Origin of the sequence: Edwardsiella hoshinae NBRC 105699 = ATCC 33379 (genome assembly GCF_000474215.1) — a bacterium.
Lineage (GTDB): Bacteria > Pseudomonadota > Gammaproteobacteria > Enterobacterales > Enterobacteriaceae > Edwardsiella > Edwardsiella hoshinae.
Genome location: NZ_BAUC01000014.1, coordinates 1 through 41,004 on the forward strand (window position 1 = coordinate 1; position 41,004 = coordinate 41,004).

Annotated in this window: 31 protein-coding genes; 13 read left to right on the plus strand and 18 right to left on the minus strand. The window is 58.1% G+C overall.

Annotated features, from left to right (window positions below):
- Nucleotides 1-240 precede the first annotated feature (240 nt).
- On the minus strand, nt 241-492 hold the full coding sequence (locus tag EHO01S_RS05995) for a DinI-like family protein (RefSeq protein ID WP_024523102.1): 252 nt from the start codon (nt 490-492) through the stop codon (nt 241-243).
- Nucleotides 493-952: 460 nt separating this feature from the next.
- Between EHO01S_RS05995 and cuyB the strand changes: the two genes are divergently transcribed.
- The gene (gene cuyB / locus EHO01S_RS06000; protein WP_024523103.1) at nt 953-1,672 is read left to right on the plus strand and encodes a cysteate racemase; all 720 of its coding nucleotides are present in this window, start codon (nt 953-955) and stop codon (nt 1,670-1,672) included.
- Between the two features lie 82 nt (nt 1,673-1,754).
- Nucleotides 1,755-3,056 (plus strand): anaerobic C4-dicarboxylate transporter, encoded by a 1,302-nt coding sequence (locus tag EHO01S_RS06005; RefSeq protein ID WP_024523104.1) that lies wholly within the window; start codon nt 1,755-1,757, stop codon nt 3,054-3,056.
- Nucleotides 3,057-3,104: 48 nt separating this feature from the next.
- Here EHO01S_RS06005 and hypT read toward each other — a convergent pair whose 3' ends face one another.
- The 4 genes from hypT to EHO01S_RS06025 form a co-directional block, all read right to left on the minus strand.
- A complete protein-coding gene (hypT, locus tag EHO01S_RS06010; protein ID WP_024523105.1) occupies nt 3,105-4,022 on the minus strand; it encodes a hypochlorite stress DNA-binding transcriptional regulator HypT in 918 nt (305 codons plus the stop codon).
- A 113-nt stretch (nt 4,023-4,135) separates the two neighbouring features.
- On the minus strand, nt 4,136-4,630 hold the full coding sequence (locus EHO01S_RS06015; RefSeq protein ID WP_024523106.1) for a hypothetical protein: 495 nt from the start codon (nt 4,628-4,630) through the stop codon (nt 4,136-4,138).
- Nucleotides 4,631-4,919: 289 nt separating this feature from the next.
- Nucleotides 4,920-5,573, minus strand: coding sequence for an oxygen-insensitive NAD(P)H nitroreductase (gene nfsB, locus EHO01S_RS06020; protein ID WP_024523107.1), 654 nt, complete (start codon nt 5,571-5,573; stop codon nt 4,920-4,922).
- A 168-nt stretch (nt 5,574-5,741) separates the two neighbouring features.
- Complete coding sequence (locus EHO01S_RS06025; protein WP_024523108.1) at nt 5,742-6,905, minus strand: serine hydrolase; 1,164 nt, start codon at nt 6,903-6,905, stop codon at nt 5,742-5,744.
- Nucleotides 6,906-7,454: 549 nt separating this feature from the next.
- Here EHO01S_RS06025 and EHO01S_RS06030 point away from each other — a divergent pair.
- A complete protein-coding gene (locus tag EHO01S_RS06030) occupies nt 7,455-8,471 on the plus strand; it encodes an SLAC1 anion channel family protein (RefSeq protein WP_024523109.1) in 1,017 nt (338 codons plus the stop codon).
- A 158-nt stretch (nt 8,472-8,629) separates the two neighbouring features.
- Here the strand turns inward: EHO01S_RS06030 and EHO01S_RS06035 are convergent, their stop codons facing one another.
- A complete protein-coding gene (locus tag EHO01S_RS06035) occupies nt 8,630-13,459 on the minus strand; it encodes a hemagglutinin repeat-containing protein (protein ID WP_024523110.1) in 4,830 nt (1,609 codons plus the stop codon).
- Nucleotides 13,460-13,501: 42 nt separating this feature from the next.
- Nucleotides 13,502-15,181, minus strand: coding sequence for a ShlB/FhaC/HecB family hemolysin secretion/activation protein (locus EHO01S_RS06040; protein ID WP_024523111.1), 1,680 nt, complete (start codon nt 15,179-15,181; stop codon nt 13,502-13,504).
- A 553-nt stretch (nt 15,182-15,734) separates the two neighbouring features.
- On the opposite strand from EHO01S_RS06040, the gene EHO01S_RS06045 reads away from it, so the two are divergent.
- Nucleotides 15,735-16,136, plus strand: a complete 402-nt coding sequence (locus EHO01S_RS06045; protein ID WP_024523112.1) for a hypothetical protein — start codon at nt 15,735-15,737, stop codon at nt 16,134-16,136.
- Between the two features lie 89 nt (nt 16,137-16,225).
- Here EHO01S_RS06045 and traT read toward each other — a convergent pair whose 3' ends face one another.
- From traT to lsrR, 4 genes are all read right to left on the minus strand, one after another.
- Entirely contained in the window at nt 16,226-16,966 is a 741-nt protein-coding gene (gene traT / locus EHO01S_RS06050; RefSeq protein WP_024523113.1) for a complement resistance protein TraT, read from the minus strand.
- Between the two features lie 493 nt (nt 16,967-17,459).
- On the minus strand, nt 17,460-17,810 hold the full coding sequence (locus EHO01S_RS06055; RefSeq protein WP_024523114.1) for a cupin domain-containing protein: 351 nt from the start codon (nt 17,808-17,810) through the stop codon (nt 17,460-17,462).
- Nucleotides 17,811-17,830: 20 nt separating this feature from the next.
- Nucleotides 17,831-19,423, minus strand: a complete 1,593-nt coding sequence (gene lsrK, locus EHO01S_RS06060) for an autoinducer-2 kinase (RefSeq protein WP_024523115.1) — start codon at nt 19,421-19,423, stop codon at nt 17,831-17,833.
- A 126-nt stretch (nt 19,424-19,549) separates the two neighbouring features.
- Entirely contained in the window at nt 19,550-20,509 is a 960-nt protein-coding gene (gene lsrR / locus EHO01S_RS06065) for a transcriptional regulator LsrR (RefSeq protein ID WP_370447918.1), read from the minus strand.
- A 250-nt stretch (nt 20,510-20,759) separates the two neighbouring features.
- On the opposite strand from lsrR, the gene lsrA reads away from it, so the two are divergent.
- The 7 genes from lsrA to EHO01S_RS06100 all read left to right on the plus strand — a co-directional run bounded on the left by lsrA (nt 20,760) and on the right by EHO01S_RS06100 (nt 27,974).
- The gene (gene lsrA, locus EHO01S_RS06070) at nt 20,760-22,313 is read left to right on the plus strand and encodes an autoinducer 2 ABC transporter ATP-binding protein LsrA (protein ID WP_024523117.1); all 1,554 of its coding nucleotides are present in this window, start codon (nt 20,760-20,762) and stop codon (nt 22,311-22,313) included.
- Nucleotides 22,307-23,347: an autoinducer 2 ABC transporter permease LsrC gene (gene lsrC, locus EHO01S_RS06075; protein WP_024523118.1), complete on the plus strand. Its 1,041-nt coding sequence runs from the start codon at nt 22,307-22,309 to the stop codon at nt 23,345-23,347. Before lsrA ends, lsrC begins: the two co-directional genes overlap by 7 nt.
- The gene (gene lsrD, locus EHO01S_RS06080; protein ID WP_115314560.1) at nt 23,344-24,345 is read left to right on the plus strand and encodes an autoinducer 2 ABC transporter permease LsrD; all 1,002 of its coding nucleotides are present in this window, start codon (nt 23,344-23,346) and stop codon (nt 24,343-24,345) included. Before lsrC ends, lsrD begins: the two co-directional genes overlap by 4 nt.
- Before the next feature lie 27 nt (nt 24,346-24,372).
- The gene (gene lsrB, locus EHO01S_RS06085) at nt 24,373-25,395 is read left to right on the plus strand and encodes an autoinducer 2 ABC transporter substrate-binding protein LsrB (protein WP_024523120.1); all 1,023 of its coding nucleotides are present in this window, start codon (nt 24,373-24,375) and stop codon (nt 25,393-25,395) included.
- 27 nt (nt 25,396-25,422) lie between these two features.
- A complete protein-coding gene (gene lsrF, locus EHO01S_RS06090) occupies nt 25,423-26,298 on the plus strand; it encodes a 3-hydroxy-5-phosphonooxypentane-2,4-dione thiolase (protein WP_024523121.1) in 876 nt (291 codons plus the stop codon).
- 51 nt (nt 26,299-26,349) lie between these two features.
- On the plus strand, nt 26,350-26,640 hold the full coding sequence (gene lsrG, locus EHO01S_RS06095; RefSeq protein WP_024523122.1) for a (4S)-4-hydroxy-5-phosphonooxypentane-2,3-dione isomerase: 291 nt from the start codon (nt 26,350-26,352) through the stop codon (nt 26,638-26,640).
- Nucleotides 26,641-26,873: 233 nt separating this feature from the next.
- On the plus strand, nt 26,874-27,974 hold the full coding sequence (locus EHO01S_RS06100) for a glycerol dehydrogenase (RefSeq protein WP_024523123.1): 1,101 nt from the start codon (nt 26,874-26,876) through the stop codon (nt 27,972-27,974).
- A gap of 104 nt (nt 27,975-28,078) precedes the next feature.
- Here the strand turns inward: EHO01S_RS06100 and thiE are convergent, their stop codons facing one another.
- Nucleotides 28,079-28,714: a thiamine phosphate synthase gene (gene thiE / locus EHO01S_RS06105; RefSeq protein WP_024523124.1), complete on the minus strand. Its 636-nt coding sequence runs from the start codon at nt 28,712-28,714 to the stop codon at nt 28,079-28,081.
- 690 nt (nt 28,715-29,404) lie between these two features.
- On the opposite strand from thiE, the gene EHO01S_RS06110 reads away from it, so the two are divergent.
- Complete coding sequence (locus EHO01S_RS06110; protein ID WP_035370273.1) at nt 29,405-30,043, plus strand: hypothetical protein; 639 nt, start codon at nt 29,405-29,407, stop codon at nt 30,041-30,043.
- A 41-nt stretch (nt 30,044-30,084) separates the two neighbouring features.
- Here the strand turns inward: EHO01S_RS06110 and EHO01S_RS06115 are convergent, their stop codons facing one another.
- The 6 genes from EHO01S_RS06115 to tdcA all read right to left on the minus strand — a co-directional run bounded on the left by EHO01S_RS06115 (nt 30,085) and on the right by tdcA (nt 37,432).
- Nucleotides 30,085-30,483: a Rid family detoxifying hydrolase gene (locus EHO01S_RS06115; protein WP_024523126.1), complete on the minus strand. Its 399-nt coding sequence runs from the start codon at nt 30,481-30,483 to the stop codon at nt 30,085-30,087.
- Nucleotides 30,484-30,496: 13 nt separating this feature from the next.
- The gene (gene pflB / locus EHO01S_RS06120; protein ID WP_024523127.1) at nt 30,497-32,785 is read right to left on the minus strand and encodes a formate C-acetyltransferase; all 2,289 of its coding nucleotides are present in this window, start codon (nt 32,783-32,785) and stop codon (nt 30,497-30,499) included.
- A 32-nt stretch (nt 32,786-32,817) separates the two neighbouring features.
- The gene (gene tdcD / locus EHO01S_RS06125) at nt 32,818-34,026 is read right to left on the minus strand and encodes a propionate kinase (RefSeq protein ID WP_024523128.1); all 1,209 of its coding nucleotides are present in this window, start codon (nt 34,024-34,026) and stop codon (nt 32,818-32,820) included.
- 31 nt (nt 34,027-34,057) lie between these two features.
- Nucleotides 34,058-35,389 carry a threonine/serine transporter TdcC gene (tdcC, locus tag EHO01S_RS06130; protein WP_024523129.1) on the minus strand — a complete coding sequence of 444 codons (1,332 nt, stop codon included), beginning with the start codon at nt 35,387-35,389 and terminating at the stop codon, nt 34,058-34,060.
- Between the two features lie 21 nt (nt 35,390-35,410).
- Complete coding sequence (gene tdcB, locus EHO01S_RS06135) at nt 35,411-36,400, minus strand: bifunctional threonine ammonia-lyase/L-serine ammonia-lyase TdcB (protein WP_024523130.1); 990 nt, start codon at nt 36,398-36,400, stop codon at nt 35,411-35,413.
- A 90-nt stretch (nt 36,401-36,490) separates the two neighbouring features.
- A complete protein-coding gene (gene tdcA / locus EHO01S_RS06140; RefSeq protein WP_024523131.1) occupies nt 36,491-37,432 on the minus strand; it encodes a transcriptional regulator TdcA in 942 nt (313 codons plus the stop codon).
- A 938-nt stretch (nt 37,433-38,370) separates the two neighbouring features.
- Between tdcA and katG the strand changes: the two genes are divergently transcribed.
- Nucleotides 38,371-40,545 carry a catalase/peroxidase HPI gene (katG, locus tag EHO01S_RS06145; RefSeq protein WP_024523132.1) on the plus strand — a complete coding sequence of 725 codons (2,175 nt, stop codon included), beginning with the start codon at nt 38,371-38,373 and terminating at the stop codon, nt 40,543-40,545.
- The last annotated feature ends 459 nt before the right edge of the window (nt 40,546-41,004 follow it).

Consider the following 41,004-nt stretch of genomic DNA (forward strand, 5'->3'; position numbering starts at 1 on the left):
AGCAGGGCAGCAGGGCAGCAAGGCAGCAAGGCAGCAAGGCAGCAAGGCAGCAAGGCAGCAAGGCAGCAAGGCAGCAAGGCAGCAAGGCAGCAGAGTTAACTCGGCAACAACAGGAAAAAAGAGACTAATCAGCGGGATAAGAGGAAATAACCGCGAGGCGAGCGGCGGTAGACATGCCACGACTCGCGGCTACACTGCGTCAAGAGCGCTAGCACAGCGCCGCTCCCAACGCGTGAGTGATTATGACTGAGTCCGCCAATGACCATTTTGCCGGACATCTTGCTGTAACTCATGCAGTACGATGCGAACTTCGTCGTTATCGCGGAAACCACTGGCGCTAAAGGTAGTCTCGCCGCAGTCATGCACGATCAATACCTGGCTCTCCGGATAGACCTCTTTCACCCGCGCCTCTAGCTCTGCGACATAAGCCTGATACTGATGTGGCGACAACGGCGCAATGCTGGCATCGGCGATACTGATTTTAATATCCATGACAGATTCCTCGATAAGGATAAGGATGGTGAATAGGTCGTTGTTGAGTGTAAAAGCTCCCCTAGCACAATGCAATTCATTCATCCTGTTACGCATCAGCATGATTTTATTCCCTGTTCCCTGACGATGGGCGGCGCGGCTCGCCCGGGTTCACGGCGAACATACGCGGGACAAGACCAGCTAACTTATGCATGATTTGCATTATCAAACTATTCTGCGCATTGCTGCGCTCTATCCCTTAGACAATAAAACCCTTTCAAAATAGCATCATTACTGACAACCTCATCAAACCGCCAAATCCACTCACACCAAATTATGCATTTTACGCATTATCTATCGCATTATTGCATTTCCGATCCCTCATCACTCCGTCGACACTGAATAGCAAGGTGCCGCAGCGCACCGTGACGATTCAACAGACAGCCTAAGCAACATACTTAGCCAACCCGGGGGAACCAAGGTGAAAGGGTTAATTGGTGTATTGGGCGGCATGGGACCGGCCGCCACCGCAGATCTCTTCAATAAATTCATCACCTTTAGCAACGCGCGCAGCGATCAGCAGCATATTCCGCTGCTGATCTCCTCGATACCGGATATCCCGGATCGTACGGCCGCGTTGATGCAGTCGGGCCGCTCGCCCTTACCGGAGATGTGTGACTACTTGCAACGCCTGGAGCAAGCGGGGGCCGAGTGCATCGTCATCCCCTGCAATACCGCTCACTTCTGGTTCAAGGAGCTGCGTCAATCGTGTCATGTCGAACTGCTCAACATCGTGGAGGCGACGCTGGAAGAGGTCTGTGCCAGCGGTCAGCAGCAGATTGGTCTGCTGGCGACCGATGCCACGTTGTACATGGGGCTGTATCAGCAGGCCATCGAGGCGCGGGGCCTGTGCTGTATCCGCCCCGATAAGCCGGGACAAGAGCAGGTGATGGCCAGTATTTACGCCCTGAAGGCGGGCGACGCGGCGCGCGCCCGCGCCATGATGGAGCAGCAGGCGGCCGCGCTGTTCGCGCGCGGCGCCCAACTGATCGTACTGGGGTGCACCGAGGTGCCGGTGATCCTGGCCGAGGCGATGCAGGCGCAACCGACGCGTTACATCGAATCGACCGGGGCCCTGGTCCGTGCCGGCATCCGCTGGTACGAACAACGCGTAGGCAGGGAGCTTCTGCTGACGCAATAACGCATCCGGCGTCGGCGGCGCCGACCCGTTTCTTCTCGCTTTGTGTCGTTTAATGGCAATTGACTGCCTCTGGAGGCCTTTTATGGTATGGCTGGAAATCATCGTGGTGCTTGGCGCCATCTTCTTCGGGATCCGCATGGGCGGGATCGGCATCGGCTTATGCGGCGGTTTGGGATTGGCGATCCTGACCCTCGGCTTCGGCCTGCCCATCGGTTCGGCCCCGGTTGACGTCATCCTGATCATCATGACCGTGGTGGTCGCTGCCTCGGCGCTCCAAGCCGCGGGCGGGATGGACTATCTGGTGCGGCTCGCCGGGACGTTCATGCGCCGTAATCCTAAATATATCAATATCATCGCTCCGATCATCACCTGGTCGATGACCATTATGGCCGGCACCGGCTTCATCGTCTTCTCGACCCTGCCGGTGATCGCCGAAGTGGCGAAAGACTCCGGCATTCGCCCCTCACGCACCCTGGCAGGCTCCGTCGTCGCCTCCCAGATCGCCATCTCCGGCTCGCCAATCAGTGCCGCCATGGCCGCCATGTTGACTATCATGGAAGGCAATGGCGTCACCTTCATCCAGGTGATGGCCGTCTGCTTACCCGCCTCATTCGTCGCCGCCATGGTGGCCGCGCTGATCGCCTCACGCCAAGGCTGCGAATTGCAAGACGACGAGGTATACCTGGAGCGCCTCCAGAAAGGATTGGTACGCAAGTATCAGGAGAAACAAAACGTCGACACCCCGCAAGCCAAGCGCTCGGTCGTCCTGTTCCTGTTGGCGACGGTCGCCATCGTGATCTTGGCCGCCTTCCCGCAATTGCGCCCGGGCTTCGACATCGGCAAACCGATGGGAACCCGTGACATCATCATCATCTGCATGCTCTCTTGCACCTGCCTGATGGTGCCATTCTGTAAGACCAATGGCGACGCCATCGTCATAACCCCAACCTTCCGTTCCGGGATGAGTTCACTGGCGGTGATCCTGGGTATCGTGACGCTGGGCACCACCTTCGTCGATGCCCACATGGATCAAATCAAGTTCATCGCCGGCGACGTCCTACGCGCCTATCCGATGCTGCTAGCGTTGGTGCTATTCCTCACCTGTGCCCTGCTCTACTCGCAGGGGGCCACCACACCGTTAATCATCCCGCTGGCCGTCGCGCTCGACATGCCGACCTGGGCCATCCTGGCTTCCTACGTCGCCGTGACTGGTGTCTTCGTCCTGCCGACTTACCCGACCTCGCTGGCGGCGATGGAGTTTGACACCACCGGCACCACCCGCGTCGGTAAATACATCCTGAATCATCCCTTCATGCTACCGGGACTGGGCGGCATCGTCGCCGGTGTCGCCTTCGGCTTCCTCATCGCCCCGCTGGTGGTCTAATCCCCTCCGCCGTCCACTCGGCACCGCCCCTGCCATACGGCAGGGGTGTTACCCCTCCTGAGGCGTAAACTGTTGGCGCAACGCCTGCCAGAAACGCTCCACGCTTTGGCTCATGCGCGTATCCAGACGATAAGCGTAAGCGTCGATGGGAATCAGCAGGGCATGCTCATCGAGCGCCACCAAGCGTCCCTGCGCCAACTCCTGACGGATACCGTAGCCCGGTAGCCAGGCGATCCCCGAACCATCCAGCGCCACCTGCTTCAACAACTCACTCATCGAGGAGACAAAGACCGTACGGAAGGCCAAGGCGGGGTGACGCGCCAAGAGGCGGTTCACCTGACGCCCCATGTAAGAGTTGGCGTTGTAGTTAAGCAATGGCGCATCGGCCTGATCCAGACGGTACAATGGGGCGCCGTGCGCATCGGCGGCGCAGACCGGAAAGAGCTGCGAAGAGAAAAGATGAATATGGGCAAACGGGGTCTGCAACAGGTTATCGTCGTGGTAGCAGAAGATAAAATCGCTCTTCCCCTCACGCAGGGTATCGACCGCCCGATCGACGTCGATCGCCTCGACGGTATAGCTAAACTGCGCCGGCAAGGTCTTCACCAATGAAGGCAACAACCCCAGGGAGAGTGAGTGCGCCGCCGCGATGGTGATGCGTTGCTGCGCCGGATCGCCACCGGAGCGTAACTCCGCGAGGTTGCTTTCCATCTGTTGCAACAGGTTACGCACCTGCGAGTGGAAGATCTTACCCTGTGCCGTCAGTTGCAGCGGCGCCACGGCGCGATCGAACAATACCACACCGCAGGCCTGCTCTAATGCCTGGATACGGCGGCTAAAGGCTGACTGCGAGACGTTACGCCGCAAGGCGGCCTGCGAGAAATTGCGGCACGCCTCCAGCATCAAAAAGTCATACAGCCATTTGGTTTCAATATTATGCGCCTGTCCATCGCCTCCCCGCTCCATCTTCGCCACTCTCCCTCGTCTCGCCTATGGTGCGCGCCAGTATAGCGCACTCCGTTACGTGTGCGGAGAGTGGCGCGCCCGATAAGCGCGCAACCGCTCAAGCGTTGTAGCGCTTAGCCCTCGGCCAACCAGGTACGGATGATCTGGCCGAGCTCAGCCACATCGTTGTACAGGTGATCGTCGCCCGCCACGCAGCGACACTGCGCACGGTCGCCCATCAGCTGTGCCAGCGCCTGATAGCTGCCGAACGGATCTGCCTCCTGCTGGATGATCAACAGCGGCTGTCGCTCGGCCAACGCCTGCAATGCCTGGCGCTGCTGGGCGTTATAGAGGGACAGCGCCACACCGATAAATACCATGCGCCGCGCCTGTAGCGCCGGCGTCAATACGCAGGCCAGTGTGCCGATGGATTTGGACAGTAGCAGATCATACTGCCCCTGCGGCATATGCGTCAGCTCCGCCTGGAGATCGAATGCCGCCTGCGGCTGTTGCCAGGCGGTGAAACGGTGTACCTGTAACGTCAGCGTAGGCAGATGCAGCGACTCGGCGACCTGGGTGATCCAGGCTTGGGTGGCGGGCACTTTGCCCGGAATGGCGATAACGTTCATTAATCTTCCCCTTACTGAAGGCTCCGCCCCCGCCGCCAGCGGCGGGAGGATTGGTGTTATCGTTATAACGCGATTGCGCGCGCCTGTCCCGCCATGCCCGGGGTTCGGCAGTCAAAAAACACAGGGGCTAAAACGTCATCTCAGGCTTACAGCACGCGGCACGGCGGCCGTTGGGGCGGGTATCCCGCAACGCCGCGCGGGCGTAACGGGCAGAGCAGCAAGACGCAGCGCGCTAACGGCTACGTCCCCCGCAGGAAGACGTAGCCCGCTTTGCTCACCGCTCAGGACATCAGCATTCGGTCAAAATCTCGGACAGCGGCAGACGCGACTTGGGCAGGGCGGCATTAAAGTCGTCCGCACGGCGATACCCCAGCGCTACCAGCACCACACTGGTCAATCCCTGGCGCGGCAAATCAAACTCGGCATCGAGCAGCGCGCTGTCGAACCCTTCGATCGGTACCGCATCAAGCCCCAACGCGGCCACCCCGAGCAGGAAGTTACCCACGTTGAGGTAAACCTGCTTAGCCATCCACTGCCCGGCATCCTGTAACTGGTCTCGGTGCATATAGGCGAAATAGGCGCGCCCCTTATGCTGCGTCTCCATCGCCTGCGGATTGGCGAAACGGCCATCGGCCTGCTCTTGGTGCAATAGATGTTGCAGGTAGGCTTCGTCGATATCGGTCTTGGCGCAGAACGCCACGACATGTGAGGCGTCATGAATTTTATGCTGGTTAAAGGCATAAACCCCCGCCGTCGCCCGAGCGATGCGTGCCTTCCCCTCGGCACTGCCGGCCAGAATAAAATGCCAGGGCTGAGAGTTGGTGCTGGAGGGACTCAAACGCAGCAACGCCTTAACGCGGTCGAGATCCGCACTGCTGATTCTTTTCTCGGCGTCGAACGCCTTGGTGGAATAACGGGATAACGCCGTGGAAATGATATCCATCGTGACACTCCTGATTAAACGAATACTGGCCCGGCACGCGGGGTGACGTCAGACTAGCCTGTTTGCGTCATCGCCAGCAAGGACAATCCGGGCGTAACAGCGGCAACCATACGCCATGCCAACCAAACGCAGAAGCTTCCCACCGCGCCGGTTTGGCGGCGGTGGCGCTTAGCCTATCTTGATCGCAATATAATCTTCTAAACGCGAGAACCAGCCGGCCTCCGCGACCGGCGTCAGGGTACGCAACGCATAGCTGCCGATGCGCTTCCCGTCATACAGGTAGTTCACGCGGCCGACCACCTGGCCGCGTGCCAACGGCGCCTCGAGATAATCCTGGTTGAGGGTGTAGTCGACTTTGACATCACGCAGTTCGCCCTTGGGTAAGGTGTAGTAGATGTTCTGCGGATTACCCAGCGCGACCGTCTTCTGCTGACCATACCAGACCTGCTGGCGCGTGATCGCCCGATCGCGCGCCACCAGTTGAACCGTCTCGAAATTACGCTCGCCCCACTGCAACAGTTTCTTGGCCTGAACCTCGCGTCCGCGGCTGCTATCGGCGCCCATCACCACGGCGATCAGGCGCTGACCACGTGCGTCGATGCTGGAAGCGACCAGATTAAAGCCAGCGCTGGCGGTATGACCGGTCTTCATGCCGTCGACATGCAGATCCTGATCCCACAACAAGCCGTTGCGGTTATTCTGTGTCACCCCGTTCCAACTCAGGCTCTTTTCCGCGTAGAAGTGATAGTAGGGCTGTTCATGGGTGATGATGGCCCGCGCCAGCAGCGCCAGATCGCGCGCGCTGCTGTACTGACCCGGCGCGTCCAGGCCATGCACCGTCTCGAAATGGGTGTTTTGTAGGTGCAACTGCTGCACATAGCCATTCATCTGACGGACGAAGTCCGCCTGATCGCCACTGACATAGTCGGCCAAGGCGACACAGGCATCGTTACCCGAATCGATGATGATCCCGCGGATCAGATCGCTCACGCTGGCCTTATCGCCCGGCTTCAAAAACATCAGCGAAGACCCCTTAAAGCTGGGATTACGCGTCGCCCAGGCATCGTTACCGATCGGCACCTGATCGCGCAACCCGATCCGCCCCTGATCCAACGCACGCTCTACCACATAATTGGTCATCAGCTTAGTGAGGCTGGCGGGATTACGCCGGGCGTCGGGATTCCCCTGTGCCAGGATCTGTCCGGTCTGGGCATCCATCAATACCCAAGAGGCGGCATCGATATGGGGCGGAACCAGCGGAAAAGCGCTCTGCGCCTGGGCGGTGCCGGCCAAAAGCAGGAGGGCCAGCGGGATCTTGGCTGCTGTATTCAAAACACGGCCTCATAATTTAAGTTGAGAGTTATGCAACGGCGGGTGCCGCATTCGGCGCGACTATTCTTAACAAAAGCGGCACGGCATAGCGTCAACAAGTGTAAAAAAAATAATTCAGCCGATGTTATTTGTAATGAAAACCCCGGATACCAATACAAAATGCCAAAAGTGCCGAAAAAATAGTCGCAACTCCCCGCGAGCAGGACGCGAAGCAGAGACGGCGTGTCGCGCTGTGCGTGCGGCACAAGCCTGGCGCGAGAAGCCCCACTGGCAATGAGGTTAGGCGACGGAGCGGCCGCCGCTGATCATTGACTCGCACGGTTACTCAGAGGCAAGGCCCCCGCTCGCCCGCCGCGACGCCCAGGAGCAGCGGTAGGTTGGCCGTGCGGTTGCTCTCAGCAGTGTATTTATTGGCAAACAGGCGAAATAATCCGCATTATGAGGACTATCGAACCTCCCCCTCGCCGCTCGGCCGCTGCCTGCCGCGCGCCTGACTCACACGCGGCGACAGGCGGGATGCCCACAATCATAATGATGCTGGAGTGCATGATGGCCAAGACAGACGAGACCCTGCGCGCACTGGGCGCACCGATCACCACCATGCGGCGCAGCCAGCTGGATTACCTCCCCATTGCGCTATTCGGCAGTGTGATGGGGATGGCTGGACTGGCCGCCGCCTGGCAACTGGCTGGCCAACTATATGGTTTTCCACGCTGGCCGGCCCAGGTCATCGGTTTGCTGGCCCTGCTCATCTTCGCCGTCTTGAGTGTGGCCTACCTGATCAAAGCCATCAGCGGTCCGGCCGCCGTCTTGGCCGAATTTCGCCATCCGATCGCCGGCAACCTGTTCGCCACCCCCTTGATCAGCCTGTTGTTATTGCCGCTGATCGTGGTCGACTACAGTCTCATCTGGGCACGGATACTCTGGGTCATCGGCGCCGGCGGCATGCTGTGGTTTGCCTGGTATCGCCTGACACGCTGGATCGCCCAACGCCAGCAGACGGCGCATGCGACCCCGGCTTGGATGGTTCCGGTCGTCGGGTTGATCGATCTGCCCTTAGCCATGCCCGCCCTGCATCTGGAGGGCTATACGCAGCTCATGCTGTTCGCCCTGGCCGTCGGGCTCTTCTTTGCCGTGCCGCTGTTTACCCTGATCCTCGCCCGCCTGATGTTTGAAGCCCCGTTAGCCCCCCCTCTCCAGCCGTCGTTGCTGATCCTGCTGGCGCCCTTCTCTGTCGGCGTCTCCGCCTATGCCACCACCTTCGGCCAATGGGATCACGTCGCCGACGCCTTGTACATGCTGATGCTGTTTATGCTGAGTGTGTTGATGTTACGCCTCCGAACACTCGCGCGTACCTGTCCCTTCCGGCTGTCATGGTGGGCGGTTGGCTTTCCGCTGGCCTCTAGCGTAGGGAGCGCCCTGCGTTACGCCACGCATCACCCCCATCCCGTAAGCCATGCTATCGCGCTGGTGCTGCTGGCCGGCGTTTCCCTGCTGCTGCTCTGGCTGCTGTTCGCCACGTTACACGCTAGCCTGCGCGGCCAGCTACGCGCCCTGGCGGGTTAGCGCCACCTCAGCGTAAAAAGCCGCTGGCGCTCACGCCCCCTGTGCTGGGGCGCTCGCCATCCGACCAAGCCCGTTGCGAGCCCCGCCAACAGACGCGGGTCGGGGCAATCAAAAACGGCGGCCTAGCGGCCGCCGTCGTCGAGTCGCGATGCTGGCGTTTAGGGTTTACTACGCAGCGCGCTGTGGCTGTCGGCCTGACGGCTGTCGAGCGAGACACTCAGCGGCAGCGCCCCCTTCGTCACCAGCTTATTCACCACCCCAGTCAGCCCGCCGACACTCAATGGCACCTCGCCCTGACCACTGCCCTGATAACGGTGCCCGACCAGATCCTGCTGCACCACGCGGCTCCCATTCAGGTTGAGCTCTCCCTCCGAGCTCTCGATCAACGCGCCGGTCAGGTGGGTATCGCCGCCGATCTGTAGATCAACCCCTTGCCGCCCCGAGAGCGCGGACTGCTGCGCGACCGCCTGATTGTCCACCCGCTTGCCGTCGACATGCAGATTCCCCTGGGCGCCCGGCGCACCGATCAGCGAGGACTTCACCCCATTGCCGACGCTACGCGCCGCCCGATCCCAAAGCGCACCTTTCGGCTTCTCACCGCTCAACGTCTCCGGCAGAGTCACCCGCTCGTTGGCCTTATTGAAACTGACGCTACCACGGGTGTCCTGGCGCGTGTCCACGCGACGTACCACACGGTTATAGCCCTCCGTCACCTTGTCACTGGCCCGATCGATAGCCCCTTCCAGCTTATCCTGCACCTTCTGCGCCAGATGTGGCGTGGCGATCTTCGACAGCTTCGCCGTCTTGCTCGCCTCCTCATCGTTGCTATGCCCGAAAGTCAACCCAGCGTTGACTTGGCTGGCGTGCTCGCTGTCCTGACGGCTCTCCAGATGCAGATCACCGCCGATCTGGCCCGTGATGCGCTCGCCCTCGATACGCGCACCAGCCAGTCGCGTATCATCGTGGCTAGACAAGGTCACCTGCCCGGCCTGGATCTGCGTGTTGTGTTGCGTCGTCTGATCTTGCTGATCCACGTTAACCTTCAGCCCGCTATTCAGGGTATGGCGCTGCTGACGTGTCGCCGGATCGGTTTGTCCCTGCCCATCCTTATTCTCGCTCTGGCGGGCGGATAGACTCCCGGTCGCCTCAAAGCCCCAGTTATTTTTCTCCTGGCTATCCCTGGCCGATTCAAGCACGATACCGCCCTGCGAGGCACGCAGTGTCACCGCCTCGCCCTTGACCTGGCTGCCTTGCAGGTGCAACGCATCACTATCCGCGCCATCGGCGCTCAGGGTGACATGTGCCCCACTGATGCGCCCGCCCTGCGCCGTGCTCTGCTGTTCATGCTGCATCGTCACGCTAGCCTTGCCCCCCAGGTTACCGTGCCGGCTCTTACTGTCGCCGCTGCTGCTGCGACCGCCACCGCCACTCAGCGCACCCGACCACACGCTGCCCTGCTGTTGACGCTGCGCGTCGGCCTGACGCAGATCTAAACGATCCGCCGCTCGCAGGGTGACATCCCCCTGACTGTCTACCTGAGCGCCCTGTAGGGTCAGCGTACCGCCGCTCGCCAGGGTGACGCCACCGCCGGCACGGATCGAGGCGCCATGTGCCTGCGTGTTGCTCTGCTGGCCATTATCCTGCCCGCCGCCCAACGCCGCGCTGCCGCTATTCATGTCGCCGCTGGCGCGCGCATGGGCGTCGAAGCCTTGGTGACGAGTGCAGTGGCTATCCGTGGCCTGCGTGATAGACAAATCGCCGCCACTGTGGATCTGCGTCTTACCTTGGCCGCCATCCAACACCGTCCCCTGATAATTCCCCGCCTGGCTCAGACGAATGTCGATGCCCGATTGCGCCTGGATCGCCCCGCTCTGGGCCTGGGAGTGCTGCTCCTCACGGCTACGCTTCTCCCCTTGGCCGTTGGCGGCTACACCGATATCCTTACCGGTGGTGGTATAAACCCGTAGGTTAGCCCCCCCTTTGACCTCTTCCTGCTGGAGGCGGCGGCTATCGCTCGCCGCCTCGAAGCGATGGCTAGCCGCCTGCAACGTCATGCCCCCCGTCTCGGCGCGGTATTGTGTGCCGCGATCATGGAGCGTATCGCGCGCCGCGACTTCGATGGCGCCGGCCTGAATCTGAGTCGTCTTGGCGCGGCTCTCACTACGGCTTTCCCTCTGCGTCCCCCCGTTGGCGGCGATATCCAGCCCCAGGTTCGGTTTGCCCACCTTACCCACCTCATCGATGACGCCATTGGCATCTAGCTGCCCCGCCTTCTGCGCCGCACCGGCTAGCGGACGGGTTAGCGCGCTATAGTTCACGTTGGCGCCCACCTCGGCATCGACGCGTGTGCTTTGACTGCGGCTGCTGGCGCGATCTTGAGCCTCCAGGTGCGCTACTTGGTTGGCCTGCTCGCGATAGCGCCCTCCCACCTGATGACGCGCGCCTTGCTGAGTCAGCGTCCCCTGCGCGCTGATGGTCAAGTTTCCCTTAACCTCACTGCTGCTGCCCTGCGCTCGTGCCTGGCTACGCTGGGTATCGCTAGCGCTATAGTGCCCCTCGTAGCCGCCACCCGCCTTATCTATCCCGGCGGTATAATAGAGGCCGCCGCCCGCCGTCTGCGTCTGACTATGGCTCTGCTGGCTATCTTCGGCGCTCAAAAACGCCACGTTCTTGCCCCGGATCTGGGCATCACCCGTGTTAGCCTGTAGCCGTGAACCGGTAAATTGCACATCTTCGCCCGCCGTCACCGTCACGCTGCCGCCCTGAACTTGACTGCCTCGCTGGGTCACGCTCTGGCTCGTCTCCTGCTGGGCCGTATGTTCGAGTCCCAGGCCGACGCGGTACTGCTTGTCACCCTGTTTTTTGGCGTAAGCGCTGGCATGCAGCGAGGTGCGCTGTTCGTCACGGCTATCGACGCCCGCCGCCGCCTTGACATCGACGCGTCCCCCTGCATTCAGGTCCAGGTGTCCGCCTCCCACCACCTGGCTACCCTGTAGCTGAATATCGCCCGCGCTTTGTATTTGGAGATTCACCTGCGATGCCAGCTGGCTCCCGCGCAACTGCTCATGGCTCTCCTGACGCTGCGAGGAGGCGGTGGTGATGTTGAAGGCACCGCCGCGCCGGTGGTTGTCCTGCTCGTGCGTCGTATTCACCACCCGATCGATCACCACGTTCCCTTGGCGCGCTTGTACCACGCCACCGCGTCCTCCCTGGGCGCGGCTGCCGCTGATCGTCACCCCCTGATCGCCGCTGATCGTCAGCGTACCGCCGCTCTCGATCTCACTGGCATGGCTACGCTGCTGGCGGCGATGGGCGTCTCGCTCTCCGCCGCCACCGATACCGCCCCAGTAGGTATGGTTATCGATCTCACTCTTACGATGCGCGACATTCTGCGCCGCCAGCGTCACCTTACCCGCCGCCGCGATCCCGACATCGTTAACGGCTCGGATCTGTGCCGCCTGCGCGTTCAGGTTGCCCTGCGCCTGCACCCCCGCATCATGGCCGGCACGCAGAGTGACCTGACGTAAGCGCTCTTCACTACTGTTCTGCTGCCAATGGCCGCTGTTCAGGCTGGCGCCCTCGTTACGCTTATAGCCCGTCAGTTGGCTTTCATCGTGCTCACGTACGCCGCGTAATGCGATGTCGCCCTGCGCCTGGAGGCGCAGATCCTGTCCGGCGTTCACCTCGCCGCCCTCCAGACGTAAATCGCCACGCGTGGCGCTGATCGTGACATGGTGGCGTGCCTCGATGCGGCCGGTCTGTGCCTGTTGTTGGCTGCTACGCCGGGTCTCATCGTGTTGCCAGGAGTAAAACCAGCGATTATCACGCAGCTCCTGGTGCTGGGTCAGGAGCTGGCCGTCCAGCACGACCTCCCCGCCCTGGATCGTCACCTCGTCACCACGCAGATCGGTGGCGGTCAGATGGTTGCTATCTGCGGCCAACAGCGTCAAGTTTTTACCGCTGATCACCGTACGTCGGTACCCCTGCTCCTGCTGGCGATCACGCACGTCAATTCCACCACGGTAATTCTGATAGTTGTCCTTGCCGCTGCTGTGCGTATCGCGCTGCGTGAGGGTCCCTTCGGCGCGCAACGTCTTCGCGTGTAATGCCACATCGCCGCCCAGCAACTGAGCCGACTGTAGCGCCAGGCGATCCTTGGCCTCGACCGAAATGGCCTTCTCCGCTTGGAGACGCCCTGCCAGTTTCACGCCGCTGCCCTCGGCGGTATTAATAATGCGGATCCGCCCGGCCTGCATGCTGCCCAGGTAGTAGCTGTCCAACGCCATCTCGTTGGGCGTCGCCGTGATCTGGCTCAGATCGCGCGTCACCCGGTTGTTACCGCTGATGGCGTTGATAGCCCCGGCACGTACGGTGCCGTTGCTCTCAATTCGCGGCGCGACCAGATCCAGCACGCTGTCACTGCTCCCCCCCGCCGCCCCGACTTGCAACAGATTGTGATTATTCAAGGTAGAATAGGCACGTAACATCCCCCCTTCGATCAAGGGATTACCCACGACCAGCGAGGAGCGGGTGGTATTGATAAAACCACAGCCATCGCAGGTAATCCCGTTGGGGTTGGCTAAGACATAGTCCGCCGCCATGCCAAATACCTCCTGCTGTCCGAGCAACAGTGAGGGGTTACGGCTGATCACCTCGTTAAGGATCACGCTGGCGCTGTGCCCGTGCAGGTTCGGGTTGGCGGCCAGTTGCCCGGCCAGTTGTGACTGGCCGGCGTTCAGCGCGTTATTGAACACCGCACCGGGGCGATTAACGTTAAAGTCCTGATACTGGTTATGGGAGAGCCCCTGATCCGTCGGTTTAACGATATTGACCACCTGGGCACCGTTCGGCGCAGTCGCCACCCCCGGCCCCAATGCCCCGCCGTCCGCGACGATACCCGTAGCGAAACTGCTACCGGCGGCGAAAGCGATGGCGATAATGGTCGCCAAACGTCCCGCCGAAGAGAGTTTAAAATGTTGATGTGCCATAGAGGTTACCTCATATCGGTGCCCTGCGACGCCGAAAAGGGGTTAAAAGGAATAGGAAAATTGCGTCAGTAATTGGGTCGATTGACCCGGGAAATAGTTATTAGAAAGCGCCCGCGCGCGCCCGACCTCAATGTCAAGCTGCGCGGACGTCACCGCCAGCGTCACGCCCGCCACGGCGCCGACGCCACTCTGCCATCCCTGATGACCGGTATTGGCGCGTACCCGGCCGACATCCACGCCAATGCGCGGCGTCAGGGTCAACGCACGCCAGGTTAACGGACGTGACAGGGTGTTCTGCCAATACCAGCCGTTATCCGCCGACAGGGTGCCGCGCTTAAACCCACGCACCGCACTGCGCTCCGTCAGGCTAATCCATTCGACGCCCGGCAACGCGTCCCGACTGTATTGCCCGTACCATTGGCTCGTGAAGCGGTAGTCCGCGGCACACAAGGCGAAACGCTGAGTCCAGGAGGCCGCCAACTTCAGCTTGGTGTACTGCGCCTCGGCGCCGGTACGTAAGCGCCCACGATCGGCGCCCAACAAGCGCAGCCCTCGCTCCAGACTGAGATTTGCCGTCGCCACGCCATTCGGCAAGACATGCAGATGGTTGATGCCGAACTCCGCCACGCTCAGCGTCGGGCTGCTGACCTGCAATAGGTCATCTTGTAGATAGTTACGGATACGCTTCGCGCTCAGTTGGACGCCCAGCGTGTTGATTTGCCGCTGGCTACGTTGCATCACCCGATCGACACGCAGGCCATATTGACTGGAGTGCCCGTCTAAACGAATGCGGGTATGCAGCAACGGCTGATACAGCAGATAATGCGAAAAGCTGGCGAATCCGCTGAAGGTCAGCGCACCGTAAGGCAATGAATAAAAAAGCAGGTAGCTTCGGCTGTAACGCGTCGCGGGTTGGGCTAGCGTCGAAGAGACGCTCAAGCTGGCGAAATCGGATAGTCCCAAGGGACTATCCAGCGTCGCACTACCGTGCGCCAGCCACTCGCCGGTGCCCTGCTGACCGGCGTTATCCAGCGAGACATTCACCTGCCAGGGACGAGTGCGCCGGTTATACAGGCGAATAACCGAGCCGCCGATGTGCTCACCGGGTAGGATATCCATGCTGACGTGGTTCGAGCGCAGGCGGTTAGCCTGATCCAATCCCTGATCCAGATCGCGTAAGCGCAGCGGCTTGCCGCTCAGGCCAGGGAACAGCCAACGCCGATTTACTCCCCAATCCCCCCCCTCGATACGCTCGATATAGCCCTCGGTCACCCGCACGCCTAGCTCGCCGCGTGCATTGGGACGCAGGAACTGTACCCGCGCCGTGATATAGCCTTTATCCAGGTACAAGGCGGTGAGTTGCTTGGCGAGCCGGTTAACATCACGGCTACGGATGCACTGCATCGGCAAGGCGTCCAATGCGGCGAGATCGCGTAAAGACAGCAGACTAATCCCGGTTAAATAGACCCCGCTGATCGGCAGGCAAGCGTCGACGTCTCGTAATTGATCCGCCGCGAAGGCGGGTGGAGCGGTCTGCTTTGGTTTGGCGAGGCGTTGCAGCGCCTGCTGCTCCAGCAACGTATTCCATTCCCGCGTACTGTTTTGTAATGCGCGGCGCGACTCATCGGTCGGTGTCAGATCCCAGTGAGAGCTCGCCCCCACACTGCTTGTTACGCCCCAGAGCGTCATCCCTAGCAGTCTACAAATGAAAGCCTTACTCATCTTATCCCCCGGGCTATCGCAATCAGTCGGTGGAATTATCGTTATCTTTCCTCGGCGCTCATGGCTAAAAAAGCAGCGTAAAGTTAATCCTTGCTAATCTTTTTTAAGGTTAATCTTTATTTGTAATATAAATCAACATAAATCTAATCAAATTGATAATTTCCAGCGCATCCCTCCGCGTATATATCAAACAGCGCCGGAGAGTCATCCTCAAGCAATGGATTGCGTTCAAATAATGAATAATCTCTAATTTGACTTATTGCTGCTACGCCATAGCGCATGGCGCGCTAAATCTACTGGCGTATTATTTTTAGCGACGCCGTTTTCCCTATCAATACAGTAAAATAAGAACCTCTCGCTATCCTGCTAATGAGGCCTAACCGCCCCGCTGAGAATAGCGCGCGCCCTTGCCAACCTCGCACCACGGAAACGCCATGACACCAATGTGATATAAGCAGAGGTAACCCTATAAAGGATGCGCTAATCTTGTTAGCAGACCAATGACGCACAGCGTCATCAGACCAGTATCTTCATATTCTCAAGGAGAGTTCCCATGGTTCAGTCCGCAACGCTAACAGCCCCCGAAATAAATAGCCAACAGGCTAGCGATGCCGCATCGGCCATCGTGCTGAGGGTGGTGGATCGCGATGACGCCCTCAATCTTATGCGTACCTTGGTATTCCCGGTCAGCGAAACCCGTGAGCAAGTAAGCCAGGTCTTACGGCGTAACCCACACATTATCGAAGCGTGGCTACATGACTTTAATCGCGGCTTTGCCGAAAACCAACAGTGCTGGTTCGACCAACATATTCTGGTGGTGCCGCATGTGCGGGAAAACCTCCCGGTGGTACAGAGCCAACTGGCGCAACTGCTAGGGTCGCTTCAACTCTGTTACCGTCCCGGCGCCATCGTCCCCTTGCCGCAATGGATCGATATGATGGAACTGCGCGCCTAACTCAGCGCACCACGAGAGAAAACATCACGCCCCGCCGCCAACGGCGGGGCGTTGTGTTATTACACGCCCCCGCTAACAGACAACAACACTTACAGAATAGCGGCGATGGAATTCGCCAACTGCGCTTCGAGCACCGGCTCGGCTTGGTCAAACTTCAGGTTAACCTGGTTGGCGCTAGAGACGATACGCGTCTGATAACGTTGCTGATTACCGCCTTGCAGACGGCTGGTCTGGATCTTCGCGCCGGAGGTGCCCTGACGCAGCGCCGCCACGTTGTCGGTCTGAACCTTGGCCGTCGTGCGCTCGGCGATCTGCACGTCCGTCACCATGGTGTAGTTGACGTCTTCAACCATCGCATCCGCCGCCAAACCGATCAACCCCGCCGCTAAGCCAACCCCCAGGGTCGCCCCTGCGGAGGAGGTATTATAGGCCGCTACCCCCGCGCCCAAGGCCGCGCCCATTGCGGCTCCCTGGTAGCCTTGATTTAACAGCCCCTGCGCCTCACGCAGATCCATACGATCGGCGCGCAGTACGTTGGCCTGCACCCAGTAATAGGCGCTATCGGGATTACTTACCAACTGATATCCCTTGGCCTGAATCGCCTGCGCAATACGCGCCTGTAAATCGCTCAAGGGTTTATCGGAGGTATTTTTCACCTGAAGATAAACGGTTTTCTGGTTGGACGGCTCCAGCCAAATCGTCTCGCTCATCTGGGTCTTTACCTCCAAATTGCGTTTTTTGATGGCGGTCGTCATCGCCCCACAACCGGACAGCAGCAGACAGGCCGCGACCAAGGCGACAACAGCAGTATTCTTATAGTGGCGTTGCATGATAAATAGATTCTCGCAGAGGTAAATAAAACCCATCCACGGCCTGCCGCCGTGGTATTAAAAAGAGCGGCGATTATAGAAAGTAGATTTATTTCAATGCAAATCGAGTGACAAAAAATGTGCATGAATCAGGAGTATTCTGAGATAAATCTAAATCGATATTAAACGAGCCAGATAAATTTTTTTACGATATGACTTCGGCCCATGCGCCGCGCTTAACGCGCCGCACCACTCAATTACCCATAAAGAGTTACGCCCCTGCATTGCGTAAAACCGGCCATCATTCGCTTCATTTTGTATAACCAGAGGAGTCACCTCATGAAGAGCGGATGGCATTACCCGACACCTGCCGGGAAATAGCCGACGACCGAGCCGCGAAAAATGGGCTCCCTGCGGTTAAACCAGGCCACACCGGAATGGGAGCGGATTAACGCCTGTCCGAGCCATACCCACGCCAAGCGTGGGTAGAGCTCATGCGACGCCGTCGCGCGTCTCACCAGGCGGGCGGCTCGGCGGGATGGCTATCGTTGAGACGATGTGGCGACTTGATAAACACCCCCTTCCACGGTTGATCCCCCCGGTTCACCAAGAAGTGGGCCTCGCCCGGCTCACACTGCAACACATCGCCGGGGCGCAACAGATGGGGCTCTCCTTCCAAATAGAGGCAGACCTCGCCGCTGAGGGTATAAAAAATCTCACACGATGCCTGATGGCGATGGTTGGGAAAAGACTGCCCTGGTTGTAACATGACCACACCCATATCGCACTGTGGGCCACGGATCAGGTATTTGGGCCCGCTATCGCCGAAACGGTACTCATGGCACTGCTCGTTACTCTTCTGCATCATCCGTCTCCTCTCGCCGTTCACAACCCTGGTGCTTTCCACAACGAGGTAGTGAGCCCCTCATCCACCAGCCCGCGCTGATCTCGATAGATAGCCTGCCAGGTCTGGCACGCCTGCTGGTAGAGCGCGTAATGCTGTGCATTGGGTTGATGCTCACGCTCCCAGCGCACCAACGCCTCCCCAGTCTCTGCCAGTGAGGGGTAGACCCCTGCACCGACCCCGGCGGCAATGGCGCAGCCTAAGGCGGTCGCTTCTTTCACCACCGGAACACGCACCGGCAAGCCGGTGACATCCGCCAAAATCTGGCTCCAAAGCCGCCCTTTCGCCCCCCCACCGGCAAAGACCAATGCCTCGGCCCGTACCCCAGAGAAATCGGCGATTTGCTGTAGATTACAGGCGGAGACGATGGCGGCATTCTCCTCTAACGCCCGAAATAGGGTCGCTTTATTACATTTTTCCGCATCGATACTCAGATTAATAAAAGAGGGCGCCGCGTGATACCAGCGCTTAAAACGCATCACATCGGAGAAAATCGGCATAACACCATAGGCGCCGGCGGGCACGCGGCAGGCCATCTCCTCCAGCAATGTATAAGCATCCACGCCCAAACGCTCGGCAATCAATTTTTCTTCGGCACAGAAAGCATCGCGAAACCAACGCATTGTCAGCCCGGTAAAAAAGCTGATGGATTCACTCTGCACCATGCCGGGGATCACATGAGGATTGATACGAACATTCATATTGGGATCGATCAGCGGCTGCGGCATATTAACCACTTGCTGCCAGAAGGTTCCCCCGAGCACCGCTGTCTGCGCGGGACGTACAACGCCCAGACCGAGGCAACCGAGTTGCACATCGCCGCCGCCGACGATCACCGGGGTGCCCGGTCGTAGACCGCACTGTGCGGCGGCTGACACCGTGACACCGCCTAATGGCGTGCCACTTTCCCGCACCGGCGACAAAATATCGGCGCGGAGCCCGGCCATCTGCAACAGGCTCGGCTGCCAATCGCGCGTTTGCAGATCCAATAACCCCGTCGTCCCAGCGTTCGAAGGGTCGACGGCCAGTTCGCCACTCAGCATATAGGCCAGCCAGTCGCTGATCATCGTGATCGTCGAGGCACGGCGGTAGATATCGCCACGATGATGGGCCAGCCATAGCAGGCGAGGAATGGCGCTCAATGCCAGCGTTTGTCCGGAGCAGTGATAGACCTCGCTTTCAAAGCTATTATCGTGCAACTCCTTGAGTTCACTGACCTCGTGCGCGGCACGCGCATCGACGTTGGCACAAGCCCAGATGGCCTCCCCTTGCGCGTCATAAATCACGATGCCCTCACGCATTGAACACGCGGCGATCGCGATGATCGCCTGGGGTGCCAGTCCCGCGACATGAAGCGCCTGGCGTATACACTGACAAGCCAATTGCCAATTATGCGCCAGATCGAACTCCATCGATCCGGGCACATCAGGCAGCGCCAGATGACGCCATTCGGCCTGCCCCACGGCGACTTGATTACCCTGGCGATCAAAAATGACTGCCCTGATGCTACCGGTGCCTGCATCCAGCGCCATCAGGTAGCCTCTCGCTTCCGTCTCGGTTCCACATCGCGCCATCATGTTCATCCTCGGCTTATGATTAAAGTCAGTTCACTGCACTACATCTCCCGCTTATTCACTCAACATCTCGCGCTACCGGCGGTAGGCGACCCCACACGCCGATGTCTATCACGAGGACTTCGGTTATGCCGCTAAGGCCAATATGCGGGCGGCGGTCTCCTGATCCGTAACCAACCCATTGATATATCCCCCTTTCATTGCCGCCATGATCGCCTCGGCTTTATCGACACCGCCGGCGACCCCGATCACCTGTGGGATGGTCGAGAGCGCTGCCAGACTCAATCCGATCAGCTCATCATGAATGGGCATATTGGCAATAATCTTTCCTTCATTATCAAAGAAATAGCCTAAGATATCGCCCACGGCGGATTGGCGGCCAATCAGCAGTTGCTCTCCGGCAGTGATATAACCGGCACGCAGGATCGTCGCCTGTTCCTTCTGATTGATGGCGCCGATGCCGACGACCGCGGCATCAGCCGCTTGCGCTGTCAACATGACATCTTTCACACTGTTTTCGTTATGCAGCGTCCGCGCGATCGCCGCAGAGGAGGCCCGCAAGGGCGCCGGAATGATGCTGACGCTACAGGCGGCATCCAACTGCCCGATCCCCGTCATGTAGGGGCCAACGCCACCGGAAAGTGTCACGAGGCGGATCTGGCGAGCAGAAATAAAACCACTCAACCGCTTCAAGGTATTCATGGTCGCTTCGCCAAACCCCACCGCTAACAATTGTTGCGGTTGCAGCGTCTCCATCAACATATGCGCCGCCCCGATACCTAAACGCCCACGCGTCTCCGCGCCAGGTAATGCGGGCAAAACGCGCACGCGTTGTAGCGCGAAACGCTGGCGCAACGCATCCTCATACTCGAGACAACCGGCGAAGCGGGAGTTGATCTGGACACGAATGATGCCGCTTTGATGCCCCTTTTCCAGCAGACGGGAGACCTTTAACCGTGTTAACCCCAGACGCTCGCTGATCTCGCTCTGCGTCAAGCCATCGTGATAATAGAACCAAGCGATGCGCGCCACCTGCTCCTCTTCGCACATCCCACCTTCCAGTATCCCGCTTTCATTCGTCATCATCATTTCGCTTCACATTGAACATTTACACATATCAAACACAATTGTTCATTTTGTCGAGGGGAATAACTGTGATTATAGCCACAGTTCAACGCCAACAATGAACAGATTACTTACAAAAAATCATTTCTTCATAAAACGTGATCCCGGTGATGGTTTTATCGCCACCCGTTGACTAAGGTTATGAACAATTATTTTTCATAAAAACATTTGTTCAATTCTAACGCCCGCACTGCGGATGAACGGAGGCAACATGCCTAGTGAGCACCCGGCGACTCCTCCCTTGCTTTGCACCCGCAATATCTGCAAAAGCTATTCGGGAGTCGATGTCTTAAAAGGCGTCGATTTTACGCTGCAACGCGGTGAGGTTCATGCCTTACTCGGTGGCAATGGTGCGGGGAAGTCGACCTTGATGAAAGTGATTGCCGGCATTATCACCGCCGATACCGGTAGCATTGAGATCGATGGTCATCCCTGTGGTACGCTCACGCCGGCGACAGCTCACCAATGGGGGATCTATCTCGTTCCCCAGGAGCCGTTGCTCTTCCCCAGCCTCTCGGTACAGGAAAACATTCTATTCGGCCTGCGTGGACCCGGTTTAGCCGCGAAAATGGCCCGCCTCCTCGCTGCGCTAGGCTGCCAGCTCGATCCCAAAAGCCTAGCCGGGACGCTGGATGTTGCCGACCGACAGATGGTCGAGATCCTGCGTGGTCTGATGCGCGACTCACGCATCCTGATCCTCGATGAGCCTACGGCTTCTCTGACGCCAGCCGAAAGCGAACGCCTGTTCACGTTGTTGCATGAGCTGTTACGACAGCAGGTAGGCATGGTGTTTATCTCTCATAAGTTGCCCGAAATCCGCCGTCTAGCACAACGCATCAGTGTTATGCGCGACGGGGTCATTGCCCTTAGCGACACCACGGCCAAGCTAAGTGACGACGCCATCATTCACGCAATGACGCCCAGCGTGCGCGGCACCCAGCGCGCTGCCGAGCAGCGGCTATGGTTGGAGCTGCCAGGACATCGCCCACATACACCGCCAGGCAGTACGGTGTTAACGGTCGAAGATCTTAGCGGCGAAGGCTTTAGGCAAGTGACGCTGACAGTACAAGCCGGCGAGATCTTAGGGCTGGCAGGACTAGTCGGTTCTGGACGCAGTGAGCTCGCCGAGACTCTGTACGGTATTCGCGCCGCCACGGCGGGCGAAATCTACCTTCTCGGTGAGGCCATCGGTAGCTTGAACTGCCGCCAACGTCTGGCGCGCGGTATCGTCTATCTGCCAGAGGATCGTCAATCCTCCGGTTTGTATCAGGATGCCTCACTGGCATGGAATGTCTGTGCCTTGACGCATAACGCGCGTGGCTTCTGGGCCAAGCCACGACGTGATGAGGCCATTCTCGAACGTTATCGACGCGCGCTCGATATCCGCTTGTCCTCGCCACAGCAAGCGGCGCGCACTCTCTCTGGCGGCAACCAGCAGAAGCTGCTGATCGCCAAGTGCCTGGAGGCCGCACCGACGCTACTCATCGTCGATGAGCCTACCCGTGGCGTGGATGTCAATGCCCGCCAAGATATCTACCAACTGCTCCGCAGCGTCGCACAACAGAATGTCGCGCTGTTGTTTATCTCCTCCGATCTGGAGGAGATCGAGCAGCTAGCCGATCGGGTATATGTGATGCATCAAGGCTCACTCTATCCCGAGGCCTTGTGCGGGGCGGATATCAACGCTGAAAACATCATGCAAGCCGCTTTTGGTCAAGCGCCAGATAACCGCGCCCGGCAAGATGCGCAGGAGGCCGTATGTTGAGACTGATCCAAACCAATCGCGAGTTGACCGCGCTGTTGGCCGTGTTATTGCTTTTCTTGTCGCCCGGCATGTTCGATCGCAGTTACCTCTCGCTGTCCACCCTGGGGATGATCTTCAATAGCGCACAAATCCTGATGCTGCTCGCCATCGGCGCGACGCTGGTCATGCTCACCCGCAATATCGATGTCTCCGTCGGTTCAATCACCGGAATGTGCGCGGTGCTGCTCGGCCTCACACTCAACGCTGGCTATAGCCTGCCTCTCGCCTGCCTCCTCACGCTCTTACTGGGCGCCACGGCAGGCTGTTTCAACGGTATGTTGGTTGCCTGGCTGAAAATCCCGGCGATTGTCGCCACCCTGGGAACCCTCGGACTGTATCGCGGCATCATGTTGTTGTGGACCGGGGGAAAATGGATCGAAGGGTTACCCGCCGGATTAAAGCAGCTCTCCGTCCCTGGGTTATTCGGTATTTCCCCGCTCGGTTGGCTGACCCTGATTCTGATGGCGCTCATCGCTATCTGGCTGGCCAAGACCCCATCGGGCCGCAGCCTCTACGCGACCGGTGACAATCTTCAGGGTGCGCGCCAACTCGGCATCGCGACGGAGCGAATACGTATCCTCGCCTTTACCCTCAACGGTGTCATGGCGGCACTCGCCGGGATCGTCTTTGCCTCACAGATCGGCTTCATCCCGAATCAAACCGGAACCGGGCTGGAGATGAAGGCAATCGCCGCCTGTGTGCTGGGCGGGATCAGCCTATTGGGCGGTTCGGGTAGCATTGTCGGCGCACTGCTCGGCGCCTATTTCCTCACCCAAATCGACAGCGTACTGGTGTTATTACGCATCCCTGCTTGGTGGAACGATTTTATCGCGGGCTTGGTGCTACTTGCCGTATTGGTCTTCGATGGCCGCCTACGCCAGGCATTAGCGAAAAATCTGCGTCGGCAAAAATACGCCCGCTTCCTGCCGTCCGCTGCAAGTGCACATTCCCCGCGCTCGACGCCGCAAGCTAATGATAAGAAGGAGGCCGCATGATGCAGCGCTGGCAACGTTATGGTTGGGAGGGGGCGCTGGCCGTCCTACTCATCCTCGAACTACTCGCCTTTGGGCTGATCAATCCACGCATGCTGGATCTGAATGTCTTATTGTTTAGCACCAGTGACTTCATCTGTATCGGGATCGTCGCCCTACCGCTCACCCTGGTCATTGTCAGCGGCGGTATCGATATCTCCTTCGGCGCCACCATCGGCCTATGCGCCATCGCACTAGGGGTGTTATTCCAAGCCGGGGTGCCGCTTCCCCTCGCCATTCTGTTCACGCTGCTACTCGGCGGGGCATGCGGCCTGCTCAACGCTGGATTAATCCTCTATACCGGCGTTAATCCGCTAGTGATCACGCTGGGAACCATGTATCTGTACGCCGGCAGCGCACTGTTGCTGTCAGGGATCGCTGGCGCAACCGGCTACGAAGGGATCGGCGGTTTCCCCAGCACCTTCACCGATTTTGCCAACTTGGCCCCGATCGGTCTGCCGTTACCGTTGCTTCTGTTTCTGTGCTGTGTGCTGTTCTTCGCTCTGCTACTTCACCGCACCCACTTTGGTCGCAATGTGTACCTATTCGGCCAAAGCCAGCGCGTCACCCAATATAACGCCATCGCCATTCAACCAACGCTCTATACGTTATATGGCCTGACCGGGTTGGCCTCCGCCATTGCCGCCGTACTGCTGGTCTCCTATTTCGGCTCCGCGCGCTCAGATCTCGGCAATGCCTTCTTGATGCCGGCGATCACCGCCGTCGTTTTGGGGGGAGCCAATATCTACGGCGGCGCTGGCTCCATCATCGGCACCGCCATCGCCGCGCTACTGGTCGGTTATCTACAGCAAGGGTTGCAGATGGCCGGTGTCCCCAATCAGATCTCCAGCGCGCTCGCCGGCGCGTTGCTCATTGTTGTTGTCGTTGGTCGCTCCCTCAGCCTACATCGCCATCAGATCCGTGCCTGGATCGTGCGCTGGCGTACCGTACGGCAAGGTTAATGTTCCGTGGCAAACCAGGAGAAGCAAATGAGTAAACCCAGTATCAAACCCATCACACTGTTTACCGCCCTCGCCCTCACCTGCGCGACGTTAAGCGTACACGCGGCGGAACGTATCGCCTTTATTCCTAAACTGGTCGGCGTCGGCTTCTTCACCAGCGGCGGTAACGGCGCCCAAGAGGCGGGTAAGGCGCTCGGGGTGGAGGTCACTTATGACGGCCCCACGGAGCCCAGCGTCTCTGGACAGGTGCAACTGATCAATAACTTCGTCAATCAGGGCTATAACGCCATCATCGTCTCCGCCGTCTCGCCAGACGGGTTGTGCCCCGCCTTAAAACGAGCGATGCAGCGAGGCGTCAAGGTGTTGACCTGGGATTCGGATACCCAGCCAGAGTGTCGCTCCTACTATATTGATCAGGGCACCCCGGCACAGTTGGGCGGTATGCTGGTCGACATGGCGGCGCATCAGGTGCACAAGCCGCAGGCCAAAGTCGCCTTCTTCTATTCCAGCCCAACCGTCACCGACCAGAATCAATGGGTAAAAGAAGCCAAGGCGAAAATTGCCCAAGCCCATCCGGGTTGGGAGATCGTCACCACCCAATTTGGCTATAACGATGCCACGAAATCCCTGCAAACCGCGGAAGGTATCATCAAGGCCTATCCTGATCTGGACATTATCATCGCCCCTGATGCCAACGCCCTCCCCGCCGCCGCACAAGCGGCTGAAAACCTGAAACGCGACAATCTCGCCATCGTCGGCTTCAGTACCCCGAATGTGATGCGTCCCTATGTCAAACGCGGCACGGTGAAAGCCTTTGGGTTATGGGATGTCGTCCAGCAAGGCAAAATCTCGGTCTATGTCGCCGACACCTTACTGAAAGGTAAGACATTGCACGTTGGTGACAAACTGGATATCCCCGGCGTCGGAACGGTAGCGGTCTCGCCGAACAGCGTACAGGGCTACCACTATGAGGCCAAAGGCAATGGCATCGTGCTGCTGCCACAACGCGTGGTGTTCACGAAAGACAACATTGATCAGTATGATTTTTAAGCATCACCTGCTGGAGAGGAGCCGATCATGGCCGATTTAGACGATATTAAAGATGGCAAAGACTTTCACCTCGATACCCCACAGCGTAATACGCCGTTCGCCCTCAAGGGGTGTGGCGCGCTAGATTGGGGGATGCAGTCCCGCTTGTCACGGATCTTTAACCCGCACAGCGGCCATACCGTGATGCTGGCCTTCGATCACGGCTACTTTCAGGGACCGACGACCGGTCTCGAACGCATCGATGTCAACATCGCGCCACTGTTTGCCCATACCGATGTATTGATGTGTACCCGCGGGATCTTACGCAGCTGCGTTCCACCAGCCAGCAACAAGCCCGTGGTGTTACGCGCATCGGGCGCTAACTCCATCCTGACGGCATTAAGTAACGAGGCTATCGCCGTCGCGATGGACGATGCCGTGCGCCTGAATGCCTGCGCCGTCGCAGCACAAGTCTACATCGGCAGCGAACATGAGCATCAATCGATCAAAAACATTATTCAATTGGTCGATGCCGGAATGCGCGTTGGCATGCCGACCATGGCGGTCACCGGCGTCGGCAAGGAGATGGCACGTGATCAACGCTATTTCTCGCTGGCAACCCGTATCGCGGCAGAAATGGGGGCCCAAATCATCAAGACCTACTACGTCGATCATGGATTTGAACGTATCGCGGCGGGTTGCCCCGTCCCCATCGTCATTGCCGGTGGTAAAAAGCTGCCGGAGCGAGAAGCGTTGGAGATGTGCTGGCGTGCCATCGATCAGGGCGCGGCGGGGGTGGATATGGGACGCAACATTTTCCAATCCCATGCCCCGATCGCCATGCTGAAAGCGGTGCATGCCGTCGTGCATCAACACGCCAGCGCCGAGCAAGCCTACCAGTTGTTTCTGAGCGAACAAGGCTAACCGCAGACGCGGATCGCGCCTCGGCCGATCCGCTGATTCAGGAGATAAGTCATGCACGTTACACTGGTCGAAATCAACGTTTACCCCGACAAGATTGCCGAATTTATTCAGGTGTTTCGCCACAACCACCAGGGCGCGATTCAAGAGCCCGGCAACCTGCGCTTCGATGTCTTGCAAGATCCACAGGTACCGAGCCGCTTTTATATCTATGAAGCCTATGTCGACGAGGCGGCCGTGGCCTATCACAAAACGACGGCACACTATCGCACCTGTGTCAAACAGTTGGAACCGCTGATGACCGGAGCGCGCAAGAAGACCGTGTTTATCGGCCTGATGCCCTAATCCGCCGTCTCCACGACTCCGCCCCGATACGGCGAGGACGCCTGAGCGGCGCAGGTCGTCCCCGTCGGCTACGCCGAACGGGGCGCGCCTCGACTGCGCCTGGCTGGATGCACAATGCGACATAACCTAATCCAGCGCATGTCTTCAACACGAATGCTCCGGCATAATTGCCAGACATCGGGCGCCTTCGTGCCGCCCTCGTTCCCCGTCTTTTGCCTGACAGGAGTGTAATGATGTTAAAAGTCATCCAATCACCATCCAAGTATATTCAGGGACCCGGCGCGCTACAGTCTATCGGACAGTATGCCAAGCTCTTGGCCAGTAGCCAGTTTGTCATCGCTGACGACTTCGTCATGGGACTGACTGGCGACACGGTTGCCACCAGCCTGCGCGAGGCTGGGGTGAGCGGTCACTTCGCCCGTTTCGGTGGCGAGTGCAGCCGGAACGAGATCGCACGACTGGGCGGCGAATTGAAGCGCCTCGGTTGCCAAGGGGTCATCGGTATCGGCGGCGGCAAGACACTGGATACCGCGAAGGCGTTGGCCTACTACCAAGGCGTGCCGGTGCTGATCGTGCCGACTATCGCCTCGACAGACGCGCCCACCAGCGCACTCTCAGTGATCTATAGCGAACAGGGCGAATTCGAGGAATACCTGATCTACCCGACGAACCCCGATATGGTGCTCATGGATACGGCGATCATCGCCAAAGCACCGGTGCGTCTGCTGGTCGCCGGGATGGGGGACGCCCTCTCCACCTACTTCGAAGCCCAGGCCTGTGTCGACTCCCATGCCATCAGCATGGCGGGGGGCGAGTCGACGCGGGCGGCATTAGCGCTGGCTCGCCTCTGTTATGAAACGCTGCTCGAAGAGGGCTTCAAAGCCAAGCTGGCCGTCGAGGCCGGTGTCGCCACGCCCGCGGTGGATAACATTGTCGAGGCCAATACTTACCTGAGCGGATTGGGGTTTGAAAGTGCCGGGCTGGCGGCGGCTCATGCCATCCACAACGGCCTGACGGTGCTGGAAGAGTGCCATAAGATGTACCATGGGGAGAAGGTCGCTTTCGGCACGCTATGCCAGTTGGTACTGCAAAACAGCGACAGCGAGCAGCTCGAGACGGTGCTTGATTTCTGTGTCCGCGTCGGTTTGCCGGTCACTCTGGCGCAGTTGGGCATCGACGATGGGCCGCAACTGAACGACAAGATCATGGCGGTGGCGCAGGCCAGTTGTGCAGAGGGTGAGACTATCCACAATATGCCCTTTACGGTAACGCCGGATCAGGTGTACGCCGCGATCCTGGCCGCCGATCGGCTAGGCCGAGCCTGGTTAGCATAAGCGTCATGGCGGGGGGCGCTTAGCGCTCCCCGCCATCGCCCAGCGACGAACCGTGACTATAGCGAACGCCTGGCGTCAGACCGGCGGCGCATCGGGCACGTGACTCACTCTCCCCCGGCCCCCGCCAGCGCCAACAGGTGCGCCGTCGCCGCGCGCCAGTCCGGCGCCTGGGTAATGGCGCTGATCACCGCCACACTGCCGACGCCGGTCGCCAACACTGCCGGCACCCGTGCCAGGCTAATACCGCCGATGGCGACGGTCGGGTAATCGCCCAGACGCTGGATATGGCGTGCCAACTGCGCGATGCCTTGCGGCGCCGCCGGCATCAGCTTGCTCTGGGTCGGAAAGACCTGTCCCAGTGCGATATACGAGGGACGCGCCGCCAGCGCCACATCGATCTCCATATCGTCATGGGTAGAGACACCCAACCGTAATCCTGCGGCGCGCAGCGCGGCCAGATCGGTCGTGGCCAGATCCGTCTGGCCGAGGTGGACCCCATAGGCGTGGTGCTTGATCGCCAGCCGCCAGTAGTCGTTGATAAACAACCGGGCTTGATAACGATGTCCTAAGGCAATGGCGGCCTTCACCGCCGTTTCCACCTGTTCATCGCGCTGATCCTTGATACGTAACTGTAGGGTACGCACGCCGGCCTGCAACAGACGCGCAATCCACGCGACGCTGTCGACCACCGGGTAAGCCCCTAAGCGAAACGGTACCGGGGGGAAATCAGGCTGATACATCCGACATTCTCCTTGCGCAAAACGATGCTTGCCCCAAACGGGGCGATAGTGCCTCCCGCTACGCGCGGCAAACGTGCCGTCAAGCCGAGGGGAGTGGCGCCCCAAGGCCTGCGCCCCTATCCGCGCTGGCTGCGCGGACATGGCGGACGGCGGATAACGCTAGAGAGGCGCTGATCGGGCGGCAAGGTAAACTACGCGTTAACGACCGCGAGCTCAAGCCATAGGCGCGATCAGGGCCAGGGCCGCGCGTCGCCGCAGCCCTACGCAGGCGAGAGCCCCGCCGCGCTCCCCGCTCGCCTTAGGCGTAGCGTGCGCGCCGGATCCGCAAACCTCCCCGTCACGCCAGTGGACACTGGCGGAGGCAAACGGGCGGAGCCCACTACCTGGCCGACGAGTCTCCCGCGGTAACGCCCATCTCACCATCCACGCACCACCAGAAGAAAATAAAACAGCATCTATTGCAATTTATTAAATATAGCCGTTATGCCACGCGCTACGCGCAGGAAACGCAACAAAAATAGAATATTGAAAATATAAAAAAAAGAAAAATACATCCATAAATATATTTATGGAAATAAAAATAGCATCAGTGAATAACATGGAAAAGTGAACCAGACCGGTTTAACGTCGATATTTTCAGCCAGTTGTCGCCAGCGCGATGCGCAATCCCATCACACCATAGAGCAGAGCATGAAAATAACGCCATCACTCGCCGATCTCTTGCTTTTTATGCTCATTATCGCGATTAGTCTGTGCGCGCGCTGGCCTGCGCTGCCCGATGACGACGCGCTAGTGGCGCGATTGACTGAGTATATCGAGCAGGGACAGGCGCTGTGGTTGGCCTTTGTCGCACTATTTATCCTCTATCGCAGCCATCGCGCGCGACTTCAGGGAGAAGCACGCCTCTTTTGGCTCTGGGCGGCCTTATGGTGGCTGGTCTTATTAGGCCGCAGTATCAGTTGGGGGCGGGTCTATTTCCCTCAGGGGCCAAGACCATTGTTTCACAGTATCGCGTTCCTACTCATCACCGCGCTGCTGCTCCCCCTACTCACTCCCCAGCTACGGGCGGCCATCATCGCACGCTATCGTCTACACCCTCTCCCATGCTGGCGTATCGCGGCGGTGGTCTTGGCCTTCACCTGCGCCGATGCCGTCGAGCATCAGCGGGCGCTTGCCCGCTATCTGGTCACTCACCCGGGGCATTACCGGGATTTGATCGAAGAATTGTATGAATGCCCTTTTCTGCTCGGTCTGTTTCTTATCAGCCAAGAGATGATGACGCGCGAATGGCGCTTACTTGCGAACCCAAATGTGGAAGCGCGTAAATGAAAAAAAGGCCGCCCCAACGGACGGCCTGCGGCGCGTCTCCATTAACACGCCGTCGTGCGCCACGCTAACGCTTCAATCTCGAGCTTCACCCCTTTCGGCAATGCCGCGACCTGTACACAGCTGCGCGCCGGGTAGGCGGCACTATGCGCATCGAAAAAGGCGGCATAGGCTTGGTTGATCAGCGTAAAATCTGCCAGATCGGTGATAAATAGCGTGGTCTTGACGATGTCTCCCACCGCCAAGCCCGCCGCCTGTAAGATCGCGGCAATATTCGCCAAGCTCTGGCGCGCCTGCTCGGCCACCGCCTCCGCCACACGCCCGGTCTGCGGATCGATCGGGATCTGGCCGGAGGTGATCACCATGCCTCCCAGATCGACGCCCTGCACATAGGGACCGATGGCGGCGGGCGCTTGATGCGTCGCAATAGTTTTACGCGGCATCGTGAGACTCCTTTTAGAAAGAACGGGTAAACGTACGTGAGATCACATCCTGCTGTTGCTCCCGGGTAAGCGCATTGAAACGCACGGCATAGCCCGATACGCGGATCGTGAGATTGGGATAGTTCTCCGGGTGGGCGATCGCCTCCAGCAACATCTCCCGATTCATCACATTCACGTTCAGATGCTGTCCCCCTTCTACCGCATCCTGATGGTGGAAATAACCATCCAACAAGCCCACCAGGTTGGTCTTACGGGTCTCCTCTTCCTTACCCAAGGCCTGCGGGACGATGGAGAAGGTGTAAGAGATACCATCCTTAGCATAGGTGAAAGGCAACTTGGCCACCGACGTCAACGAGGCCACCGCCCCGTTGCGATCGCGACCATGCATCGGATTAGCACCGGGGGCAAACGGCGTTCCGGCACGACGACCATCGGGGGTGTTGCCGGTCTTCTTGCCATAGACCACATTCGAGGTAATGGTCAGGATCGACTGCGTCGGCACCGCGTGACGGTAGGTTGGCAACGCCTGGATCTTCTTCATAAAGCGCTCGACCAGTTCACAGGCGATCCGATCCGCACGATCATCATTATTGCCGTACTGCGGGTACTCCCCCTCGATGGCGAAGTCGATGGCCAGCCCCTGCTCATCACGGATCGGCCTTACCTTGGCGTACTTGATCGCAGAAAGGGAGTCTACCGCCACCGATAATCCGGCGATGCCGCACGCCATGGTGCGATACACATCGCGATCATGCAGCGCCATCAATGCCGCCTCATAGCTGTATTTATCGTGCATATAGTGGATCAGATTCAAGGCGCTGATGTACTGCACCGCCAACCAATCCATAAAGTGATCGAGGCTGGCGATCACCGTCTCATAATCCAGGACCTCGTCCATCAACGGTGGACGCTGCGGGCCGACTTGGATCTTCAATTTTTCGTCGACGCCACCGTTAATGGCGTACAACAGCGTCTTAGCTAAGTTGGCGCGTGCGCCAAAGAACTGCATCTGTTTGCCGATCACCATCGGGCTGACGCAGCAGGCGATAGCGTAGTCGTCGCTATTAAAGTCAGGACGCATCAGATCATCGTTTTCATACTGCAACGACGAGGTCTGAATGGAGAGACGCGCCGCATAGCGTTTGAAATCGGGAGGCAATGCCTCCGACCAGAGGATGGTCAGATTCGGCTCCGGCGCCGGCCCCATGGTATGCAAGGTATGCAAATAGCGGAACGAGGTACGGCTTACCAGGGTTCGGCCATCCAGGCCCATCCCACCGATCACCTCCGTCGCCCAGATCGGATCGCCGGAGAATAACGCGTCAAACTCAGGGGTACGCAGAAAGCGCACCATGCGGATCTTCATGATGAAATGGTCGATCAGCTCTTGCGCCTGTGTCTCATCCAACACCCCATCGCGCAGATCGCGCTCAAGATAGATGTCGAGGAAGGTGGCGGTACGCCCCAGCGACATGGCACCGCCATTCTGTGATTTCACCGCTGCCAGGTAGGCGAAGTACAGCCACTGGATCGCCTCTTGGGCGGAGCGGGCCGGGCGGGAGATATCATAGCCATAGTTGGCCGCCATCTCCTGGATCTGCAATAAGGCGCGGCGTTGTTCAGCCAGCTCTTCGCGCAGGCGGATCACCGCCTCCAGATCGTCGCCTCGTTCGAGTCGCGGCTGGAGATCAGCGAACTGCCACTCACGCTCACGCACCAAGTAGGCGATGCCATACAACGGCACGCGGCGATAGTCGCCGATGATACGCCCGCGGCCATACCCGTCCGGTAGACCGGTCAGGATCCCCGACTTGCGGCAGCGCAGCATTTCAGGCGAGTAGACATCGAACACCCCCTGGTTATGGGTTTTCCGCAGATCACTGAACAAATACTCGAATGCCGGATCCATCTCACGCCCATAGGCGTGGAACGCACTGCGGATCATATTGATGCCACCGAAAGGATGCAGCGCACGCTTGAGCGGTTGATCGGTCTGTAGACCGACGATGGTCTCCAGTTCCCGCGCGATGTAACCCGGCGCATGGGCCGTAATGGTGGTGGCGATATTGGTATCGAAATCGACCGGCGCATGAGTGGCATTTTCAATGCGGATCCCCGCCATCACCTGCTGCCAGAGCGCCGTGGTCGCCGGCGTCGCCTCGGCCAGGAAGGACTCGTCGCCGTAATAAGGCGTATAGTTGTTTTGAATGAAATCACGAACATTAATTGCGCTTTTCCACTCCGTACCGACAAAACCTCGCCACGCATCGTCATCGATGCGCTCTTCACACGTCATATTCATAGAAAAACTCTCTTTAACCGACAAGCCAATAACTAGGCATAGTGTGGGGTGGTCTGCATCGCCCCGAGACGCAGGGCGTCGAGGGCAATCATTTTCTCTTCATTGGTCGGGATCACCGCGCAAGGCACCACGGAGTCATCACGCGACACGCGGCGCTCGCCCGCGCTGGCGGGCAGGCGGTTGCGCGCCTCATCGAGGCGGACACCGAAGACCGCCAGATGCTCCATCACCAAGCGGCGGACCAAGACCGAGTTTTCGCCGATGCCACCGGTGAAGATGATGCCGTCAAGCCGATGCAACGAGGCGGCGTGCGCCCCGATATGGCGGGCGACGCGATGCACGAAGGTCGCGATCGCCAGGCGGGCGCGGGCATGTCCCGCCCCCGCCGCCTGCTCCAGCTCTCGCAGATCCGATGATAGGCCGGAGATCCCCAGCAAGCCCGATTCCGTGTTGACCATCTGCGCAAGATCACTGAGTGACTGGCCGCTCTGCTCGGCGATCCACAGCAGCGCCCCGACGTCGACGTCGCCGCAGCGCGTCCCCATCACCAACCCCTCCAACGGCGTCATCCCCATCGACGTATCAACGCTCCGGCCGTTGCGAACCGCGCACACCGAAGCGCCATTGCCAAGATGGGCGATCACCAGCCCCGAATCCGTCTCCGGCAGCCCTAACAAGGCAAGGGCCTGGCGCGCCACATAGCGATGAGAGGTGCCATGAAAACCATAACGCCGCACGCCATACTCTTCGGCATAGCGGTAAGGCAGCGCATACAGCCATGCTTCCGGCGCTAGGGTCTGGTGAAAGCTGGTGTCGAACACCGCCACCTGAGTCACTCCCGGGAACAGGTGGCGAGCGGATTCTATTCCGCTCAAATTGGCGTAGTTATGCAGTGGCGCCAGCGGCGCGATCTGGCGAATCTGCGCCATCACCGCCTCGTCGATGATCACCGACTGCGTAAAGATATTGCCGCCATGAGCCACTCGGTGACCGATCAGGCAAACGCTGTCACGCAGATTACGTTTCTCCAGCTCGACGACGATCGCCGCCAAGGCGGGTTCATAACCCTGCTGGCTTAGCGGAACCGCCGCGCCGCCGTTAACCGAGAGCCGGGCATTTCCCCCGTTGATTCCCTCGGCAATCCCGGCCAATAACACCTCACAACTGGCGGCGTCCAGCACCGAAAATTTAATCGACGACGAGCCGCTATTAATCACCAGTACCACTGGAAACTCATGCATGGAATAACTCCCGCTATGCGGATGGAGGACATTACAGCAACTGATAGACAATATTCAGGATGGTCAGCAAACCGATAATCGTGACGAAGTAGTTATCTACGTGGCCCTTATATTTCGCCAGGGCCGGTACACGCCATACGGCATACATCGGGAGCAAGCACAGCAATGAGGCGATGATCGGTGCGCCCATCGCGCCGATCAGATCCAAGATATTCGGGTTGATATAGGCGATAAACCAGGTCGACCCCATGATGATCACCATGCTGAGCATGTTGAGCTTCTTCATCGGCACCTGAGATTTGTCGCCGTGGTAGCGGAACTTGATGATCAGGCCGTTTAACCCCTCCAGGGTGCCAAGATAATGGCCGAAGAAGGATTTAAAAATGGCCACCAGCGCAATAATCGAGGCGGCATACTCCAACACGGTGGCATAGGTCGACTTACCATCCCCCAACGAACTGAAGTGGTTGGCCAAGTAAGAGAGGATCGGGATATTCTGTTGCTTGGCCTGCATCATATCCTGGGGCGACAGGGTAAACAGGCAACTGAAAGCGAAGAACATGACCACCACCACCATCAACACACTCGCGCGGGAGATGATCTGCGCACACTTATGCTCGGTGAAGTCGCGGCCAAATTCCGTTTCATACTCCTCCCGCTTCGAGACCACAAAGGAAGAGACGATCGGCGAGAAATTGAAAGAGAATACCATGATGGCAATCCCCAACCACACCGTCACCAAAATACCGTGGCTGCCCCACAAACTCAGGCTCTGCATATCGAAGCGGGTAATCGCATCGGAGGTCCAATAGGGGATCAGCGACAGCGAAATCAGTACCAGACTGGCGATAAAGGGGAACACCAAATAGCCCATCACCTTGACCATCAGATCCTTACCGAAATAGATAAAGAAGGCCATGAGCATCAGGATCAATAACGCCACGACACCACGGTTAATCGCCGGCATGTGGAGCTGATGCTCCCAAAAGGCAATGAAGGTGTTAGTGATGGTCACGCCATAGATCCACAGCAATGGACAGATCGCGAAGAAATAAAGAAAGGTGATCACCACCCCACCGGTGGGGCCAAAATGCTGGTCAACGGTATCGGTAATATTATCCGATACCCCTCGTCCGGAGAGACATAGCCGCGCCAATGCACGATGGCATAAAAACGCGATAGGGAATGCCAAGAACAACATAAAGATGATCGGTAATAATCCGCCGATGCCCGCGCTAATCGGGAAAAATAATACCCCGGCACCGATGGCGGTACCGAATAACCCTAAAACCCAACGCGTATCTGTTTTACGCCACGTCGTTGATTGGACTTGACTCGCGACGACACTGTCAGTGTTACTCATCTCGAATTCCTCACAAAAGGATCAGGCTGCGACCAGGCCGGTGATATGGGAAACGCGGGAAAGATCGATGTTGCCGCCAGAGATCAGACTGACGCTTTTCTTTCCTTTGATATAGTGATCGATCTTACCGCTGAGCAAGGCGGCGGAAGCCAACGCGCCGGCCCCTTCCGTGATCACTTTGTTACGCTGGATCAAGGCGACCATGCTGTTACGGATCTCCTCTTCGCTGACCAACACCATGTCATCAACCAATTCGCTCACAATGGTAAACGGCAGGTTTCCAGGACGAGAGACGTCACAACCATCGGCCAAGGTGCCATCGGTACGGTGTGAAGTAATATCGCCGGCGTAGTAGGAGGCGGCCATGCCGTGCACATTCTCGGACTGCACTCCGATCACCCGAATGGTGGGGTTCACCGATTTGATCGCCAGTGCGATCCCGGCGATTAAGCCGCCACCTCCGACCGGTACGATCACGTTATCGACATCGTAGAGATCCTCTAAAATCTCCAGGCCGATCGTGCCTTGCCCGGCGATGACCAGGGCATCGTCATAAGGCGGAATAAATATCCGTCCCTCCATCTCGACGATCTCACTCACCTTGGCGATGGTGTCGTTGAAATTGTTGCCGTGTAGTACCACCTCGGCCGAATAATCGCTGGTCGCCGCCACCTTGGATTTCGGCGCACAAGTCGGCATGACCACCTTGCCATCAATCCCCAGCATGGCACAGGAGAGCGAAACCCCCTGCGCATGGTTCCCCGCGGAACAGGCGACCACCCCCTTTCTCCTTTCCTGCTCGCTCAGCGAGCTGAGTTTATTGAATGCGCCGCGGATCTTAAATGAACCGGTGCGTTGCATATTTTCAAACTTCAGAAATATTTCACCCTGACAACGTTCGCTAAGATAATTCGAACGGGGCATACCAGTTTTATATATTTTCCCGCTCAGACGTTTTTTTGCCGCTTGAATATCATCGATACTGACCGGAAGATCATAGGTAATATGCATGGTACCCTCACTAAGAGTAAATATATATTCAAAATGGACGACAATCATAAAGCTTAGGGATAATACGCCGCGCACTGTCGGCACAAAAAATTAATCAGCAATACTCGCCACGGGTTTAAATTTAGCACAATGGCTCGGTGAATATTGTTTAGCCAATTCTACCAACAGTGAGGTGGAGCGTTTAATCTTGTAGTTCTTCGACCAGATAGCCGCGTAATGCGCTATCGGTAAAGCATCTTCAATTACCAAGGTAGTAAATTGATTGGAGCCGAATGGCGAAGTCATATCACAGGGGATCACCGTTAAGAAATTCGCATTCAGCACGAGGTTATAAATCGTCACTACCGAGTCAGTCTTAATGATATTGGCGGTGCTGACGTGATGCTTTTGCAGCGTCGTCAACAGCTGTTTGTAATAGCCCATATCGGTCTGCGGTAATACCCATTGCTCATCCTTTAACGCATCCAGCGTGGTCGGTGAGTGCGCGCTACGTGATTTATTGGCAACGACGACAAACTCCGACTCAAACAGTGACTCGACATGCAGGTCTTGCAGTTGCATATCGTCGCTCAGGGTACCAATAGCAAAATCTAAACGGCCATCGCGAAGCGCCGGAAGAAAGGAATTGAGTTGCGCCTCAAACAGCGATACCTGGGCGCTAGGAAACACATCCTTAAAGGTTTTAATCATATTGGATAAAAAAGTAAAACCGATCAGGGAGGGAAAACCGAAGGCCACATCGACCACACTATTACAACTCAATCCATTGATCTCGCTGACCATGTTTTTCATTTCTCGAGTAATCGATTCGGCGTAAGAGAGCAATACCTGACCGGCGCTAGTCAATGTCACCCCGGTATTTTTGCGGGTGATAATTTCAATACCAAAGTATTCCTCCATTTCGCTGATGGTTTTACTCACTGCCGGCTGCGAAATTCCCAAACGCTTAGCGGCGGCACCGATTGAGCCACTACGGATCACCTCTTGGAAGACAACCAGTTGCTGTGTTTTTGGCAGAATAAAGGTGTTCATGTTCATTGCACTTATTCCCTCAATCGGTGTATCCAGACTCTACTAAATATGGTTATTAAGGAGATGTGTTACTGCTCACAAATTATATCTGGCACGATTTGATACAAATATTTATTCTTTATAAATCAATTAACTAAATAAAAAACAAAACACATTTGTATGACGCGAATCAAGAAAATAAAGGAGAATAACTTTTGGTTATGGCAATAATTTTCGCGGATGACAACAAGCCGTGACTTTTAACACTTTGGCCGCGGATTATATTATTTAAGAGAAATAAAGCAGGCGGAATGAAAAAATAATAAAGCAAGTTTTTTCTTTTATTTTATCGCGACGCGCCAGTACGCCCTAGCTCCGAGCTCGGCAAGCCATGGCGCGACGACGGGTTAACGCGGCGCAAATCCAAGTCTTCTTCGATAAAAAAAGCTATTACCCCATATAAAAATCAGAGTTTTTATATAAATTTAGATGTTTTAACCACAAAGAAAGGATAAATTCCTATTTTAGCGCTGGCGAAGGCCCCGCATCGCCCCTCCCCTGCCCGCAATCGCGACGCCATCGGCCATGCCGCCTTCACCTGGCGACGGCTAAAATATTATTTTGATTTGTAACGAATTCATGCCGTTATCCCCCTGACTGGCGGGAGGACGTCAACCACGAACGAAGCGCAAGTGTATTACGGCCCATCGACGCGTTGTATGCGCTCATCTTACCTCGGCCAGCGGTCATCCATCGCCTTAAATAACAGCATGTGCCTATTGAGATGAAGCTATCAATTGGTCATCCCTATTTCTGAAATTGGGTCTGAAAACGATACAAATTTCACTCACTGGTTATAATGAATACGGATTTATAGGAAGGCAATGCTCCATCACACAATGCATTATTCTTAGCAAGAGCCTGAGCGGTACTCCATAAATTTACTAAAGGTGCGAGAAATGGGAAACAAGAACGAATTTTCTGGCGGTAAATGCCCGGTCATGCATGGTGGCATGACGTCTTCGAGCATGTCGAATAAAGATTGGTGGCCGAATGCCCTGAATCTAGATATTTTGCATCAGCATGATAGCAAAACCAATCCCATGGGAAAGGATTTCAACTACCGGGAAGAGCTGAAAAAACTGGATGTAGCAGCGCTGAAGAACGATGTGCGCGCCCTGATGACCGAAAGCCAGCCTTGGTGGCCGGCCGACTGGGGTCACTATGGCGGCCTGATGGTACGTATGGCGTGGCACTCCGCCGGCTCTTACCGCATCGCCGATGGACGTGGCGGTGCCGGTACGGGTAACCAACGTTTCGCCCCGCTCAACTCCTGGCCGGATAACGTCAACTTGGATAAAGCGCGTCGTCTGCTGTGGCCGATCAAGAAAAAATACGGTAACAAAATTAGCTGGGCAGATCTGATCATTCTGGCCGGCACCATGGCCTATGAGTCTATGGGGTTGAAGACCTTCGGTTTCGCCTTTGGTCGTGAAGATATCTGGCATCCGGAAATCGACACCTATTGGGGTTCGGAAAAAGAGTGGCTGGCACCGAGCGGCAGCGAAGGCAGCCGTTACTCCGGTGAGCGCGATCTGGAGAACCCGCTGGCCGCCGTCATGATGGGGCTGATCTACGTCAACCCGGAAGGGGTCGATGGTCATCCTGACCCGCAGAAAACTGCCAACGACGTCCGCGTCACCTTCGCCCGTATGGCCATGAACGATGAAGAAACCGTCGCCCTGACCGCTGGCGGCCATACCGTCGGTAAATGCCATGGTAACGGCAGCGCCGCTAACCTGGGGCCGGCTCCGGAAGGTGCCGATCTGCAAGAGCAGGGACTGGGTTGGATGAATCACACCTCGCGCGGCATCGGCCGTGATACGGTGAGCAGCGGCATCGAAGGTGCCTGGACCACTAACCCGACGCAGTGGGATAACGGCTACTTCGATATGCTGTTCGGTCACGAGTGGACGCTGACCAAGAGCCCGGCCGGCGCTTGGCAATGGGTACCGATCGATATCAAAGAAGAAGACATGCCGCTCGACGTGGAAGATCCCTCCCGCCGTACCCTTCCGATCATGACGGATGCCGACATGGCGATGAAAGTCGACCCGGCCTACCGCCAGATCGCCGAGCGCTTCCGCCGGGATCCGGCCTACTTCTCCGAAGTCTTCGCCCGCGCTTGGTTCAAACTGACCCACCGCGATCTGGGGCCGAAATCCCGCTATGTCGGCCCGGACGTACCGCAAGAAGATCTGATCTGGCAAGATCCGGTACCGGCTGGCCGCACGGACTATGATGTTGCCGCGGTGAAAGCCAAGATCGCCGCCAGCGGCCTGAGCATCGCCGAGATGGTCAGCACCGCGTGGGACAGCGCACGGACCTTCCGCGGCTCCGACAAACGCGGGGGCGCTAACGGTGCACGTATCCGCCTGGCACCGCAGAAAGACTGGCAAGGTAACGAGCCGGCCCGCCTGGCGAAGGTGTTGGGGGTACTGGAGCCGATCGCCGCCGAATTCAAGATCAGCGTCGCCGATGTGATCGTGCTTGCCGGTAACCTCGGTGTCGAGCAGGCGGCGCAAGCGGCCGGTTTCGCGCTAGAAGTTCCGTTCGCGCCGGGCCGGGGCGATGCCAGCCAAGAGATGACCGATGAGGCCTCTTTCGAGGTGCTGGAGCCACTGGCCGATGGTTTCCGCAACTGGCTGAAGAAAGACTATGTCGTCAGCGCCGAAGAGATGCTGCTGGATCGCGCACAACTCCTGGGCCTGACCGCCTGTGAAATGACGGTATTGGTCGGCGGGATGCGCGTGCTCGGTGCCAACTATGCAGGCAGCCAGGACGGCGTCTTCACCGACCGTGTCGGCGTCTTGAGCAACGACTTCTTCGTCAACCTGACGGACATGGCCTACACCTGGAAGCCGATCGGTAGCAACCTGTATGCGATCTGCGATCGCGCTGATGGCAGCCAGAAATGGACTGCGAGCCGTGTAGACTTAGTCTTCGGCTCCAACTCTATTCTGCGCGCTTATGCCGAGGTGTACGCCCAGGACGACAATAAAGAGAAGTTTGTCCGTGACTTTATCGCCGCCTGGAACAAGGTCATGAACGCCGATCGCTACGATCTGCGTTAAGTTAAAGCGCTAACGTGTAACCTTAGCCGCTAACGCTCAACCCCGCGGGCAGCCTTGCTGCCCGCTTTTTCTTGCGCTGCCGCGGCAAGCCGCGCCCCGCCGCCCCTCAATACCCTCGCCACAACGTAGCGTCACCCGATCCCCATAGGCGTCGGCGCACGCCACAGACATGAACTACGGCCAGCGCGCCGTATCGCCAACGCCCCCAAGAGGGATAAGGCAACGCCGCCGCGCCGAGGCAAACACCTGCCGGGTAGACGAGCGTAGACGCCTTGCCTACGCGCCGCTATCAACACACACGCTAGGTCGCTTTAGCTCCCAGCCCCCACGCCATCCACACCCGCCCCTGCGCGACGGGGCGGAATAGTGCGCGACGCCCAGTAGATGGACATAGCGGCTCGCCATCGCCCCCTGACACCCGCGATACTCGCGCCGATGCAACCTTATTAGTGGGCCTTG

Coding starts and splice junctions, on each gene's coding strand:
- EHO01S_RS05995 (WP_024523102.1), bottom strand. CDS start 492: ATGGATATTAAAATCAGTATCGCCGATGCCAGCATTGCGCCGTTGTCG.
- EHO01S_RS06005 (WP_024523104.1), top strand. CDS start 1,755: ATGGTATGGCTGGAAATCATCGTGGTGCTTGGCGCCATCTTCTTCGGG.
- hypT (WP_024523105.1), bottom strand. CDS start 4,022: ATGGAGCGGGGAGGCGATGGACAGGCGCATAATATTGAAACCAAATGG.
- EHO01S_RS06015 (WP_024523106.1), bottom strand. CDS start 4,630: ATGAACGTTATCGCCATTCCGGGCAAAGTGCCCGCCACCCAAGCCTGG.
- nfsB (WP_024523107.1), bottom strand. CDS start 5,573: ATGGATATCATTTCCACGGCGTTATCCCGTTATTCCACCAAGGCGTTC.
- EHO01S_RS06030 (WP_024523109.1), top strand. CDS start 7,455: ATGGCCAAGACAGACGAGACCCTGCGCGCACTGGGCGCACCGATCACC.
- EHO01S_RS06035 (WP_024523110.1), bottom strand. CDS start 13,459: ATGGCACATCAACATTTTAAACTCTCTTCGGCGGGACGTTTGGCGACC.
- EHO01S_RS06040 (WP_024523111.1), bottom strand. CDS start 15,181: ATGAGTAAGGCTTTCATTTGTAGACTGCTAGGGATGACGCTCTGGGGC.
- EHO01S_RS06045 (WP_024523112.1), top strand. CDS start 15,735: ATGGTTCAGTCCGCAACGCTAACAGCCCCCGAAATAAATAGCCAACAG.
- traT (WP_024523113.1), bottom strand. CDS start 16,966: ATGCAACGCCACTATAAGAATACTGCTGTTGTCGCCTTGGTCGCGGCC.
- EHO01S_RS06055 (WP_024523114.1), bottom strand. CDS start 17,810: ATGCAGAAGAGTAACGAGCAGTGCCATGAGTACCGTTTCGGCGATAGC.
- lsrK (WP_024523115.1), bottom strand. CDS start 19,423: ATGGCGCGATGTGGAACCGAGACGGAAGCGAGAGGCTACCTGATGGCG.
- lsrR (WP_370447918.1), bottom strand. CDS start 20,509: ATGATGACGAATGAAAGCGGGATACTGGAAGGTGGGATGTGCGAAGAG.
- lsrA (WP_024523117.1), top strand. CDS start 20,760: ATGCCTAGTGAGCACCCGGCGACTCCTCCCTTGCTTTGCACCCGCAAT.
- lsrC (WP_024523118.1), top strand. CDS start 22,307: ATGTTGAGACTGATCCAAACCAATCGCGAGTTGACCGCGCTGTTGGCC.
- lsrD (WP_115314560.1), top strand. CDS start 23,344: ATGATGCAGCGCTGGCAACGTTATGGTTGGGAGGGGGCGCTGGCCGTC.
- lsrB (WP_024523120.1), top strand. CDS start 24,373: ATGAGTAAACCCAGTATCAAACCCATCACACTGTTTACCGCCCTCGCC.
- lsrF (WP_024523121.1), top strand. CDS start 25,423: ATGGCCGATTTAGACGATATTAAAGATGGCAAAGACTTTCACCTCGAT.
- lsrG (WP_024523122.1), top strand. CDS start 26,350: ATGCACGTTACACTGGTCGAAATCAACGTTTACCCCGACAAGATTGCC.
- EHO01S_RS06100 (WP_024523123.1), top strand. CDS start 26,874: ATGTTAAAAGTCATCCAATCACCATCCAAGTATATTCAGGGACCCGGC.
- thiE (WP_024523124.1), bottom strand. CDS start 28,714: ATGTATCAGCCTGATTTCCCCCCGGTACCGTTTCGCTTAGGGGCTTAC.
- EHO01S_RS06110 (WP_035370273.1), top strand. CDS start 29,405: ATGAAAATAACGCCATCACTCGCCGATCTCTTGCTTTTTATGCTCATT.
- EHO01S_RS06115 (WP_024523126.1), bottom strand. CDS start 30,483: ATGCCGCGTAAAACTATTGCGACGCATCAAGCGCCCGCCGCCATCGGT.
- pflB (WP_024523127.1), bottom strand. CDS start 32,785: ATGAATATGACGTGTGAAGAGCGCATCGATGACGATGCGTGGCGAGGT.
- tdcD (WP_024523128.1), bottom strand. CDS start 34,026: ATGCATGAGTTTCCAGTGGTACTGGTGATTAATAGCGGCTCGTCGTCG.
- tdcC (WP_024523129.1), bottom strand. CDS start 35,389: ATGAGTAACACTGACAGTGTCGTCGCGAGTCAAGTCCAATCAACGACG.
- tdcB (WP_024523130.1), bottom strand. CDS start 36,400: ATGCATATTACCTATGATCTTCCGGTCAGTATCGATGATATTCAAGCG.
- tdcA (WP_024523131.1), bottom strand. CDS start 37,432: ATGAACACCTTTATTCTGCCAAAAACACAGCAACTGGTTGTCTTCCAA.
- katG (WP_024523132.1), top strand. CDS start 38,371: ATGGGAAACAAGAACGAATTTTCTGGCGGTAAATGCCCGGTCATGCAT.